Here is a 57,671-nt window from a genome sequence, read left to right as displayed (position 1 = left end):
CGGGAGTGACCGAGCGCGAGGCCGCGAAGATGCAGCGGGACTGGCTGTACGAACGGGGGGTGCGGGACTGGTTCCACCGGCCCTTCGCCTGGTTCGGCGACCGCACGGCCTTCGTGGACTTCAAGATCCCGCTCCAGTTCTTTCCCACGAACCGGCGCCTGGAGGCGGGGATGCCGTTCATCCTCGACATGGCCCCGGTCCACAAGGGCTACACCTCGGACATCGGCTACTCCGGCTGTCTGGGCCTCAACCCCCTGCACGACAAGCTGCTCGCCGATCTCAAGGCGCACCGCGAGCTGATTCTGAGCCGGGTGCGCGAGCGGCGCTCGCTGCGGGAGATCTACGAGGACGTGGACCGGCTCATGGTCCGCCAGGGGTACGCCAACCGGCACCGCGCGTATCCCTTCGGCGTGATCGCCCACAAGATCGACCGGGTCAGGGAGCGCCGCTGGTCGCCGACGCTCTTCGGCTTCGGGACCCAGTCGCTGAAGGGGCTGGCGAGCGACGCCGTGCACGGCCACCGCGACGGCTGGTCGCCGCTCTGGTCGCCGTACAAGTTCTCCGACCACCCGCCCCGGCCGGGGCTGTGGGCGGTCGAGCCGCACCTCGGGTTCCGGGGGACGGGCGCGAAGTTCGAGGAGATCCTGGTCGTCACCGACTCGAAGGACCCCGAACAGAGCGCGTTCTGGCTGGACGACGATCTGCCGCACGTGCGGCGCTGGAACGAGAGGGACGTGTGATGGCCGGGCTGAAGGGGGCGCGGGAGCGCTGGGTCCGTACGGGTGGGATCGAGCTGGGCGTGGCCGAGCTGGGCGACGAGAGCCGGCCGACCGTCGTGCTCGTGCACGGCTATCCGGACTCCAAGGAGGTCTGGTCGGAGGTCGCGCACCGGCTCGCCGAGCGGTTCCATGTGGTGCTGTACGACGTCCGGGGCCATGGCCGCTCCACGGCGCCGACACCGTTGCGCGGCGGCTTCACCCTGGAGAAGCTGACGGACGACTTCCTGGCGGTGGCCGACGCGGTCTCCCCCGGTCGGCCCGTGCACCTCGTCGGTCATGACTGGGGCTCGGTGCAGTCGTGGGAGTTCGTGACCGTTCCGCGCACGGAGGGCCGGATCGCGTCGTTCACGTCGGTGTCCGGCCCGTCCCTCGACCACTTCGGGCACTGGATCAAGCAGCGCATGGCCCGGCCCACCCCGCGCCGGATCGGCCAGCTCCTCGGCCAGGGCGCCAAGTCCTGGTACGTGTACATGCTGCACACGCCCGTGCTGCCCGAGTTGGCCTGGCGCGGCCCGCTCGGCAAGCGGTGGCCGAAGATCCTCCAGCGGGTCGAGAAGGTCCCGGCCGGCGACTATCCGACGCCCTCCCTGCCCCATGACGCGGCGCACGGCGCCTGGCTCTACCGGGACAACGTCCGCGCACGGCTCGGCCGCCCCCGCGCCGACGCGTACGCGCACGCGCCGGTGCAGCTGATCACGCCGACCGGTGACGTCTTCCTCTCCGAGCGGCTCTACGACGACCTCGCCGCCTGGGTGCCCGACCTCACCCGTCGTTCCCTGCCGGCCAAGCACTGGGTTCCGCGCACCCGGCCCGACCAGCTCGCGGCCTGGATCGGCGAGTTCGTCCGGGCGAACGAGGACCCGTCCACCAAGGCGCCGAGGACGGTGGCGAAGAGCGGGGTCCGACCGGAGTACGCGGAGCGGTTCGGCGGCCAGCTGGTCCTGGTGACCGGCGCGGCCAGCGGCATAGGACGGGCCACCGCCTTCGCGTTCGCCGAGGCGGGCGCGCGGATCGTCGCCGTCGACCGGGACGGCGAGGGCGCGGCCCGGACGGCCGAGATGTCCCGGCTCATCGGCGCCCCCGCGGCGTGGGGGGAGACCGTCGACGTCAGCGACGAGCAGGCCATGGAGAAGCTCGCGGCGAAGGTGGCGAGCGACCACGGGACGGTCGACGTCCTGGTCAACAACGCGGGCATCGGCCTGACCGGCTCGTTCTTCGAGACGACCAGCGAGGAGTGGAGGAAGGTTCTCGACGTCAATCTCTGGGGCGTCATCCACGGCTGCCGGATCTTCGGCGGGCAGATGGCCGAGCGCGGCCAGGGCGGCCACATCGTCAACATCGCCTCGGCGGCCGCGTTCCAGCCCTCCCGCGCCCTGCCGGCGTACAGCACGTCCAAGGCGGCCGTGCTGATGCTGAGCGAGTGCCTCCGTGCCGAGCTGGCCGGTCAGGGCATCGGCGTCTCGGCGATCTGTCCCGGCATCGTGAACACCAACATCACCGCGACGGCCCGGTTCGCCGGGGTCGGCGAGGAGGAGCAGAAGCGCCGGCAGCGGAAGGCCTCCCGGCTCTACGGTCTGCGCAACTATCCTCCGGAGAAGGTCGCGGACGCGATCCTGCGCGCGGTGGTCCGCAACGAGGCCGTCGTCCCGGTCACCCCCGAGGCGCGCGGTGCCCACTTCATGTCACGCTTCGCCCCGAGGACCCTGCGCGCGATAGCGCGTCTGGAGCCGCCGGCGTGATCGAGCGGAGCCACGCCGGGCGCGCTTGAGGCCGGCGGACGGACAGGCGGGGCGGGCGGTGGGAGCGGTGGGAGCGGGTTTGTCGGAGCAGTCAGCACAGTCGGCCGGGGGCGGGCAGCCGTCCCCGGCGGAGTACCGGATCGAGGATCTGGCCCACCACAGCGGTGCCACGGTCCGCACGATCCGCGCCTACCAGGACCGCGGCCTGCTGCCGCGACCGGAGCGCCGGGGCAGGTCCAATGTGTACGGGGACACGCATCTGGCGCGGCTGCGGCAGATCGCGGATCTGCTGGACCGCGGCTACACCCTGGCCTCCATCAAGGAACTGCTGGAGGCCTGGGACACGGGGCGCGGCCTTGGCGGTGTGCTGGGTCTGGTCGCCGAGGTCGACGGCCCGTGGACGGATGAGGAGGCCGACCGGATCTCCCGCGAGGAGCTGGACGCCACGTTCGGCGGCAAGCCGGACGAGGACGCGATCCGCGAGGCGATCGAGCTCGGTGTGCTGGAGCGGGTGGCGGGCCGGGAGGACGAGTTCCTTGTGCCCAGTCCGCAAGAGCTGGCGGTGGCGGCCGAGTTGTACGCGGCCGGCGTCCCGCTCCAGGCGATCTCCGGGCACCTGCGGGAGCTTCGCGGCCAGGTCGAGCACATCGCCTCCCGTTTCCTGGAGTTCACGACCGAGCACGTCTTCGCCCGCTACCTGGAGCATCGCCCGCCGACGGACGCCGACGCTGCCGCCGCGGCGACGATGGTGCGCCGACTCAGACCCCTGGCCCAACAGACGGTGGACGCCGAACTGGCGCGGGCGATGCGGCTGTTCGCCACCCGCCATCTGCGGCATCACCTCTCGCCCGATCCTCCTCCGGTACGGGACGACGAGCCGCGCCCGGTCGTCCTGCCCTCCGGCACGATCCGGGCCGTACAGCGCCTCGTCGGCGCGGAGAACGTGGCCGCGTTCATCACGGCGGCGGCCGAACGTGAGGTACAGACCCGCACATTGGACGCTCTGACGACAAGCACGAAGGAAGGGGCTGAGTAGCCCAAACACCTTCACTTCACCCGTCTGTTGTCCACAGATCCTCCCCTTCCCTTGTGGATAACTACACTTCGCTGTGGATCAAACATCTCAGCCCGAACTGAATGGTCGAGCCATGGACGACAGACGCACCGTGAAGGTGTCGAAGTACCTCGCGAGGCATCTGCGCCATCAGCCCGAGCGGATCGGACTCGTCCTCGACCCGAACGGCTGGACCGAGATCGACGCGCTCCTGCGCGCGGCGGCCGAGCACGGCTTCCCGATCACCCGCGACGAGCTGGACCATGCCGTCGCCACCAACGACAAGAAACGCTTCGCGATCGAGGGCACGCGGATCCGCGCCAGCCAGGGCCACACCGTCGAGGTCGACCTCGACCTGCCGGTCGCCGAACCGCCCGCGTACCTCTATCACGGTACGGTCGCCGCCCACCTGGACGCGATCCGGACCGAGGGCCTGCGCCCCATGTCCCGCCACCACGTCCACCTCTCCCCCGACCGGGAGACCGCGACCCGGGTCGGCGCACGGCGCGGCCGCCCCGTCGTCCTGGCCGTGGACGCCGGCGCGATGCACCGGGCCGGCCATGTCTTCCACGTCAGCGCCAACGGCGTCTGGCTGACGGAGGCCGTCCCACCGGAGTTCCTCCGCTTCCCCGGCTGACATGTGCCGAGGGCTATACTCGCGGCCGCATTCGACATGGTGAGAGGAAATCCAGGTGGCGGGTCCGACTGTGCTGAATTCGGTGATCGACGGCAAGGAGATCGCCGGGGACGGCGTCACCTACACCTCCCGGAACCCGGCGCGCCTGAGCGACGTCGTCACCGAGGTCCGGCCGGCCGACGCGGAGACCTTCCAGGCCGCCTGCGCGGCGGCACGCGAGGCACAGCGCGAGTGGGCGCGGGTGCCGGCCCCGGTGCGCGGGCAGGTCGTGGGGGCCTTCGGCCGCCTGGTGCAGGCGAACAAGGAGGGCCTCGCCCGGCTGGTCACCCGCGAGGTGGGCAAGACGTACGCGGAGGCACTGGGCGAGGTCCAGGAGATCATCGACACCTGCGAGTTCTTCCTCGGCGAGGGCAGGCGACTGTACGGGCACACGGTGCCTTCGGAGATGCCCGACAAGCAGCTGTTCACCTACCGGATGCCCGTCGGGGTGGCAGTCATCGTGACGGCGGGGAACTTCCCGGTGGCGGTGCCGTCGTGGTACCTGGCCCCGGCCCTGCTGTGCGGCAACGCGGTGGTGTGGAAGCCCGCCGAGTACGCGGCCGCGACCGCGCGCGCCCTGGCCGAACTCGCCTGGCGGGCGGGGGTGCCGGCCGGAGTCCTCAACCTGGTCTACGCCGACGGCGAGACCACGTTCGAGGGGCTGGAGGCCGCACTGAGCCGCGGCCTGGTGGACAAGGTCGGATTCACCGGCTCGACGCTGGTCGGCCGGCGGATCGGTGAGCTGTGCGGCCGCCACCTGCAGACGCCGTGTCTGGAGCTCGGCGGCAAGAACCCGATGGTCATCGCGCCCGACGCGGATCTCGACCTGGCCGTGCAGGCCGCGCTGTTCTCCGGCTACGGCACGGCGGGCCAGCGCTGCACCTCGCTGGGCACCGTCATCGCGCACGAGGACGTGCACGCCGAGTTCGTGCGCCGGTTCGCCGAGGCGGTGCGCTCCGCGCCGGTCGGCGAGCCTTCCGAAGGCGTCGTCTACGGCCCGCTGCTGGACGAGAAGTTCGCGCGCTCCTACGAGTCCACGCTGAGCTGGATCGACGCCCACCACACAGTGCTGGGTTCGAGCGCGGTCGGCAGGATCACGGCCGAGTCGCCCAGGGAGGGCTTCGTCGGTGACCCGTCGGACGGCCTGTACTACCACCCGGTACTGGTGGACGGGGTCCGCCCCACGGACCGGATCTTCCTGGAGGAGACCTTCGGGCCGATCGTCGGCGTGACCACGTACCGGACGCTCGACGAGGCGATCGAGCTGGCCAACACCCCGGGTTACGGGCTCTCCGCCGCCGTCTGGACCAGCGACCCGGCCACCGCGTTCCGCTTCCGGCAGGGCATCGGCGCCGGCATGGTCAGCGTGAACAACTCCACCTCGGGGGCGGAGGCCCACCTCCCGTTCGGCGGGAACGGCAAGTCCGGCAACGGCAGCCGCCAGTCCGGCGTCTGGGTGCTCGACCAGTTCACCCGCTGGCAGTCGATGAACTGGGACTTCTCCGGCTCGCTGCAGAAGGCCCAGATGGATGTGGCGACCGTCGAAGCCGACCTGACCTACCGGCTGCCGGCCGCGTGGACAGAAGGAATCTGAGAACGCCGCCGGCGCCGAGGGCGATGGTCGTACCATCTCCGTCGGCGCCACAGCGGTAGCGGACCCGTTCAGGAACGGCGGTCCGCCCAGGTGCGCTGGACGACCGTCTGCGCGTGGCCCACCGTCCAGTCCGGCAGCGCCGCGAGGGCCTTCTTCGCGTCCTCCCCGGTCCGCAGGAACACCTGGTCGACCTGGATCTCGACCGGACCGGAGCGTGCGACCGTGACCGTGTGGCCGTCGAAGCGGCCGACGACGTCGACGACCGCCTCGCCGCCGTCGAAGGACCGGCCGCCGACGGAGAGGCCGGGGCCCGTCACCGTGATCCTGATCAGCTCCGCACGGTTCGCGCCGAGGGTGATCCGGACGGGCGCGGTCGTACCGGCGGTGGCGAAGGAGACGGTCCCCTCCGGTACGGACACCTTCCGCGCGGTGAGCGCGCCGTCGCGGGCCCGCAGCCCGGTGTCGCGTGCGACCTGGTCGACGACGCCCAGCTTCTGGGGCGTGAGGTAGTCGCGGCCCTCCAGCACGATCCGCGCCTCCTCGCCGTCGGTCTGCTCCTGGAAGAGCTCCACCAGCTTGGGGTGCGCGCTGTCGTACGGCGAGGTGAGGCCGACGACGAGGAGTCCGCAGACGGTGTACGCCGCGAGCACGAGCCCGGACCGGCGCGGCGGCCGCCCCGCGTGCACGGCGAACGGCGCCAGGATCAGCGCCAGCGGGACGGCGACGAGGACGGATGCCACAGCGAGGGCCGCGTCCATGGGGATGGCGGTCGGCATCCGGCCCATCATCGGGACCGCCAGCTCGAACAGGTTCCAGGTGAACTGGGCGATCAGCACGAACGACACGAACGCGCTCACGAGCAGCGGCACCGCACGCCAGTGGCCCGGCAGCACCAGGAAGCCGGCGATCGACACGACGAGCAGGGCGGAGGCGACCCACAGCAGGTAGCCGGGTCCGACGCCGAGCCAGGCGGTGAGCGCCCCGAGCAGGGCCACCGCCCAGGCGTTGGCAAGCAAGGCGGTTCGGGCCGCCGACCGCCGGGTGCCGTCCAGGGCGCGGCGCCTGCGCTCGAGGAGCAGCTGGGGGGCCAGCGCGCCGAGGACGACGAGGGGCAGCGTCACCAGATGGACCAGCCACGGGTGCGCGAACCAGGAGTGCGGGCCGGCCAGGGACTGGGCCGCACCCACCACGACGCCCGTGAGCACGGCCGCCGGGAGACCGAGCAGCGCGGCGCCCGCGGTGGCGGCCACCCGGCCGGGCCGAATGTCCCAGACCCGACAGGCCCGCCAGGACAGCGCGGCCAGGGCCAGCAGCAGCGCGAGCGTGCCGATCTTCGTCATCAGCGGGTCGAACGTCACCCACCAGCGCGACAGCACGTCGAAGTAGTAGGGGGCGGGCCGAGGGTCGTTCAGGTCGGCGGACCCGGTCACGTCGGAGGCGAACCGGACGGTCAGGTCGGTGACCGCCTGCGCCGATCCGGCGCCGATCCCCTCGACCCGGTCGTTCGGCGTGTGGTAGCGGTAGCCGTCCTCGAAGAGGGCGTAGTCGAGGCCGGACCAGCCCTGGGCGCGCCACACCCGGGCGTCGGTGTCGGAGTTGATGAGGCCCGCCTGGAACAGCCACTGGCCGAGGACCGAGCCGTAGGGCCGTTCGGTGTTGCCCGCGAGCTCGATCAGCCGACCGTCGTCCTGGCCCGCCTGGAACAGGATGGGCAGTCCGCCCGACCCGACGGCCTCCAGGTTCAGGAACCAGCGGACGTCCGCCGCCCACGGGTGCCGGGTGAACGCGTCCGCCCCGGTGAGGCCGACCTCCTCGCCGCCATTGAACAGGTAGATCACCGTGCGGTGGTGGTCCTGTCCGGCCAGCTGACGCGCGGCCTGGAGCAGCGCGCCGACGTTGACGCCGTCGTCGGCGGCGCCGGGCCCCTCCATCGCGGAGTCGACGTGGACGTTCACAAGGAGGGCGTCGTCGGAGTCGCCGGGCTGGCGGGCGATCACGTTCTCGACGCTGTAGTCGACGGCGCGGTCGTGGAAGCGGTACGAGCCAGAGGCGCGCTGCCGTTCCACCTGAAGGCCCGGGACCGTCTCCAGTTCGCCGGCGACGATGTCCAGCGCCTCGGCGACCTGGGGGCTCCCCGCGACGTGCGGGCCCAGGTCTTCGAGACGCTGGGTGGTGGCGAGGGCGGCACGGCCGGCCTCGCCGTCGGGCGCGGGACGGGTCGCCCAGTGCGCGACGCCGAAGGCGACGACCAGGAGCAGGCCAAGGACCGCCCAGGTGACGGCGAACCGGCCGAGACCGGGCCGGTTCGCGACACCCACGAGGGGCGGTGTTTCACGTGAAACATCGTCGAGGCCGGACCGCGCGTCGCCGGTCCCGTCCCGTACGGACCGCACGTCGCCGGCCTCGTCCCGTACGGACCGCGCGCCTGCCCCGTCCCGTACACCCTCGTCCGCCCCGGACTTCAGCGGGCTCACCGCCGTGCCTGCCCCCTCGGTCATGACCCCGCGCCCCTGATCTCCCGCAACCACGCGCGCAGTTCCCGCTCGACCGTCTCCGGGTGCTCGAGGGTGAGGGCGTGCGCGGCGTCCGGGACCCGTACGAGCGAGGCCTGCGGACAGGCGTTCTCGATCTCCTGTGCCGTGGCCCGCATGCCGGCGGTGTCCGCGTCCCCGACGAGGACCCGGACCGGGCAGCCGAGCTCCGCCAGCCGGCCGGCCGCGGGCTCCGGCTTCACGAAGCCGGGAGTGTCCTTCTGCTGCGTGTAGTTGAGCCGCAGCATGTCGGCGACCGTCTCGCGTACGGCGGCGCGCGCGGGCTCCGGTTCACGGCCGGGTCCGTCGACGAACAGCCGTACCTCGTGCGCGATCAGCTCCTCGACCGTCCGGGCGGTGTCGGCCGTCTCGGCGGCGTCCCAGGCTTCCTCGGCCGCCTCGACCGCGTCGAGCAGCGGGCGCTCGTCGTCCGCGACCGGGCTGTCGAAACCCGAGACGTCGGGCGCGAGCAGGAAGAGCCCGCCGACCCGCTCCGGGTGGGCCAGCGCGAAGTCGATCGCGAGCCGCGCGCCCCGTGACTCGCCCACCAGGACGGCGGACTCCAGTCCGTAAGCGTCGAGCACGCTCGCGAGATCGTCGATGTCCGAGAACTCGCCGTCGAGCGTCGTCGTGGACCGGCCGAAGCAGCGGCAGTCGTAGGCGACACCGAACACCTCGTCGCCGAGCGCCCGCAGCAGTGGGGACCACATCTCCCCGTGGGCGATGCCCGAGTGGACCATGACGGTGGCGGGGGCGGCCGGTGCGCCGCTGCTGGCGGTGTGGAGCGAGCCGCCGGCGACCGTGATCGTGCGTGTTTCCATGTTCATCCTTCCAGTGACTGCAGGGAGCGGCCGATCGACCGCATGTGGCAGCCGATCACGAATGCGGCGACTTCCTCGGCGTGATTCAGCAGATACATGTGTCCGCCCTGCCACATCCGGGTCGGGCAGCCGTTCTCGGACTGCTCCGCCCAGGCCGCCAGCCCTTCGGCCGGCACACCGGGGTCGTCGGTGCCTCCCAGGGCGAACACACCCGCCGAGAGCTTCTCGCCGTCCCGGTACCGGTAGCCCATCGCCATCCGGTAGTCGGCGCGCAGGCCGGGCATGACGAGCTCCAGCAGATCCGGCTGCTGGAAGAACTCCGGCGGTGCCACACCGTGCGAACGGAGGTTCGCCAGGATCTCGGTGTCCGTGGGCGCGCGCCTGTCGGGCAGCACCTGGGGCGCCGGCATCCCGGAGACGACCAGGCAGTTCACCGGGAGCGCCCGCCGCTGGAGCCGACGGGCCACTTCGAACGCGACCAGCGAGCCGAAGCTGTGCCCGAACAGGCTGGTCGGCCGTCCGTCCGCGGCGAGCTCGTCGGCCAGGGTGGCGACGAGCAGCTCCATGTCCTCCACGGGCGCTTCGAGCATCCGCTGTTCGCGGGCGGGCAGGTCGGGTGCCCACAGCTCCACATCGGAGGGGAGCCACGCGGTCCAGCTCTCGTAGACCGTCCCGTTGCCGCCCGCGTAGGGCAGACACACGATCCGGCTGGTCCCGTCACCGGCGCTGAGCCTTCTGAGCAACGTCATGACGGCCGATCAGCCCCGCACGCAGCGCGGACGCATGTCGGTCCACACCGTCTCGATGTGGTCGAGGCACTCGTCCTTGGTGCCGGACGGCCCGTCGGCCTCCCAGCCGGCCGGCAGCTCGCGGTCGCTTCGCCAGATCGAGTACTGCTCCTCGTCGTTGACGACGACGACGTACTCGGGCTCCACGGTGGTCACAGTCATCGCACTACCTCTTGGGGTGTAAGGGTCGGGGTGTTCGGAGTGTTCGTGGTTGGGGGGAGGGTGATCTCGGGGGCCGCCGTCGGAAGCCGGCGGCTGAGGCCGCCGAAGGCGACGCTGATCGCGATGCAGGAGAGCGCGATCACGGCCAGGGTCACGGAGCCGGAGGTCGCCTCCAGGGCGATGCCGGCCACCAGGACGGACAGGGGTTTCAGACTGAACGCGGCGACCTGGGCGGTCGTGGTCACGCGGCCGAGGAGTTCGTCCGGGGTGAGCCGGGCGCGCAGGGTGCTGTAGAGGATCGCGGAGAGCGACTCCCCGCCGCCCGCGAGCAGGACGACGCCGAGCGCCAGCGGCAGCGACGCGGTGCCGCTCAGGACGAGCAGTCCGACGCTGCCGAGGACCGTGCCCGCGCACATGACCGCGACGGACGCCTCCTTGATCCGCGAGGCGAGCACCGCGCCGGCGATCGCGCCGACGGCGTAGACCGCGATGATCGCCCCCAGCACGCCGGGCGACCAGCCGAGATCCTCGCGGATGAAGTACGTGGCACAGATGATGATCGGCGCTGTGAAGAACGTGATCGCCGCCCAGTAGAGCAGCGCCGCCCGCAGCAGCCGGTGCCCGGCGATGAACCGAAAGCCCTCCATGACCTGCCGGCGCATCGGCGCGGGCGCGTGCTCCCGCGCGCTCTGCAGCGGCCGGCGGATCAGCATCAGGGAGACCGCCGACACCGCGAAGGTCAGCGCGTCGACGCCCAAGGTGCCCGCCCCGCCGATGCCCGTCACCAGGACACCGGCGAGCGCGGGTCCCGCGATGTAGCCGAGCGCGTTGCCGATCGAGAGCAGCGAGTTGGCCTCGCCGAGCCGGTCGCGGCCCACCAGAGACGGCACACAGGACAGGCAGGCCGCCTCGAAGACGGCGTACAGCACGCCGACCGGCACGGCGATCGCGTACAGCACCGGCAGCATCGGCAGGTCGAGCACCGCGGCCACGGGCACCACGCCGACCAGCACGGCCCGCCCGACGTCCGACCAGAGCATCATCCGCCGCCGGTCGAAACGGTCGGCCCAGGCGCCTGCGGCGACGCCGAGCAGCATCATGGGCAGCGCCGTCAGCATGGCGATGAGGCCCATGTGCAGTCCTGAGCCGGTGAGGGCCAGGACCAGCAGCGGCAGGGCGGTCTTGCTCAGCGCGTCGCCGAGCGCCGAGGCGCCCTGGCCGCCCGCGAACAGCAGGAAGTCGCGGTCCCGCAGCAGGTTCCGGCCGGCGGGGGTGGCCGTGCTCGCAGGTGTGCTCACCGTCAGGCCCAGTCGTCCCAGTCCTTGGCGCCGGTCACGTTACGCAGACCGCCCTGGGACTTGAAGTACATCTGGGCCAGGTAGCGCTCGGGGATGCAGGTCAGCCAGCCGAGGGCGTTGTCCTCGCCGACGATCTGGTGGCTGTACGAGATCGAGGTGTCCATGGCCTCGATGGCGTGCCAGTAGCCGCTGGGGACGTACAGCGTCTCGCCCGGGTGCAGGACGGTCTCCTCGACGACCACGTCCTTGAAGCGCGGGTGGCGCGTCAGGTCGGGGCGGCGGTAGTCGACCTGCGCCATGCCGAACTGGCGGCGGAACGGGCGCGGGTACAGCTTCTCGTGCTGGTCGGGGGAGACGAAGTAGCAGCGCTTGCGGCCGACGACCTGGCTCAGGTAGGCCGCGGTCTGCATGCCGTCGCTGTGGAACGGGGTGACGGTGCCCTTGCTGCCGACGAACATCACGGCCGCGACGCGGGAGGACACGGTCTCGCGCGGGGCGCCCTTGCCGCCGCCCCGGTTGAGGAAGGTCTTGGCGAGGTAGAGGCCGAGGAGCCTGGCCGGGTTGACCGTGCCGGTCCGCCAGTCCGCCTTGAAGCGGATGTCGGCCCAGTTCGGCGCCAGGTCGGGGAGGTCGTAGTCGTCGGCGAGCCCCGGGTAGTGCTCGACCATCCGGTGGACGGGGTAGGCGCGCAGGTAGTAGGCGCGGTTGTCGTCGGTGTTCTTCTCGATCTCGTCGAGCAGGGCGGCCAGCTTCATCCCGCGGAAGCCGCCGACGTTGCCGAGGATCAGCTCGTTGTCGAGCCGCTGGAGGTTGGCGTGGATGTCCAGGTCGCCGAAGTGCTCGCGGAAGTAGTCGAGGCTCCAGCGCTCCATGGCCGGCCAGGAGTCCATCAGGCCGGTGATGACGGCGGGCTTGCGCTTGTAGACGTACTCGCGCGTGAACTCCTCGCGGGAGGGTGCGTGGATCCGGTCGATCGCGTCGGTCTTCACCGTGGCCTCGGGGAAGATCGTGCCGACGACGGTCTCGTCCTTCTCGGTCGAGTTGATGGTCATCGTGGGTCCTGTTCCTTTTCCTGTGTCCTGTGGGGTGGCGATGTCGGGAGGGGCGGGCGCCGTCAGCGGGACAGCGCCGTGCGCAGGGCCTCGTGGATCAGCTCGCAGCCGTGACGGAGCACGTCGAGCTCCATGGTCAGCGCGGGCAGCAGCTTGAGGACGGCCTTGTCGCGGCCGGTCGACTCCACGATCAGGCCGCGTTCGAAGCACCAGGCCACCACGGCGTCCGCGGCCTGGCGGCCGCCCGCGTGGGTCAGGTCGATGCCGATGGCGTGGCCCTCGCAGCGCACCTCGACGCCGGGCAGCGGGTGGTTCTCCCAGAAGGCGCGGAGCAGTTCGGCGCCGTCACGGGCCTGGTCGAGGAAGGCCTGGCTCTGCCAGAGGTCGAGGGCGCCGCAGGCGGCGACGAACGCCAGCTGGTTGCCGCGGAAGGTGCCCGGGTGGTCACCGGCCGCCCACGAGTCGAGGCCCTCGCGGATGAGGAGGATCGACATCGGCAGGCCCAGGCCGCCGATGGACTTGGAGACGGTGATGAGGTCCGGGACGACCCCGGCCTGCTCGAAGGAGAAGAAGCCGCCGGTCCGGCCGCAGCCGGCCTGGATCTCGTCGGCGATCAGCACGATGCCGTACCGGTCGCAGATGTCGCGCAGCCGCCTCAGGTCGGCGTCGGGGATGCGGTAGACGCCGCCCTCCATCTGGACGACTTCGAGGATCACCGCCGCGGGCACCTCGACGCCGGACAGGTCATCGGTGAGGTACTGCTCCAGGAGGTCCATGGTCGGGAACGCGCCGCGCGGGCCGACCGGGAACGGCAGGTGGGTGACCTCTCCGAGGTGCGTCCCGGCCACCTTGCGCAGCGACAGGTCCGCGGTCGCGGCGAGGCTGCCGCGGCTGACGCCGTGATAGGCGCCGGAGAAGGCGATGACCTGCGTCCTGCCGGTGTGCTTGCGGGCCAGCTTCAGCGCCGCCTCGACGGCGTCGGTGCCGGTGCTGCCGCAGAACTGGACGCGGTGGTGCAGACCGCGCGGCTCCAGGATCTCCCGGCCGAAGCGGTCGAGGAACTCGCGCTTGGCCGCCGTGTGGAAGTCGAGCGCGTGCAGCAGTCCGTCGCCCTCCAGGTGCGCGACGACCTGGCGCTTGATGTGGGCGTGGTTGTGGCCGTAGTTGAGGGCGCCGGCGCCGGAGAAGAAGTCGACGTACTCGGTGCCGTCCTCCGCGACCAGGGTGGTGCCGTGGGCCGAGCTGAGCAGGACGGGGAACGCCCGGCAGTAGGAGCGGACGGCGGACTCGCGGTTGTCGAACACCTGGGTGGGCGGGGTCGCGAACGCGGGGGTGGACGGGGACCGGAACGCCTCGGCGGACGAGGTCTCCAGCACGTCGGTGGACGAGGCCTCGAACGCCTCGGTGGACGTGGTCAGATCTGCCAGGACCGTCATCGGGGGTCTCCAATCGGGAGGGGTGAGAGCGGGAGTACCTGGCCGACGGTGGCGGCAGGCGTACGGGCGACGGCGGCGAGCAGCGCGAGGTAGTCGTCGAGCAGCCGCCGGGCTTCGGTGTCGGCGACGCGGTCGCCGTAGTACGACAGGGCGATACGGGGTTCGGCGTCGTCGGTGATGTCCAGGCGGAGCGCGTACTCGGTCTGGTTTCGGGTGCCGTCGCTCTCGGTGCCGCGCTGGACGCTCGCGGACTGCTGGGCGCGCAGCCCGGAGGACACCGGGTAGTTGGCGACGACGACGACCGAGTCGAACAGCGGTCCTTCGCCGGACCCCATCCGCTGGAGGGTGCCGGTGGGGACCGAGGTGTGCTCGGCGCCCTCGACGCGGGCCAGTTGGAAGCGGTCGAACAGGGAGGTCAGGGTGTCGTCCCGGTTCACCTCGATCCGGACCGGCAGGGCGGCGATGAACAGGCCGACCGCGCGTTCCAGGCCTTCGACGGCGCGGTCGCGGCCCGCCGAGACCACGCCGACGGTGACGTCGGCGCGCTCCAGGCGTGAGGCGGCGAGCAGGGCCCAGCCGGCGCAGGCGAGGGTCGAGAAGGTGTGCCCGTGTTCGGCGGCCCGCTCGCGCAGCGTCTCGGCGACCGCGGGGTCGAGCCGGCCCGCCGTACGGCTGAAGCGGGACGGACCGAGGCGGCCCGGCTCCGCGGCGAGACGTGAGGGGAGCGCCCCGGCGAGCCGGCCCCGCCAGAAGGCGCTGTCCGCCTCGGGGTCGGCGTCCTCGGCCTCCAGTGCGGGCACCGGCGGGAGGTCGGCGTCGCGGCCTTCGAGAGCGGCGAGGTACAGCGCGAGGAGTTCGTCGAGCAGCACCAGGTTCGACCAGCCGTCGGCCACGAGGTAGCTCTGGATCTGGCCGAGCCACCAGGTGGACGGGCCGCGCACCAGCCACACCCGCCACAGGGGCGGCCGGGACACGTCGAAGGGCGTGGCGCGTTCGGCCTCCAGGAGGGCGATCAGCTCGTCGGCGACCGCGTCCGGCTCGTGGTCGCTCCAGTCCAGCACCTCGATCACCGGGTCGAGCCGGTCGGCGACGACCGGGGTCCAGGCGCCGCCGACTCCGGCACCGTCTCCGCGGCCGTGTCCGTCTCGGGCGCCGTCGCCCTCGCGCCGGAAGCCGGTGCGCAGGACGGCGTGGCGGGCGTGGAGCTGCTGCCAGGCGGTCCGGAAGCGGTCGGGGTCGATCTCGAAGGGCAGTTCCGTCGTGGACTGCATCTGGTACAGGCCCGGCACCCAGGCACTCTCGAGCACGTCGAGCATGTGGTGCTGGCCGGGCGTCACCGCGGGCTCGGCGGACCGGGTCCGGCTCGCCCCGGCGGTGGTGGAGGTGGAGGCCTCGCGCTCGTCGATCGCCTTCGCGAGGGCCTCGACGGTCTGGTGGGCGAACACCATGCGCGGCGTCATCTCGATCCCCGCGCGGCGGGCGGCGCTCACCATGCGGATGACCGCGATGGAGTTGCCGCCCAGGGTGAAGAAGCCGATGTCGACCGGGACGTCGTCGCGGCCCAGCGCCTCGCGCCACAGCGTCACCAGGGCCCGCTCGGTCCCGGTGCTCGCGGGACGCCCCGCGAGGGCCGTGACCGTCGGCGCCGGCAGCTCGCGGCGGTTGACCTTGCCGTTGTGGGTCAGCGGGAAGGACTCCATGCGTACGAAGGAGGCGGGCACCATGTGCTGGGGCAGCCGCGCCGACAGCTGCCGCTTGAGCTCGGCGTCCTCGGGGATCTCGCCGCCCGGAGGCGCCACCAGATAGGCCACCAGGGTCTTCGCGCCGTCGCGCGGGCCGTGCGCCGCGACGAGGCAGGAGCCGCCGCCGATCACCTCCCGCAGGGCCGCCTCGATCTCACCGGTCTCCACCCGGTAGCCGTTGACCTTGATCTGGAAGTCGATGCGGCCGAGCAGTTCGAGGTTGCCGTCCGGCATCCAGCGGGCGCGGTCGCCGGTGCGGTACATCCGGGCCCCGGGTTCCGTGCTGAACGGGTCGGGCACGAAGCGCTCACCGGTCAGCCGGGCCCGGTTGTGGTAGCCCCAGCCGACACCGACGCCCCCGAGGTACAGCTCGCCGGGCACGCCGACGGGCAGCGGAGACAGGGCCGCATCGAGGACGTACGAGGTCTGGTTGGCCATCGGGGCGCCATAAGGGATGCTGCGCTGCTCCGGCAGGACCTCGCCGATCAGGTGGATCGTCGAGTCCATGGAGACCTCGGTGGCGCCACCCATGCTGACCAGCTGCGCCGTGGGGATCAGCTGCGCGGCGGCCCGCTGCGGGAGCGCCAGCGGTATCCAGTCGCCGCCGAGCAGCACCAGCCGGATCGGTAGCCGCGCCCCGCCGCGTATCTCGCACTCCTCGACGAGGAGCCCGAACAGCGCCGGTACCGAATGCCACACGGTGACGGACTCGCGCTCGATCGTCTCGATCCAGCGGTGCGGCGAGCGCTCGTCCTCCGGGGCCGGGAACACCACGGTCGCACCGGCCATGAGCGTGCCGAACACGTCGTACGCGCTCATGTCGAAGGCCAGCGCCGAGACGCCGAAGACCTTGTCGCCGGGGCCGACGAGGAAACGCCGGTTGAAGTCGGTGAAGTTGTTGACGCGGCCCCGATGGTCGAGCAGGACGCCCTTGGGCAGACCGGTCGAGCCCGAGGTGTAGATCAGGTACAGCAGGTCGTCCGGGCGAACGTCGCGCTCGGGCCGGGTCGCGGGGAAGGACCCGGCGGAGGCGGGGTCGACGGCCGTGACGCCGTCGCCGGCGAGCCGGTCGTCACGGGTGACGACCAGGCGGGCGCCGGAGTCCGCCAGCATCCACTGGAGCCGCTCGGCCGGGTAGCCCGGGTCGAGCGGTACGTAGCCCGCACCCGTCTTGGCGATGGCGAGCTGGGTGACGACCAGGTCGATGCCGCGCTCCAGGCAGACACCGACGCGCTCGTGGCGTCCACAGCCCTGTTCGAGGAGCAGGTGGGCGAGCCGGTTGGCGCGGGCGTCGAGTTCGGCGTAGTCGACGGCCTCGTCGCCGCAGACCACGGCGACGGCGTCCGGCTCCAGGTCCGCCCACTCCTCGAACAGGCCGTGCGCGGTGGCGTGTGCGGGATACTCCTCGCCCGTACGGTTCCACTCGTCGACGACCAGCTCACGCTCGGCCGGGGTGAGCAGGTCCGCGTTGTCGACATGGACGTCCGGGGTCTCGCACAGGCCGCTGAGCAGCCGCCGGTAGTGGCCGAGCAGGCGTTCGGCGGCGGCGGTGTCCAGCACCGACTCGTCGAACTCCAGCGACACCATGACCTCGTCGTCCGTCACCGCGCAGGACAGGTCCAGGGGGAACTTGGCCGTGCCGGAGTGCAGGTGGGTGGGGGTCAGGGACAGGTCGCGCAGCCGCATCTCGTGGCCGGGGCCGTTGTTGAAGACGAACATGGCCTCGAACAGCGGGCTCTCGGCCAGCGTGCGCTGTGGCGCGACCTTGTCGACCAGCACGTCGAAGGGGATCTGGTGGTCACGCGCCCACAGCGACTCGCGGGTGATCCCGGCCAGCACGTCACCCAGGCTGCCGGCTCCGGCGGACAGGTCGGCCACCACGGGGACGGTGTTCGCGAAGTAGCCGACCAGGCGCTCGGTCTGCCGGTTCCGGTTGGCCATGACCGTGCCGATGGCGAACCGGGAGGTGCCCGTGTACCGGTTGAGCAGCACCGCGAACGCGGTGAGCATCACGTTGAAGACGGTCGTACGGTGCGCCTCGGCGGTGCGCTGGAGCTCGCGGCCGAACTGCCCGTCCCACTGGCAGCGGATGCGCCGGCCGGTACGGGCCGTGCCGCGGTCCCCGTTCGGCGAAAGACCGAGCGGCTGGGCCCAGGCCAGCTGCTCGCGCCACTGCGCGACCAGCCAGCCGTAGTCCTCGGGCTCCTGGGCCCGCTCGTGCGCGGCCGCGTCGGCGTAGTCGATGCCGAGCGCGGGCAGCCGGGGCGAACGGCCCTCGCGGGCCGCGTCGTACAACTCGGCGAGGTCCTCCAGGAGGACGCCCACCGACCAGGCGTCGGTCGCGATGTGGTGCACGACCAGCGCCAGCAGATGGTCGTCCGCCGCGATCCGGAACAGCCGCCCCTGGATCACGGGGCCGGCCGCCAGGTCGATCGGCCGGGCCGCCTCGCGCTGCGCGGCGGCCACGGCGGCCTCCTCGTCGCCGGCCTCCTCGACCGGCAGCGCCACCGGCTCAGCCGGCAGGACCAGCTGCTCCAGGCCGCCGTCCGGACGCTGCCGGTAGACGGTGCGCAGGACGGAGTGGCGGGCGACGAGCCCGTCGAGCGCGGCCCGCAGCGCGGTGACGTCGAGCGCACCGCGCAGCCGCACGCCGTAGGGGACGTTGTACAGCGGCCGGCCGTCCGCGAGGGACTCGGCGACCCACAGCTGCTCCTGGCCGCGAGAGAGCAGGCAGGGCCTGGCGGGGTCGCGGCGGCGGATGGTGCGCGCCGCGGCCCGCTGCCTGCCGCGGGCCAGCAGCAGCGAGGCCATCAGCTCCCGCTTGGCCGCGGACAGGCCCTCGACCCTCTCCCCCGCGGCCACGGACAGGCCCTCGACCGTCTCCCGCTTGGCCGCGGACAGGCCCTCGACCCTCTCCCCCGCGGCCACGGACGGGCCCCCGACCGTCTCCCGCTTGGCCGCGGACAGGCTCTCGATGCTCTCCCGCCCGGTGGCGACTTCCCGGATCATGCGTCCCTCTCCTCGCCGGCCGCGAGCAGCTCGCGTGCCTGGTCGTCGGTCACTCCGTCGAGCAGCACCTCGAGTTCGAGGAGCTCGGCCTCGCTCAGCCCGGCCATCTGGAGCTCCTCCAGGGCCTGTGCGACGCCTCGCACGGTGGGCTGCTCGAAGACCGTGCGCAGCGGCAGTTCGATGTCCGTCCGCGCGGCCAGTTCGGCCACCAGACGGGTGGCGAGCAGCGAGTGGCCGCCCAGGGTGAAGAAGTCGTCCAGCGCGCCGACCGCCGGGGTGCCGAGCAGCTCCTCGAAGACCGAGGCCACGAGCCGCTCGGTCGGACCGGACAGCTCCTCGAAGCGCCGGCGGACCCGCTCGACGGTCACGTCGCCCCGCTGGAGCGCGGCCCGGTCGACCTTGCCGTTCGGGGTGCGCGGCAGCCGGTCGGCGAACACATAGCCGGTGGGGACCATGTAGCGCGGCAGGCGGGTGCCGACCGCGGCGGCCAGGACGGCCGGGTCGCGTTCGGTGCCGACGACGCAGGCGACCAGGGTGGGCTCGCCGTCGCAGTCGCGCAGGACGACCGCCGCCTCCCGCACGGCCGGCAGCTCGCACAGGGCCGTCTCGACCTCGCCCGCCTCGATGCGGAAGCCGCGGATCTTGAGCTGGTCGTCGAGCCGTCCGAGGAACTCCAGCCGGCCGTCGCCGTGCAGCCTCACCCGGTCGCCGGTGCGGTACAGCCGGGCGCCGGGGACCACCGAGTACGGGTCGGGGACGAACCGCTCCGCGGTGGCCCTCGGGTCGCCGAGATAACCGCGTCCCACCACCGGGCCGCCGATGGCGAGCTCGCCCGGCACGCCGAACGGCAGGCGCCGCCCCTGCGCGTCGAGGACGTGGGAGGTCACGCCGGCGACCGGACTGCCGAGGGTGACCGCGCGGTCGGTCGGCGGTGGTGTGGACAGCACCGCGAGGTGGGTGTCGTCCGAGCACTCCGCGGGGCCGTAGGCGTTGACCATCGGGATCCCGGGGAAGCGGCGCAGCCAGTCCGCGGCGAGGTCCGGGGGCAGCGCCTCGCCGGTGGCGATCAGGAAGCGCAGGCTCGCCAGGTCACCGTCCTCGGCGTGGTCGAGCAGGGCCCTGATCATGCCGGGCACCAGCTGCAGCACGGTGACGCCCCGCTCCCTCACGAGGGCGAGCAGCGCCTCGGCGTCCCGGCTGGTGGCGTCGTCACCGACCACGGTGGTCGCGCCGCGCATCACCGCGACGAGCATCTGCCAGACCGAGATGTCGAACGACTGCGAGGCGGTCTGCGCGATGACGTCGCCCGAGGACAGCTCCAGGTCGTGGGCCATCAGCTCCAGGTGGTTGAGCAGTCCGGCCTGTTCGATCTCCACGCCCTTGGGCTCACCGGTCGTACCGGAGGTGAAGATGACGTAGGCGCGCCGCGCCGGGTGCGTCTCGTGCGCGTCCAGCGGACGGTCCGCCGAGACGGAGTCGTCCAGTACGAGGTGGGTGCCGCGGGCCTCGCCGAGCAGGGCGGCGATGCGGCCCGCCTGCTCGTCGTCGGTGACCGCGACGACCTCGCCCAGCCTGTCGAGCATGGTGGCGATCCGCCGGTCCGGGACGGCCGGGCTGACCGGCACGTAGGTCGCGCCGGCCGCGCCGCAGGCGAGGGCGGCGGCGATGTGCCGGGCCGAGCGCCCGGCGCACACCACCACGGCCGGCTCGGGGCCCGAGGCCGCCGTGGAAAGCCGCTCGGCGAGTGCCGCCACCCGGTCGCGCAGTTCGCGGTACGTCCAGACGGTGTCGCCGTCGATGACGGCGGGGGCGTCCGGGGTGTGCCGGGCCCAGTGCTCCAGCGCCTCGGCCGTGGTCATCGGCGTGAAGGCCGGCGGACCGGCGCTCAGGGCGTCCTGAGCCTCGGCCTCGGTGTCCGGGCGCAGCTCCAGGTCGGCCACGGTCCGCCCCGGGGCGGCGGCGATGCTGCCGAGCAGGGCCTCGAAGTGGTCGAGGAGCGTCTCGCCGGTCGCCTCGTCGAAGAGGTCGGCGTTGAGCTCCAGCGTCGCGTGCAGCCCGTCCCTCTCCTCGGCCAGGTCCAGGCTGAGGTCGAACTTGGCGGTGCCGGTCGGCGCGTGCAGCCGCTCCAGCCTGAGGTCGCCGAGGTCGATCTCCGAGTAGGGCGCGTTGTGCAGGGTGAACATGACCTGGAACAGCGGGCTCGTGCTCAGGTCCCGGCTCGGCTGGAGCGCGTCCACCACGCGGTCGAAGGGGACGTCCTGGTTGGCGTAGGCGGCCAGCGTCGTGGACCGGACACGTTCGAGCAGCTCGGTGAAGGACTCCTCCGCGGAGAGCTTGTTGCGGAAGACGATCGTGTTCACGAAGAACCCGACCACGTCCTCGATCTCGACCGAGCGGGTCGACACCGGGGTGGCGACCGCGATGTCCGCGGCGCCGCTGTAGCGGTGCAGCTGGCAGTTGAACGCCGCGAGGAGGGTCATGAACAGGGTCGCGTTGTGCTCGCGGCCCACCTGCCGGACGCCGCCCACCAGTTCGGCGTCGATCACCCGGCGGACCGTCAGGCCGCGGTTGGTCATCGCCGCGGGCCTCGGCCGCTGCGCGGGGAACTCGAGCAGCGGCGCCGGCTCGGCCAGCGTCTCGCACCAGAAGTCGAGCTGTGCCTGGTGGTCACCGCCTTCGACGCGGTCGCGCTGCCAGCTCGACCAGTCGGCGTACTGCACCTCCAACTCGGCCAGCGGGGAGGCCGTGCCCTGGCGGCGTGCCTGGTACAGGGCCGCGAAGTCGCGGACCACGATCTGCAGGCCCCAGCCGTCGGCGACGACGTGGTGCACGGTGAGGACGAAGACGTGGTCCTCGGCGGAGAGCCGGATCAGGGTCGCCTGCTCCAGCGGGGCCGCGGCCAGGTCGAAGCGGTGCCGTGCGGCCTCGTCGACGAGCCGCGGCCAGCGCTGCTCGGCGATCTCCTCCGGCTCGCCGCTCAGGTCGACGAGCGTGAGCGGCATGGTGACCTCGCCGGCCGGCTCGACGATCTGGCTCACCCGGCCGTCGTCCATGACCAACCGGGTGCGCAGCACCTCGTGCCGGGTGACCAGCTCGTCCAGCGTCGCGGACAGGGCCTCGGTGTCCAGCGGGCCGCGCATGCGCACGACCGTGGCGCTGTTGTAGGCGCCGGTGTCACCCTCCAGCTGGTCGAGGAACCACAGGCGTTCCTGCCCGTAGGAGGCGGGCAGCGGGCCGGTGCGGGGCAGCGCGACGACCGGTTCGCCGGTGCTGCCGCCGCCGGCGACGCCGTCGATGTACGCGGCGAGCTCCCGCACGGTCTGCTTCTCGAACAGCGTGCGCAGCGCGAGCTCGCAGCCGAACACGCGGCGGATCCGCGACACGACCTGGGTCGCCATCAGTGAGTGCCCGCCGAGGTTGAAGAAGTTGTCCTCGGGACCCACCTTGGGCGCGCCGAGCACGTCCTGCCACAGGTCCGCCACCAGTTCCTCGGTGGGGGTCAGCGGCGAGCGGGATCCGTCCTCGTGGGAGCCGCTCACCGAGGACGGCTCGGGCAACGCCGCCCGGTCGATCTTGCGGTTCGGGGTCAGCGGGAAGGCGTCCAGCGCGACCACGAACGCCGGGACCATGTAGTCCGGCAGCTGCTTGCGGACGAAGGCCTTCACCTCGTTTCCGGCCGCCTTGGTGCCGGGCCGCGACACCACGTACGCGACCAGCGCGTTCTCGCCGCTCGCGTCCGCGCGGGCCATGACCAGGGCGTCCTGGACGTCCGGCGCGGCGCAGATCACGTGCTGCACCTCGTCCGTCTCGACGCGGTAGCCACGGATCTTGACCTGGTTGTCGGCACGGCCGAGCGGGGTGACGGAGCCGTCGGGCAGATAGCGCCCGAGGTCGCCGGTGCGGTACATGCGGTCGCCCTCGGCGCCGCCGAACGGGCTGCGCACGAACTTGGCGGCGGTGAGCGACTCGTCGTGGGCGTAGCCCAGCGAGAGGTGCGGGGAGCGGATGACGATCTCTCCCGGCTCGCCGATGCCGGCCTGCCGCCCCGCCTCGTCGAGCACGAGCAGCTGGACATCCTTCATGCCGCGGCCGAGCGGGTACGTGACACCGGGGTCCGTGTCGGCCGCCCCGTGGGCCGCGGGCACCACGTAGTAGCCGACCGCGCGCTGCGTCTCGGTCGAGCCGTACAGGTTGACGCAGGTGGCCGAGCCCGCCATGCGGGTGATGGCGCGCACGTCACGGCTGGTCAGCGTGTCACCCAGGAAGAACACCCGCTCGAGGAGCGGCAGCGTGCCCGGAGCGACCGACAGCTGGTCGAACAGCCGCGCCATCGGAGGCGTGAGGTGGCTGACCGAGACCTGCGCGGTACGGAACCACTGGGCGAGTCGGCCCGGGGTCTCGACGTCGAGCCGGTCGGGCACGCAGATCGTGGCGCCCGTGACCAGCGGTGTGAACACCTCGCGGTGCAGCGGGTCGTGGCTGATGCCGGAGAGCATGCTGTAGCGGTCGGTCTCGCGCAGCCCGAACGTGTCCACCATCCAGGGCACGAAGTGGGTGAGGGACCCGTGCGCGCCCCGGATGCCCTTCGGCTTGCCGGTGGAACCGGAGGTGAACGCGATGTACGCGCAGTCCCGCGGCCCGACCTGGACCGCCTCGGCCGGCTCCGCCCCCTGCGGCACCAGGTGGCGGGCGTCCCCCAGCCTGGACGGCAGCTCGAAACGGCAGCGCAGCGACGCTCCCTGGAGCGCGGTGTCCACCGCGAGCGGCACGGCGCCGGCGCCCTCCAGCTGGAGAAAGGCGCTCGGGCGGGCCACCGCGAGACAGTCGGCGATGCGGTCGGCCGGATAGCTCGGGTCGAGGATGGCGAACGAGGCACCGGCGCGCAGCACGGACAGGATCGCCCAGACCAGCGAAGCGCTGCGCTCGCCGTAGATGGCGACAACATCGCCCTTGGCGACGCCCTGCTGTGTCAGCAGGCCCGACATCGCCGCGGTCGCCCAGGCCAGGTCGCCGTAGGTGAGCTCCTGGCCCGGCTCGCTGATCGCGATCCGCCGCGGTTCACGGGCGGCCCGCCGCTCGAACTGCTCGACCACCGACCCGTACCAGGTCGTGTCCAGCGGCGCGGCCGGGTCGGGCAGCTCGCGGCGCGCCAGCGGCGTGTCGAGCCGCAGCGAGTCGATCGGGCTGCCGCTGTCCGCGACCGCCTGCTCGATGACCCTGACCCACTGGGCGAGCAGCTCGTGCACCGTCGCCTCGTCGAACCGGTCGGCGGCGTACATCAGGTCGAGCGAGAGGCCCGGCTGCGCGGGGTCGACGTAGAAGGTCAGGTCGAACTTCGCGCCCAGGTCCGGGACGGCGAAGGTGTCGACCGTGAGGCCGGGCAGCTCGGCCTGGTGCGGCGGGATGTTGAGCAGGTTCAGGTAGACCTGGAACAGCGGTGTGGTGCTCAGGTCGCGCTCGGGGGCGAGCTTGCCGACCAGCGTCTCGAACGGGACGTCCTGGTGCTCGTACGCGTCGAGCGTGGTGGTGCGGACCCGTTCGAGCAGCTCGGCGAAGGTCGGGTCGCCCGAGAGGTCGGCGCGCAGCACGAGCGAGTTGATGAAGAAGCCGATGAGGTCCTCCACCTCACGGTGCCGGCGGCCCGCGATGGGCACGCCGATCGCGAAGTCACGCTGGCCGGCCAGCCGTCCGAGGGTGAGCTGGAGGGTCGCCGCGAGCACCATGAACAGGGTCGCCCCGGACTCGGCGGCGAGCCGCTCCATCGCCTCGCGCAGCTCCGGCGTGACGGTCGCCCGCGCCCGGTGGCCCTGGGTGGCCCCGGGCTCGGAACCGCCGCGCGAGGTAGGCAGGGTGAGCGAGGGCAGCGCGTCGAGCTGCTCGCACCAGTACGCGACGGAGGCGTCGAGTCCGCCGGAGTCGAGCTGGTGGCGCTGCCAGCGGGAGAACTGCTCGTACGTGACCTGGAGCGGGGGCAGCGGAGTGCTCGGCTCGTGGCCGGTCTCCTCGGCGTAGAAGTACGTCAGGTCCCGCTTGAGGATCTCCATCGACCAGCCGTCGCCCACGATGTGGTGCAGGGTCAGGACAAGCACCGCGTCGTCGTGGCCGAGCTGGAGCAGCCGGACCCGCAGCAGCGGACCGGTGGACAGGTCCATCGGCTCCGCCGCCTCGCGCTCCACGAGGGCGAGGGCCTCGGCCGCGCGCTCCTCGGCGGTCGCGCCGGTCAGTTCGGTGCGCGACAGCATGACGTCGGCGCTGTCCAGGACGGCTTGCGTCAGCACGCCCTCGTGGTGGGAGACCACCGTGCGCAGCGTGGTGTGCCGGTCCACCAGGCGGGTGACGGCCCGCTGGAGGGCGGCCTCGTCGAGCTCGCCGGTGAGCCGGATGGCGCCGGCCAGGTGGTAGCGCCCGGTGGAGGCGTTCCGGCCGGAGCCGTTCTCGATCTCCTCAAGCAGCCACAGCCGCTCCTGCATCACCGACAGCGGTGCGTCGCTCCCGCCGGCGGCGTGGGTCACGATCCCGCCCGAGGTGTCCCGGGCGGCCGCGGCGTCGCACAGCGCGGCGTACTCCCGGAGCACCGGCGCCTCGAACAGGGCCCGCAGCGGGATCTCCCGGCCGAGCTCCTCGCTCACCTGCGAGGTGATCACGGTGGCGAGCAGGGAGTGGCCGCCGATGGTGAAGAAGTCGTCGCCGGCGCCGACCACGTCGACGTCGAGGACCTGTGCCCAGACACGGCCGACGATCCGCTCGGTCTCCGTCTCCGGCTCGGCGAAGTCGGCGTGCGCGAAGTCGGCGCGGCGCGGGCGCCCGAGGCGGCTCGGGTCGATCTTGCCACCGGGCAGCCGCGGCAGTTCCCCGCGGACCACGAACGCGGCCGGGACCATGTGCGGCGGCAGCTCGGCCGCGCACAGCTTCGCCAGCTCCTGCGGGGTCGGCTCCGGCTCAGCGGCCTCGACATGGGCCACGAGAACACCGTCGACGCCCCTCACCACGGCCTGCGTCACACCGGCCAGGGCCAGCAGCACCGACTCGATCTCGGCCGGCTCGATCCGGTAGCCGCGCAGCTTGATCTGGCTGTCGCGACGGCCGCGGTAGTCCAGGGTGCCGTCGGCGCGCAGCCGGACGAGGTCGCCCGTGCGGTACATCCGGGCGCCGGGAACACCGGAGAACGGGTCGGGCAGGAAGTGCTCGGCGGTCAACCGCGGCCGGTCGTGGTAGCCGAGGGCCAGGCCCGTGCCGCCGACGTACAGTTCGCCGACCGCACCGGCGACCACCGGCCGCAGGTCCGCGTCCAGGACGTACGCCGTCCCGCCCGGCAGCACCGCGCCCAGCGAGGCGGGGCGCCCCGGCTCGCACTCGGCGGCCGTGATGGCGACGGTGCACTCGGTGGGGCCGTACGCGTTGACGAAGCGCCGGCCCGGCTGCCACCGCTCGACCAGCTCGGCGCGGCAGGCCTCACCGCCCGACACCAGGGTCGTGAGGCGCGGCAGTTCCCGGACGGGCAGGGACGCGATCACCGACGGCGGCAGCAGGCACACGGTGATGGCGCGCTCGGCGAGGACGTCGGCCAGCGCCTCGCCGACCAGGGCGTGCTCACGGCCGACGACGCACAGGGTGCCGCCCGCGGCGAGCGTGGAGAAGATCTCCCAGACGGAGGCGTCGAAGCTCAGGCTCGCGAACTGGAGCATGCGCGAATCGGCGTCGATCCCGAAGACACGCGCCTGGGCCGCCGTGAGGTTGGCGAGCGCGCGGTGGGAGACCAGCACGCCCTTGGGGCGGCCGGTGGAGCCCGAGGTGTACAGCAGGTACGCGGGCGCGTCCGGATCGGCCTGCGGAAGCTCCACGGCCTCGGCGGGGGCCTCGCGCAGCGCCTCCTCGACGAGGTCGCGGGTCACCAGACCCCGCGCCCCCGAGTCGGCCAGCATGAACTCCTTGCGCTCGGCCGGGTAGGCGGGGTCGATCGGCAGGTACGCCGCTCCGCAGCGCTGCGCCGCGAGGACGGCGACGACCGCCTCGACGGACGGCTCGACCGCCACGGCGACGACGTCCCCGGGGCGCACGGCGAACCGCCGCGCGATCACCCGGGCGACCTTGTCCACCCGCGTGCGCAGCTCGCCGTAGGTCAGCGCGCCGTCGGGGCCCTCGAGGGCGATCGCGTCGGCGCGGCCGTCGGCGACCTCCTCGAACCGCGCCCAGAAGGTGTCGGGACGCTGCTCGGCGTCGGACAGGAGCGGCTCGGACGGCCAGCGGTCGAGGGCCGCCGCAGCCGAGGGGGTCTCGACGCGCTCGTCAGGACGCTGCGCCATCGCGCGGGCCGTCTCGCCGAACAGCCGGGCGATGAGCCGCGCGGTCTCGGGCCGGAACAGGTCCGAGTTGAACTCCAGCCAGCCCGTCAGCGGACCGCCGTCGTCGGTGATCTCGAAGGTCAGATCGGTCTTGGCGGTGCCGGTGTGGAGCGGCGCCGTCTCGACCCGCAGGCCGGGCAGGGCCGGCGAGGGCAGCGCGCCGCTGCGGACGTCGAGGATCGCCTGGAAGAGCGGGCTGCGGCTCGGGTCGCGGTCCTGGCCGCTCGCCTCCACGATCGCGGAGAACGGGATCCACTTGAACGGCATCGCCTCGAGCGTGGTGGCCCGGGCCCGGTCGACGAGGGCGCGGCCGGTGGCACCGCCCGGCGCCTCGAAGCAGAGCGGGACGGTGTTCACGAAGAAGCCGACGACGTCGTCGTACGCACCGTCGTCCGGGCGGTTGGCGTCGGGCACGCCGATGACCACCCGCTCCTGGCCGGTCAGCCGGGCGAGGGTCGAGGACACACACGCGGCCAGCGTCATGAAGACGGTCGCCCGCCGGTCCCGGGCGAGGGAGCGCAGCAGGTCCGAGTCGGCCTGGCTCAGCGTCAGCGGCACGCGCATGCCGTCGAAGGTCTGCACGGCCGGCCGGGGCCGGTCGAAGGGCAGGTCGAGGGCGAGCGGCGCACCACTGAGGTGCTCGGTCCAGAACTCCAGGCCGCGCCGGCCCTCCGCCGACTCCAGCCGGGCGCTCTCGTCGACCGCCCACCGGGCATACTCGTGGACGACCGCGGGCGGTTCGCCGTCACCGGCGCCCGAGCCGTGCGCGTACAGCTCGGCCAGCTCACCGGCGACGATCTCCATGGAGCGGCCGTCGGAGACGATGTGGTGGAAGGCGAGGAGCAGGGCGTGCTCGTCGGCCCCGAACCGCACCAGGGCGGCGTTCATCAGCGGCGGCTCGGCCAGCTCGAAGGGCTGCCGGGCGTGGTCGTCGACGAGTCCGGCCAGTTCCGCCTCGCGCTGTGCGGGCGGGACCTCGGTCCGGTCGAGCACCTTGAAGGGGCAGGTCAGGCCGGTGTGCACGAAGGGCACGGGCCGACCGCCCTCGTCCTTGAACCCGGTGCGCAGCGCGGGGTGCCGCTCGACGATCGCGTCCAACGCGCCGCGCAGGACGGCCTGGTCGAGCTCCCCGTACAGCCGCAGCACACCCGGCACGACGTAGGCGCAGGAGCCCGGGGCGAACTTCTCCAGGAACCACAGTCGGCGCTGGCCCAGCGACAGGGCGGGTTCGACCGCGGCGGGCACGGCGGGTGCGACCGCCGAGGGCGCGGCGTCCACCTGGGCGTCGGCCGGTGCGGTGGAGGCGAGTTCGGCGATCCGCGCCGCCTGGGCGCGTACGGTGACGGACTCGAAGAACATCCGCAGCGGCGGCTGAACGCCGAACTCCCGGCGGACCCGGGTGTTGAGGTCCGCCGCGCGCAGCGAGTGGCCGCCGAGCGCGAAGAAGTCCTCGTCGGGACCGACCCCGGCGACCTCGAGGACCTCGCACCAGAGGGCCGCGAGCCGGCTCTCCAGCGGCGACATGTCCACCGCCCCGGCCGAGCGGGACACCTCCAGGGCGAGCTCGCGCAGCGCGTGCGCGTCCACCTTGCCGTTCGAGGTGAGCGGGATCCGGTCCAGGACGAGCAGTCGGCTCGGGACCATGTAGCTCGGCAGCTCGCGGTTCAGCCAGTCGCGCAGCCCGTCGGTGCCGAGGCCCTCCCCGGTGACGGCGGCGATCAACTCCGTCTCGCCCGTACCGCGGGAGGCGACCACGGCCGCCTCGGCGACCTCGGGGTGACGCCGCAGCGCCACGTCGACCTCGCCGAGCTCGATGCGGTAGCCGCGTACCTTCACCTGCTGGTCGGCGCGGCCGACGTAGCGCAGCTCGCCGTCGGCGGACCGGCGCACCAGGTCGCCGGTGGCGTACAGCCGCCGGCCCGGCTCGGCCGCGAACGGGTCCGGGACGAACCGCTCGGCGGTCTTGCGCGGCGCCGACGCGTAGCCGCGTCCGACGCCCACGCCGCCGATGTACGCCTCTCCCACGACGCCGTCGGCGACGGGCCGCAGCTCGGCGTCGAGGACGTGGATCACCGCGTCGGTCATGTCGGCGCCGATGGAGACGTCCCGGGCGCGGGAGACCTGACCCGACTCGGGACCGAGGTGGGCGACGGTCGAGCACACCGTGGTCTCGGTGGTGCCCCAGCGGTTGTACAGCTCGACGTGGCCGCGGTCGGCCGCGAACCACTGCGCGAGCTTGTCGGGGTGCGCGGCCTCGCCGCCGATGAGGATCGAGCGCAGCGCCGGCGGCACCTGCGCCGCACCGGCATCGAGGGCGGTGACCAGCACGTGGAAGAAGGCCGTGGGAATGTCGACCAGGGTGAGCCGCTGCTCCTCGCACCAGGCCCAGAACCGCTCCGGCGAGCCCAGCACCGACTCGTCGCGCAGCACCAGCGTCGCGCCCCGGGTCCAGGCGGAGAAGATCTCCTCCAGGCAGGGGTCGAAGGTGAGCGGCGCGAACTGCAGCACCCGGTCGCCCTCCTCGACGTCGAAGGCGTCGAGGAAGGACAGCAGGTAGCTCAGCAGCGACCGGTGCTCGATCTGCACGCCCTTGGGGCGTCCGGTCGAGCCCGAGGTGAAGATGGTGTACGCCAGGTTGTCGCCGGTGGCGACGAGCGCGGGGCGGTCCTCGGGAAGGTCCGCGCCGGACTCCTCGTCGACGCGGGTCGCGGCACCGAGGGAGCCCGCGAGGTCGGCGGTCGCGGCATGGCACAGGATCCGCGCGCACCGCGCGTCGCCGACCATGTCGGCCAGACGGGCCTGCGGCAGCGTCGGCTCCAAGGGCACGAAAGCGGCCCCGGACTTCATGACCGCGAGCATCGCGACGATCAGCTCGGGGGAGCGCTCCAGGCACAGGCCGACGGTGTCCTCGGGTCCGAGGCCGTCCTGCCGCAGCCGGTGCGCGAGGCGGTTCGCCGCGCGTTCCACCTGGGCGTACGTCAGGTCCACGGCACCGGCCGCCAGGGCGACCGCGTCGGGGGTGCGGTCGGCCGTCGCCTCGAACAGCTCGTGCACGGAGGTGATACCCGGCAGGGTGCGGGCCGGGACGTCGGCCCGGGTGAGGGACTCGGTCGCGCCGGTCAGCCGCAGCGCCGAGACCGGGGACTCGCCGTGCACCACGATCTGCTCGAGGAGCTCCAGGAACTGCTGCCCCAGCTGCGCGGCCAGGGCCTCGTCGAAGCGGTCCGAGCGGACCAGCATGTGCGCGAGCAGGCCGCCGTCGGCCGGTACGGCGTGCAGGGTGATGTCGAACTGGGTGGCCAGTTCGCCGGCCGGGAACGGCTCCAGCGTGAGGCCGCCGAGGACCGCGTGGTCGCGGCCCGCGCCGAAGAGGACCGAGGTGACGTCGTCGGTGATCGTGTTGTGCGGCCGCTCGAAGACGACCGCCGTGTTGATCGCGGCCGAGGTGTTGCCCTGGGCGCGCAGCAGCTCGACGAGCCGGCTGACCGGGAAGTGCTGGTGGCCCAGCGACTGCCGCAGCTGCTGTCCGGTGCTGCGGATCAGTTCGGTGACGCTCGTGTGGGCGCCGGGCTCGGCGCGTACCGGAATGGTGTTGGCGAAGTAGCCGAGTGTGTTGCGGAAGCGCGCCTGAGGACGACCGGCCGTGGTGGCGCCGACGACGAAGTCACGCGCACCGCTGTGCGCCGCGACGAGGACCTCGAACGCCGCCATGAGCACCGAGAAGACCGTCGTGCCGCTGTCACCGGCGACCCGCTCCAGCTCGGCGAGCAGCTCGGCGTCCACCGTCACCCGGTGGCTCGCGACGCCCTTGTCCGGCCGCGGACGCTCCCGCACCGGAAGCGTCGGCGCCTGTACGTCACCGGCCAGCAGGTCGAGCCAGTAGCGCTCGTCGGCCTGCCACTGCGGGGAGCGCTCGTAGTCCTGCTGCCAGCGTACGAACTCCTCGTAGCCGACGGCCGCCGGGAGTTCCGGGGTGCGCTCGTGCAGCAGGTCGCCGTAAGCGGTGGTCAGCTCGTCGAGCAGGGTCACCACCGACCAGAAGTCCGTGATGGCGTGATGCTGCGCGAGGACCAGGACCGGCGCGCCACAGCCGGTGAACAGCTTGGCGCGGGCGACGTCGCCGTGCTCGATGTCGAAGGGAGCGAGGGCGCACGCGTCGACCCGGGCCCGGAGCACCGGCTCCGCCTCGCCCGTCAGGTCGACGACGTCCAGCTCGAACGGGACACCCGGGTCGATCAGCTGCGCGCGCCGGTTGCCTTCGGTGCCGAAGCGGGAGGTCAGGATGGGGTGGCGGGTGCCGATGTGGCGCACGGCGGCGGACAGCACCTCGACGTCGACCGGCCCCGACAGCCGGACCGCCACCGAGACGTTCTGCAGGCAGTCCGGGCCTTCGAGCTCCCGCATGAAGAGCAGCGACCGCTGACCGGCCGACAGCGGTACGGCGCCACCGCGCTGTCCGGGCGCCTGCGCCACCGGGGCCTCGGGGGCGGTGCGCATCCGCTCCTCGATCGCCGCGGCCACCTCGCGCAGGCTCGTCGGCTGGAGCAGCAGGCTCGGGTCGGTGACGACGCCGAGCTGCTCCTCGATCCGGAAGGCGAGGTCGACGGCCGCGAGGGAGTCGAGGTCGAGCTCGGCGACCATGGTGGCGGGCGCGTCACCCTCACCCCGGCCGGCCAGGCTCAGCGCGCGCTCGATCGCGTCGACGCGCTGCTCGGGGGAGAGCACGAGCAGCTCGGCGCGCGACGGGAACGTGAGCTGCTGCTGCTCGCCGCGGACCGGGGCGGTCGCGGAGCGGCGGTACAGCTCGCCCTCGACCTGACCGGCGGTGTACGCCGTCCGGCCGGCCAGGCGCTGGATCTTGCCGCTGGAGGTCTTCGCCAGGCTGCGCGCGCCGAGCAGGACCACGTCGAACAGGGCGATGCCGTGCTCGTGCCGGACGGCCGCGGCGATCGCGTCGGCGATCCGGGGGAGCTCCTCCTCGGGGGTGCCGACGGCGACCTCGTGCAGGATCACGCACTCCTCGCCGTTCCCGGTCTCCACCGAGAACGCCGCGCCACAGCCGGGGCGGGCCCACTTCGACGCCGCTACGGCGGTCTCCTCCAGATCGTGCGCGTAGAGGTTGCGGCCGCGCACGACCATCATTTCCTTCAGGCGGCCGGTGACGAAGATCTGGTCGTCCAGGACGAAACCGAGGTCGCCGGTGCGCAGGTAGGGCTGCGGGTCGTCCGCGAGGCGGGCGCCGAAGGACGCGTCGGTCGCGGCTTCGTCCTCCCAGTAGCCGGAGGCGACGGAGGTGCCGCGCACCCACAGCTCGCCCACCGCGCCGGGAGCGACGCGCTCACCGGACGCCGGGTCGACGACGGCGAGTTCATGTCCCTCCGCCACGAGGCCGGAGGAGACGAGGTGGTCGCCGTCGGCGCGCGGTTCGGCGCGGCCCTGCTCCAGGGCCGCGCGGTCGATCCGGGTGGTGTGGGCGCCGTTGCCGCGGCCGCTGCCCGCCACGAACAGCGTGGCTTCGGCGAGGCCGTAGCAGGGCAGCAGCGCGGACCTGTCGAAGCCGCTGGGGGTGAACGCCTCGGCGAAGCGCTCGAGCGTGCGGTGGCGGACCGGCTCGGCGCCGCAGAAGGCGACCCGCCAGGACGACAGGTCGAGGGCCTCCCGCTCGGCGGGGGTGCTCTTGTTGACGCAGAGGTCGAAGGCGAAGTTCGGACCGCCGCTGACGGTCGCGCCGCGGGAGGAGATGGCCTCCAGCCAGCGCATGGGCCGGCGCATGAACTCCAGCGGGGACATCAGGACGTTGGAGAGACCGGAGAGCATCGGCTGCAGCACGCCGCCCAGCAGACCCATGTCGTGGTAGAAGGGCAGCCACGAGGCGACGACGTCCCCTTCGCCGATGCCGAATCCGCCGGCGATCGCGGAGCCGTTGGACAGCAGGTTTCCGTGCGTCACCACGACACCGCGCGGGGTGCCGGTGGAGCCGGACGTGTACTGGAGCAGGGCGATCGATCCGGGCTTCAGGTCCGGGCGGCGCCAGTCGTCGGCACCCTCCAGCATCGCCTCCTCGGTGATCACCCAGGGCAGCCGGGCCACCTCGGGCGCCTGCTGCTCGAACAGTTCGTGGGTGAAGGCCCGCACCAGGCTGTCCGAGAGGACGATCTCGGCGCGGGAACTGCGCACCACCGCGCGCAGCCGGGGCAGCGTACGGGCGACCCGCATGGGGTCCGGCGGGTACACGGGGACCGCGACCATGCCGGCGTAGAGCGTGGCCACGAAGCCCACGACGAAGTGCTCGCCCGGTGGGTACAGCAGCATGACCCGCGCACCCGGCTTCGCCCGCTCCAGCAGGGAGACGGCTATCGCCCGCGCACGCCTGTCGATCTCGAGCATGCTGAGCTCGGTGTCGACGCCGCCGGCGTCGGCGAGGAATTCGTAGCTTACGGCGGCACCGCGCTCGGAAACATTGCGGCGGATGACATCAACGACAGAGTTGTTTGCGTACATAGACCGTTCTCGCATCGGCGTGGAGTTCTGGAGCCCGGACGGGGCGGAGCAGACCCGCGGGTGCACCGCGGGGGCGGAACCGACGGCAGGAAAAGGGATGCCGTCGGTCCGCCCGGGAAATCGCGGTCAGTAGCCGGCGACGGGCCGGCGGTGGCAAATGGCGCGGATCCGCTCCTGGACACGTGCCCGCAGCGCGGGATCGAGCGCGTACGTGGTGGTGGACGTGTTCTCCGTGGCGGTCAGCACCTCGTGGACGAGGTCCGCGACCTCCGCGACGTCGGCGAGGTCGAAACCGCGGGCCGCCATGCTGTTGCTGCCGAAACGCACGCCCGACGTCACCATGGCGGAGTGCGCGTCGCCGACGATCCGGTTCTTGTTGACGAGAATGCCGCACTGCTCGAGTGCCTTCTCGGCATTGACGCCGGTGATGCCGAACGACGTCAGGACGTCGGCCACGACGATGTGGTTGTCGGTGCCGCCGGAGATGACCCGGACGCCCTGGCCCATGAGCTGCTCGGCGAGCGCGGCAGCGAGGTCGCGCACCCGGTGGATCCTGGCGGTGAACTCCGGCGTGGTCGCCGCCCCCAGGGCGTAGGCCTTGGCGGCGATGCTGTTCACCACGGGCGCGCCCTGGATCAGCGGGAAGAGACCGCTCTGCAGGGTCTGCCGGAGCGTCCGGCCGGTGGGGAGCACGGTGTCGGCCGAGTCGCCGAGCAGGATCAGACCGCCGCGGGGACCGTAGAGCTGCTTGTGCGTGCAGGTGGTCACCACATGGGCGTGGGCCAGCGGCGACGGGTGCAGCCCGGCCACCACCAGACCGGCGATGTGGGTGATGTCGGCGAGCAGGTACGCCCCCACCTCGTCGGCGATGGCGCGGAACGCGGCCCAGTCGAGCGTGCGCGGGTAGGCCGTGGTGCCCGCGACGATCAGACGCGGCCGGTGCCGCAGGGCCTGGGCCCGGACCTCCGCGTAGTCGATCAGCCCGTCGGGCCCGAGTCCGTAGCTGTGCGCGTCGAAGATCCGGCCCGAGATGTTGACCGAGGCGCCGTGGCTGAGGTGGCCGCCGGCGTCCAGGTCGAGGCCCAGGATCGGATCGCCGGGCTTCAGCAGCGAGTTCATGACCACCTGGTTGGCGGTGCTCGCCGAGTGGGGCTGGACGTTCGCGTAGCGGGCGCCGAAGGCCTGCTTGGCGCGCTCGACCGCGAGCTCCTCGACCTTGTCGACGTTCACACAGCCGGCGTGGAACCTCCGGCCCGGGTACCCCTCGGCCGTGACGTTAGCGAAGAAGCTCCCTTCGGCGAGCAGCGCCGCGGGGGTCACCGGGCTGCACGAGGCGACCAGGGCGAGGGTCTCGTGCTGCCGGCGGAGCTCGTCGTCCAGCAGCCCGTACAGGGCCGGGTCTCCGAGCTCCATGGCGTGCAGGGCGTTTTCGTAGAAGGACGACAGCGGAGCGGTCGGGGCGGTGAGCGTGGGCAGGCCGACGGCGTGGGCCATGGAGGCGAATCCAAACTGTGAGAGCGGCGGTCGACGGGCGACAGGGGGGGAGGGGTTGATCAGAAGTTCGGCGTCGAGAGCATCGCCGCGACCTTGCGGTCCGGGTCCTCGAAGCCACGCCGGCCGTGCATCACGCGCTTGTTGTCGATCATGACGATGTCGCCGGCCTCCCACTGGAGGTCGACCCGCACCTGCTCGGTGGCGTCGAGCGCGTCCCAGCGGCAGTGCTGCGGGATGGACGACCCGTCCTCGAAGGAGACGATCGCGCCCGAGCCCAGGTAGCTGTTGCACAGCGTGGGCGCGTCCACGTAGGGCGCTTGCGGGACCGCGGAGACGGTCCACTTCCAGTTGAGGTTCCCGGCGTCGTCGAAGTCGTACTCGAAGTCGTCGAACGTGGCGAACAGCGCCTCCAGCTCGGCGCGGTCGGCCGTGCCGAACACGCGCTCCTGGTGCTCCGGGGCGGTCGGGAACGGAAGGCGCCAGGTCAGCCGGAGCTTGTCGAACAGGTCTCGGGTCTCCGGGGCGAGCCGCTTGTACGCCTCGACGCCGTCGTAGACCGTCGTCTCGCCGTCCTCGTCGGCCGGCCGTACGCAGTAGAACCACTGGAGGCCCGGGTGCAGCGGGCAGTAGCTCATCTCGGAGTGCGCCGGAATGGGATTCCGGTGCGCGTCGACCAGCAGCACCGCGCCGTCGTCGGAAATCGTCTCGCGGTTGGGATTCTGGTGGAAGAAAAGCTTCGACGAGAACCGCTGGACGAGTTCACGGAAATCGTCGGCGGTGGCCCCGAAACCGCGGAACATCAGCGTGCCGTGCTGCTTGAAGAGATCGGAGATCTCGGCGTGCGGAAGTTCGGCGAGGGGAAGATCCGCGCTCTCGATCACCAGACCGTGGTGAGCGGAAAGGGGAGAGGTTTTGAAGGGGGTTGTCGCCATGAGAATTCCTACGTTAGGAGAGGCCCTGGGATTCGATCACGACCGTGACGTTAGAGGGGCGGCCAACCGGTGGGCAATATCGGGATCCTGGACTGATCCGGTCAATGACGGGGGCGTGTAATTCCGTCCAAAGGCTGCTGTTCGCGATGTCCCCGAAACAGGTGTCACGGCTTTCGGGGGCGTGTGTTCGCGCCGTCCTGCCGTGAGCATGGGAGGCCGATCGGTACATGCGGTACCTCCCCGTCCCGGCAGTGGAAGGCAATGCGGTGAAGGATGACCTCGGGCTCGATGCCGTACGTGGCCGGCTCGCAGAGATCTGGTGCAGGGCGCTCGCCGTGGACCACGTCGAGGACGACACGGACTTCTTCGCCGTCGGCGGCCGCTCCCTGCTCGCGGTCCAGGTCAGCGCGCAGGCGGCCGATGCCTTCGGTGTCGAGGTGAGAAGCGGCGACCTGGTGGTCGACGCCTCGTTCAGCTCCATGGTGGAGCGCGTCAAGAAGGCGCTGCCCTCGACAACAGGGAGAGCACGTGCTGCTTGACGCACCCCCGGCGGTCCCGGTGCTCGGTCCGGCCGACTGCCACATCTGGTGGGCCGATCCGGCCACGGTCACCGACGACTGCCTGGCCCTGCTCGTCGGGGCCGAACAGGAGCGGATCCCGCAGCTGCGCAGGACGGAGGACCGCCGGCGGTTCATCGCCGGCCGGGCCCTGCTGCGTACGGCCGCCGGCGGCTATCTCGGCCTTCCGCCAGCACGCCTCGAGGTGGTCGCCCACTGCCCCGACTGCACCAGGAACCACGGCAAGCCCGAACTGCCGGGCACCGGGCTCCAGGTGTCGGTGTCACACTCGGGCGGCCGGGTGGCGGTCGCCGTCACCCGGGCAGGTGCGGTCGGGATCGACGTGGAGGAGATCAGCACGTCGGTGTCGCCCGCGGAGTTGCTCCCCCATGTCATGGGGCCGACGGAACCCCGGACCCCGGCCCACGCCACCGCGAGCGGCTTCCACCGGATGTGGACCCGGAAGGAGGCCGTGCTCAAGGCGACGGGCCAGGGGCTGCGGGTGCCGTTGTCCGAGGTCGGGGTGTCGGCTCCGGAGGAGGACCCGAGGGTGCTGTTCCTGGGAGGTCCGGCGGCCGGGCCGGCCGAGGACTTCGTGCTGGCCGACCTGGAGCCGGGTGCGGGTTGTGCGGCCGCGGTCGCGGTGATCGGCGGCGGGTCGCTGGCCTTCACCGCCTACTCCCGGAGCCGTCCCTCGGCGGCCGCCTTCAGTTCGGGGCCGCCGCGGGCCGCGGGGACCGGGCGCTGAGCGGCCTCATGTCCGTCCACACCCGCTCGATGTGGTCGAGGCACTCCTGCCGGTCGCCGCGGAACCCGTCCGGCTCCCAGCCGGCCGGCAGCTCGCGGTCGGCGGGCCAGAGCGAGTACCGCAGTTCGTGATCGCGCACCACGAGATGGGTGCCGATGCCTTCGTACGTCATGTCTCCACCTGCTGTCGTTGTCGTGATTCGGTGTGCGCGGAGTGAGTGCGCGGGGCGGTCAGGGCGGCGCGGACCAACTGCGCCTTGTTGTGCGCGCCGAGCTTGGAGCGGATGCGCTTCACGTACGTGTCGACCGTGTGCTGGCTGATGCCGATCCGCCGGGCCGCCTGGTCGTGGGTGCAGCCCTCGACGAGGTGCCGGAGCACCTCGCGCTCCCGCGGGGAGAGCGTGGCGACACCCTGACGGGCGACGGTCACGGCACCGGCCGGATCCGATCCCTGGCCGGCTACCCGCCGGATGGCGTCGACCAGCAGCAGGGGCGCGTCATCGAACGGATGCGTCCCGCCCATCCGGTCCGGGCCCATGGCCCGGTCGGCAGCGGTCCCGTCGGGGGTCCCGTCGGCCGTCAGCAGGACCGTCCGGGCGGCGGGCACGCCGAGCGTCCCGAGCGGAGGCTCGGGCAGCTCGTCGAGCAGGGCCAGGTCGAGGACCAGGCAGTCGACCGTGCCGGCCGCCACCGCGAAGGGTGTGCTCGTGGCGAAGGCGACCTGGATGTCGGCCTCCGCGTCGAGCAGATAGCGGATGCCCAGCAGGGCGAGCTGGTTCCGGACGAAGATCCCGGCACGCACCATGTCGACTCCCCGTCTGCGCTGGTTCCGGTCCACTCCGGCGGTACGGGGCCAATCTTCATGATCGGAGCACGGACCGGAAGACAACTCCGGTGGCACATTGGGGCCCTGGACACAAGGGGACATCCGGGGGCCGGTGCCGACATGCCGTGGCCGCGGGGGTCACGGCGAGAGAGGGGCCGTTAGCGCGCTGTCCGCGGCGCGCACGACGGTTCAGCCGCGCACGGCGGTTCAGCGGTGCACGACGGTTGAGCCGCGCACGACGGTTCAGCGGTGCTCCGAGAGCCAGCCGTTCTGCACCGCTCGAACGCCCGCCTCGAACCGGCTGCGCGCCCCGAGCCGGGTCATCAGCTCGGAGGCCAGCCGCCGTGCGGTACGCGGCGACACCCCGAGCCGCTTGGCGATGGTCTCGTCCGTGTGGCCCTCGGCGAGCAGGACCACGACCATGGACTGCTGGTCGGTGAGCCCCTGGTCGTCGGCCCTGCTCTCCTCGTTCAGCGGCCGGGCGCCGTTCCAGACGCTGTCGAAGAGCGCGCACAGCGCGGTCAGGGTGCCCTGGCCGGTCAGCACGACGGCGCCCTCGGCGCTGTTGTCGCTGTTCACGGGGATGACGGCGGCCTTGCGGTCGACGACGATCATCCGGGTCGGCAGCGTCGGCACGGTGCGCACCTCGCCGCCCAGCTGGGACAGCCAGCTCACGTACTGGAGGGTGTGCGGGCTGTTGCTGGCGCTGTTGAGGTAGACCGTCCGCATCCGGACACCGCGCTCCAACAGCTCCTGGTTGAGCGGCTTCGCGGCCTCGATGTGCTCCGGCCGCTGGGGCCCGTCCGGGGCGAAGGTCATGACCTCCTCCCGCGTGTCCCGGGTGAGTGCCGCGAGCCTGTCGCGGATCTGGTCGATCCCGGTCAGGCGCTCGCTGTGCGGCCCGTTGTCGGTCGGCCGTGCCTCCGCGTACTCCGCGATCAGCCGGGCCGCGGCCGCCCTCGAGTCCTCCAGCCGTTTCTGATGCGCCGCGAGTTCGGCCTGCTGACGTGCCATCAGCACTTGGAGGCCGACCTCGGGCGATACGGGCCACAGCTCGCCCTCCCGGTCGTAGGAGGGTCTCAGCAGGGCCAGTTCACTCAGGGTGTCCAGCCCGTGGCGGACCTGCTCGGGCGTGAGCGCCAGTCGCTCGGCGAGATCCGTCACGCCGTCACGCGGCTGCGCCAGGAGTCCCCGGTAGACAGCCTCGGCAATGGAATCGAGACCAAGCGACTTGAGCACGGAAACATCTCCCCCCGGAGGTCTCGCCGTAAAGACGCTCCATCATCACACGTGTGGCCGAATTTCTACAGGAGGAGGCGTGGACTGTACCGGCCATTGCCGGAATGGGACTTCTGGTGCTCTTCTCCCTTGTTCGCCCTTTTGGGAAAATGCGAGGCGTGTATCTCGTTCACACCGAACTCCTTAACAGGAAGGCGGAGTTGTGTATCCCTCAGAACCTCGCGGATCTCCTTCGTGCCCTGGCGCACGCCGACGACGGCGTGGAACACGTGGTCGTCCACCCCCATCCGGGACATGGGGTGACGGTGGGCGTCTACCTGCTGGCCGACCGCCTCCGTGATGCGGAGGAGACGGCGGCGAGACTGTGCGGACGCGCGGTGGACGAGATCGGTCCGCTGCCCGGATGGCTGGTCGGACGCTCCGAGGCGCCGCTGCTCGCCCCGTACGGCCTCGACGGCCTCGACGACCTCGAAGCCCTCGACGGCCTCATGGACTGAGCCCTGAGACACCGCCCGCTGACCGCTTCGGTCCAGGGCCCGTTCCGTCCACCGGATCTCTCTTCCGAACGTCTTCCTGCTTGGCGAAGCTTTGTCGCACAGAAGGAACAACTCACCGACTTCGGAAGGGATTCATCCATTGCTGCGCTTTCGTCCCGCTCGCTGGGCCGCGGTTCTCCTGACGGCCTTCGCCCTCCTGACCCCGGCGTTCACCGTGTCCGGCGACACCGCGGAATCCGTGGTTGCCGGCACCCCTGTGCCGGGCGACATGATCTGGGGCTGACATCCGCCTCGACGCCATGGCGTCGACCGGCGGCGCGGGACGAGGGTGCCCGAGGCGCCCCTTCCAGGATCTCGGACGGCATCGAAGACATCGGCCTTCGGTGCCGTCTCGTCCTTCACGCACGCCGTGGTCACCCCGAACCGGACACCGCGGAGGCCGGAAAAGGCGCTCTCAGATGTGCGCCCCCTCGCACGCCCGTGCATCTTGTACGGAAGAATGGATCGGTGACCTCACCCCACGCTCCGCGCCCCGCCGCCCCGGCCCCCCGGCTGATCGCCACCGACCTCGACGGCACGTTGCTGCGCGACGACAAGTCCGTCTCGGAGCGCACGGTCGCGGCGCTCGCCGCCGCCGAGCGGGCCGGTGTCGAGGTCTTCTTCGTCACCGGCCGCCCGGCCCGCTGGATGGACGTGGTCGCCGACCACGTCCACGGCCACGGCCTCGCGATCTGCGCCAACGGAGCGGCCGTCGTGGACCTGCACGCGGGCGGCACGTTCCTGGAGGTGCGTCCGCTGGACCGGAGCGTCGCCCTCGACGTCGTACGGACACTGCGCGCGGCGGCCCCCGGCACCTCCTTCGCGGTCGAGCTCACCACCGGCATCCACTACGAGCCGGAGTACCCGCCCTTCTACCTCGACCCCGGCGCGACCGTCGCCACGGCCGAGAAGCTCCTCTTCGAGGAGGAGCCCGGCGCCGCCGCCCCCGTGCTCAAGCTCCTCGCCCAGCACCCGGGGCTCGACCCCGACACCTTCCTGGCCACGGCCCGTACGGCCGCCGGCGCACTGGCGTCCCTCACCCGGTCCAGCCCCACGGCGCTCCTGGAGATCAGCGGCCTCGGCGTCTCCAAGGCGTCCACCCTGGCCCTGTGCTGCGCCGAGCGCGGTATCTCGGCGGACGAGGTCGTCGCCTTCGGGGACATGCCCAACGACATCGAGATGCTGACCTGGGCCGGCCGCTCGTACGCGATGGGCAACGCCCACCCGGACGTGATCGCCGCCGCCTCAGGACGTACGGTCGCGAACAATGAGGACGGTGTGGCCGTGGTCATCGAACGGATCCTCGCCGGCACCCTCTGAGCCAAGGCCTGCCCGGCCCGGGTCAGGGCGGGTCAGGGCCGGTCAAGGCCGGTCCTGGAGGGTAGGCCCGGGCAGGCCGGTCCGGACCCGGGACCCCCGCGGGCTACAGCGGTGCCTCCCACACCACCGTCGTACCGCCGCCGTCCTCGCCGATGCCCGGGCCGCACCAGCTCGACCCGCCCAGCGACTCCGCGCGTCGGGCCAGGTTGCGCAGTCCGCTGCGCCGCCCGCCCTCCGGAATGCCCACGCCGTCGTCGGCGACCGAGAGCCGGACGCCGGCGGTGCCGTCCGGCAGCTCCGCCCCGGCGTCGACGACGACCTCGATCCGGCTCGCCTCCGCATGGCGGAAGGCATTGGACAGCGCTTCCCGCAGAGCGGCGATGAGGTTCTTGCCGGTGAGGTCGCCGACCGTCGAGTCGATCGCGCCGAGGAAGCGGTGCGCGGGCTTGAAGCCGAGCGGCACGGCCGCCATGTTGATCTCCCGCAGAATCCGGGTGCGCAGCCCGGACGGGGCCTCGGCCGGTCCCTGCTGGAGCGCGAAGATGGCGGTACGGATCTCCTGGATGGTCACGTCGAGTTCGTCCACCGCCTTGCCGACCCCGTCGCGCACGGCCGGCACGACCGACTTCCGCTGGGCGCTCTCCAGCATCATCCCGGTGGCGAACAGCCGCTGGATCACCAGGTCGTGCAGGTCACGGGCGATCCGGTCACGGTCCTCGTAGACGGCGAGGCGCTCCCGGTCCCGCTGCGCGTCGGCCATCATCAGCGCGAGCGCGGCCTGGGAGGCGAACTGTGTGGCCAGGGTCCGCTCGGTCTCGGTGAACGGCCGAGCGCCCTTCGCGCGGGGGGCGGCGAGCGCGCCGAGCACCTTCCCTCCGCTCTGCAGCGGCAGCAGCATGCTGGGCCCGTACGGCGCCGCGAGCCGGCTGAACATGCGCGGGTCCGTGGAGGCGTCGTCGAGGAACACCGCCTCGCCGTCGAGCAGCCGCTCCACCACCGGGTTCTTCGAGGGGATCACCACGCCCAGCGACGTGGTCGCCCGCTCCGAGGCGACGGCGACGATCTCCAGGCCGCCGTCCTCGGCGGGCAGGAGGACGATCCCGGCGGCCGCGTCGGCGAGCCGGCGGGCCTGCTCGGCCACGACCGTGAGCGCTTCGTCCGCGTCGCCCCCGGCGAGCAGGGCCGTGGTGACGGCGACGGATCCGTCGATCCAGCGCTCGCGCCGGCGGGCGGCTTCGTAGAGGCGGGCGTTGCCGATGGCGATCCCCGCCTCGGTCGCGAGGACGCGCACCATGTGGACGTCGTCGTCGGTGAACTCGCCACCCTTCTTCTCGGCCAGGTAGAGGTTGCCGAAGATCTCTCCCTGGACCCGGACGGGCATGCCGAGGAAGCTGCGCATCGGAGGGTGTCCGGCCGGGAAGCCGGCGGCCCGCGGGTCGGCGGACAGATCGGCGAGCCGGATCGTCGCGGGGTCGCGGATCAGTGCGCCGAGCAGCCCCGCATGCCCGTCGGGGCGCCGGCCGATCCGGCGGGCCACGTCCTCGCCGACGCCGTGGGTGACGAAGTCGCAGAGCCCGTCGCCCTCCTCGTCGACGACGCCGATGGCGGCGTAGCGGGCGTCGGCGAGTTCGGCGGCGGTCCGGCAGATGCGGTCGAGGGTGGAGTGCAGTTCGAGGCCCGTGCCCACCGAGCGCATGGCCTCCAGGAGCTGCGGCACGCGCGCGGTGAGCTCGGTGGACAACCCCTGGAGGCCGCGGGTGGCCCGGGCCGCGGCTTCGAGCGGGTCGGATTCCAGCGGCCTGGTCTCCAGCGGGTCCGGGTCGTCGGGCACGGCGGCGGTCATGCACGCGAGCCTAGTAAGTCCTATTTGGCAAGAAAAGTCGGGTTTCCGTGACCGACCCCGCCCGGGGCGAGCAGCAGGTCGCTCTCCCGCTCCCGCAGCAGCATCCGGCGCAGGGGCCCGTCGGCCTCCGCCAGCGCCGCGTACGGACCCCGCTGCACGGTCCGGCCCTCGTCCAGGACCACCACCTCGTCGACGGCGTCGAGGCCGCGCAGACGGTGGGTGATCAGGACGGTGGTGCGGCCCTCGGTGGCCCGCAGCAGGTCGTCGGTGAGCGCGTCCGCCGTGACCAGGTCGAGGTGTTCGGCCGGCTCGTCCAGGACGAGGACGGGGAAGTCGGCGAGCAGCGCGCGGGCGAGGGCGAGGCGCTGGCGCTGGCCCCCCGAGAGACGCGACCCGTGCTCGCCCACCAGGGTGTCGAGACCGTCCGGCAGGCTCTCCACCCAGTCGAGGAGACGGGCCCGGCCGAGCGCGGCGCGCAGCTCCTCGTCGCTCGCACCGGTACGGGCCAGCCGCAGGTTCTCGCGGAGGGTGCTGTCGAAAATGTGCGCGTCCTGGGCGCAGAGTCCGACGAGGCGACGGACGTCGTCGCCGTCGAGCGCCGCCGCCTCCACCCCGCCGAGCCGGTACGAACCGGCGTCGGCGTCCAGGAAACGGAGCAGCACCTGGGCGAGCGTGGTCTTCCCGGACCCGGAGGCACCGACGACGGCGACCCGCCGCCCGGCCTCCAGGGTGAGCGTGAAGCCGCCGAGCGCGTCCCGCTCCTGTCCGGCGTGACGGGCGGAGAGGTCGGTGACCTCCAGCGGGAACGGACTGCGCGGAGGCGCGGCGGCGTGTTCCGGCTCGTGTACGGGCACGGGCGCGTCGAGCACCTCGAACACGCGCTCGGCACTGCGCCTGACGCGCTGGCGGTACTGCACGGCGAGAGGGAGTCCGGTGACGGCCTCGAAGGCGGCGAGCGGGGTGAGGACGACGACCGCCAGCGTCACCCCGTCGAGCCGCCCGTCGCGAACCGCCTGGACGCCGACGAGCGCGGCGGCGACGACCGTCAGGCCGCAGACGAGCGCGGAGAGGCCGGCCCCGAGCGCGGTGGCGGCGGCCTGGCGTGAGGCGATGGAGGTGAGCGACCGGTCGGCGACCCTGGTCCGCTCGACACGGTCCCTCAACGCCCCCGCCACGGTCAGTTCGGCGCAGCCGCGCAGCAGGTCGACGACCGCGGTGGCGAGCGCGCCGCGGGCGGGCGCGAGTCGGCGCTCGGCCCGGCGGGCGAGGGCGCCACTGACCAGCGGTACGGCCACCCCGGCGGCCAGCAGGCCGATGGCGAGCACCGCCCCGGCCTCGGGCAGCAGCCAGGCGGTGAACCCGACCGAGCCCGCTCCCACCACAAGCGCGGCGCCCGCGGGAAGCAGCCAGCGCAGCCAGTAGTCCTGCAGGGCGTCGACGTCCTGGACGAGCCGGGAGAGCAGGTCGCCGCGGCGGGTGCGGCGCAGCCCGGCGGGGGCGATGCGCTCAAGCCGCCGGTACACGGAGACGCGGAGCTCCGCGAGCATCCGCAGGACGGCGTCGTGGGACACGATCCGCTCGGCGTACCGGAACACGGCCCGGCCGATGCCGAACGCCCGCGTGGCGGTGACGGCCATCATCAGATACAGCACCGGGGGCTGCTCGGAGGCCCTGGAGATGAGCCACCCGGACACGGCCATGAGCCCCACGGCGGAGCCCAGGGCCAGACTTCCGAGCAGCAGCGCGAGCCCCATCCGGCCCTTCAACTCGCCCGCCATCGCGCGGACGCGCCGGAGGACCGACCGTCCGGCACCGGTCGGCGTGCCGGAGGCCATCGGTGCGTCGTCGGACGTCGGGACCACGGAAGGCGGGGCGGTGACCGACGGCACAGCTGAGGCCGACAGCGTGGCAGAGGCCGACGGCCCGGCAGCCCTCGACCGCCCGGCAGCCGTCGGCGGTGTGACACCGTCCCCCGCCTCCGGCGCCGTCCCGGTCGCCCGCTCCGGGCGCCGCAGCTCCACCACGCGGTCCGCGACCGAGAGCAACGCCGGGCGGTGAACCACCAGAAGGACCGTGCGGCCGGCCGCGAGCCGGCGCACCGCGTCGACGACGGCCGCCTCCGTGGCGCCGTCGAGCGCGGCCGTCGGCTCGTCCAGAAGCAGCAGCGGCCGATCGGCCAGGAAGGCGCGGGCCAGGGAGAGTCGCTGGCGCTGCCCCGCCGACAGGCCGGCGCCGTCCTCCCCCAGCATCGTGTCGGCCCCGTCCGGAAGCTCCGCGACGAACCCGTCCGCCCCGGCGTCCCGCAGGGCCTCCCGTACCGCCTCGTCGGAGGCGTCCGGCCGAGCCAGGCGGACGTTCTCGGCGATGGTGCCGGCGAAGAGGTAGGGCCGCTGCGGCACCCAGGCGATCCGGGAGCGCCACTCCGCCATGTCCAGCTCACCGAGCTCCACGCCCCCGACCCGGACGGAGGAGCCCGTCTCCGGAGTGGCGAATCCGAGCACCACGTCGAGCAGGGTGGACTTGCCGACACCGCTCGGTCCCACCAGGGCCACCGTCTCGCCCGGCTCCACGACCAGCGAGACCGCGTCCAGCGATGCTTCGCTCCGGCCGTCGTGACGAACGGTCACGTTCTCCAGCTCGATGCGCGCGGACGGGGGCACGACCGCCCCGCGCCCGTCCACCGCCGGGGTCTCCAGCACCTGGAAGATCTCCTCCGCCGCGGCCAGCCCCTCCGCCGCCGCGTGGTACTGCGCCCCGACCTGCCGGATCGGAAGGTAGGCCTCGGGAGCCAGGATCAGGATGACCAGACCCGTGTACAGGTCCAGGTCGCCGTGGACAAGCCGCATACCGATACCGACCGCGACCAGCGCGACCGACAGCGTGGAGAGCAGTTCCAGGGCGAACGACGAGAGGAACGCGATGCGCAGCGTCTTCATCGTCGCCCGCCGGTACTCCGCCGTGATCGACCGGATCGACTCGGCCTGCGCCTTCGCCCGTCCGAACACCTTCAGCGTGGGCAGCCCGGCCACCACGTCCAGGAAGTGGCCGGACAGCCGGGACAGCAGCTTCCACTGACGGTCCATGCGGGCCTGGGTGTACCAGCCGATGAGGATCATGAAGAGCGGAATGAGCGGCAGCGTGACCACGATGACGGCGGCCGAAATCCAGTCCTCGGTGACGATCCGCGCCAGGACCGCCACCGGCACCACCACCGCGAGCCCCAGCTGCGGCAGATAGCGCGAGAAGTAGTCGTCCAGCGCGTCCACGCCGCGCGTCGCGAGGGCGACCAGCGAGCCGGCCCGCTGTCCGCCGAGCCACCCCGGCCCCAGCGCCGCCGCCTGCTGGAGCAGCCGCCCCCGCAGCTCGGACTTGACCGCCGCGCCCGCCCGGTGGGCGGCCAGCTCGGTCAGCCAGGAGACAAGGCCGCGCCCCACCGCGACACCCGCGAGCAGGAACAGGGGCGTACGCAGGTCGGAGACGGGGAGGCCTTTCTGGAAGGCCCCCACCACCACCTCGGCGATGAGCATCGCCTGGGCGACGACCAGCGCCGCCCCGGCCAGGCCGAGCACCACCACGGCCGCGAGGAAGAGGCGGGTGGCTCGGGCGTACCGGAGCAGGCGCGGGTCGATCGGTTTCACGTGAAACATCCCCCACTAGTGAGCGGCGTCGGCGATGTGCTGCGTGCCGATCCGCTTGCGGAACACCCAGTAGGTCCAACCCTGGTAGAGCAGCACCAGAGGAGTGGCGATCGCCGCCAACCAGGTCATGATCTTCAGCGTGTACGGGCTCGACGACGCGTTCGTCACGGTCAGGCTCCACGCGGGGTCGAGCGAGGACGGCATGACGTTCGGGAAGAGCGTCAGGAACAGCATCGCGAACGCCGCCGCGATGGTGACGCCCGACAGCGCGAACGACCAGCCCTCGCGCCCGAGCCTGATCGCGCCGATGGCGGCGCCGAGCGCCACCACGGCGACGAGCATGGCGGCCAGGCTCCAGACGTCGCCCTTGTCGGCCTGGGTCCAGGTCAGGAACCCGAGGGCGAGGACAACCGTGACCGGTCCGAGCTTCAGGGCGAGCGCCCGGGCCCGTACCCGGATGTCCCCCACCGTCTTGAGCGCGGCGAAGACCGCCCCGTGGAAGGTGAAGAGCGCGAGCGTGACGAGGCCGCCGAGGATCGCGTACGGGTTGAGCAGGTCCCCGAAGGTGCCCACGTACTCCTTGTCCGCGTCGATCGCGACTCCGCGCACGATGTTGCCGAAGGCGACGCCCCACAGCACCGCGGGGATCAGGGAGGTCCAGAAGATGGCCTGTTCCCAGTTGCGCTGCCAGTTCTCCTCCGGCCGCTTCGCCCGGTACTCGAAGGCCACACCGCGCACGATGAGGCAGACCAGGATGAGCAGCAGCGGCAGGTAGAAGCCGGAGAAGAGGGTCGCGTACCAGTCGGGGAACGCGGCGAAGGTCGCGCCGGCGGCCGTCAGCAGCCAGACCTCGTTGCCGTCCCAGACGGGGCCGATGGTGTTGATCAGGACCCGCTTCTCGGCGCGGTCGCGCGCGAGCAGCTTGGTCAGGACGCCGATCCCGAAGTCGAACCCTTCGAGGAAGAAGTAGCCGATCCAGAGGACGGCGATGAGTACGAACCAGACGTTGTGGAGTTCCATGCCTCGATCTCCTGAGCCTCAGTACGAGAAGGCCATGGGCCGGTCGGGGTCACGGTGTTCCCCGCCGATCTTGGTGGGCGGGTTGAGGTCGTCCTCGCTGAGCTCGGGCGGTCCGGCCTTGACGTACTTGACCAGGAGCCTGACCTCGATCACGGCGAGCACGGCGTAGAGCAGGGTGAAGACGATCATCGAGGTGAGGACCTCGCCCGTGGAGACGCCGGGGGAGACCGCGTCCCGGGTGCGCAGCACGCCGTAGACGACCCAGGGCTGGCGGCCCATCTCGGTGAAGATCCAGCCCCAGGAGTTGGCGATCAGCGGGAAGAGCATGGTCCAGAGGGCGACGAGCCAGTACCACTTCGTCAGGCGGGGGCTGAGCGCCTTCCGCCGGAACAGGACCAGGTTCGGCACCTCGTCCTCACCGGTCCGCATCCCCGGCGGCAGCAGGAACCTCTTCCGGGTCAGCCAGAGACCGAGCATGCCGAGGGTCAGCGAGGCCATGCCGAAGCCGATCATCCAGCGGAAGCCCCAGTAGGCGACGGGGATGTTCGGCCGGTAGTCGCCGGGGCCGAACTTCTCCTGCTCGGCCTTGTTGACGTCGTTGATGCCCGGCACGTGCGAGGTGAAGTCGCCGTTCGCGAGGAAGGACAGCACGCCGGGGATCTCGACGGCGACCTTGTTGTGGCCCTTCTCGACGTCGCCGTAGGCGAAGATCGAGAAGGGTGCGGGTGCTTCGCCGTCCCACAGCGCCTCGGCGGCGGCCATCTTCATCGGCTGCTGCTTGAACATGACCTTGCCGAGCAGGTCACCGCTGATCGCCGTGCCGAGTCCCGCGATGATCAGGGTGATCAGACCCAGCCGCAGCGAGGTCCGCATCACCGGGACGTGCTTCTTGCGCGCCAGGTGGAAGGCCGAGATGCCCACCATGAACGCGCCGCCGACCAGGAAGGCGGCCGTCATGGTGTGGAAGAACTGGGTGAGGGCGGTGTTCTGGGTGAGCACCAGCCAGAAGTCGGTGAGCTCGGCCCGGCCCCGCTCCTCGTTGATCCGGTAGCCGACCGGGTGCTGCATCCAGGAGTTGGCCGCCAGGATGAAGTACGCGGAGAGGATCGTGCCGATCGAGACCATCCACATGCAGGCCAGGTGGATCTTCTTCGGCAGCTTGTCCCAGCCGAAGATCCACAGGCCGATGAAGGTCGACTCGAAGAAGAAGGCGATCAGCGCCTCGAAGGCGAGCGGGGCGCCGAAGACGTCGCCGACGAAGCGCGAGTAGTCGGACCAGTTCATGCCGAACTGGAACTCCTGCACGATGCCTGTGACCACACCCATGGCGATGTTGATCAGGAAGAGCTTGCCCCAGAACTTCGTCGCCCTGAGGTACTTCTCCTTCCCCGTACGTACCCATGCCGTCTGCAGACCGGCGGTGAGCGCGGCGAGGGAGATCGTCAGAGGAACGAAGAGAAAGTGGTAGACGGTGGTGATGCCGAACTGCCAGCGCGCCAGAGTCTCTGGCGCCAGAGCGAGGTCCACGTCGTCTTCTCCTTACATCGCCGTGGTCACAGGGGGCAGCCTGCCCCTTTAATCCCACCCATCCCGGGATGAACTGTGACACGCTTGTGAACGCGTTCACATTCACAAGCATTATGGCTCATACGAAATCCGTACGTAAGACCGGGGTACCCCTACTCGAAGGTCACCTCTTCCCCAGACCTTCAACATATTGTTGAATCTGGGGTATGACCCTTCGGATCCGTATCTCCTGGCCGGCCGGGCACACCACGGCCACTCTTGAGGAAACCCCCACGAGCAAGGCGCTCATGGGGGCTCTCCCGATCTCCTCCACCGCCCGCACCTGGGGCGAGGAAGTGTATTTCGACACACCTGTCTCCGCCGCCGTCGAAGCCGACGCACGGCAGGTGGTCGAGCCGGGCACCGTCGCCTTCTGGACCGAGGGCGACGCGCTCGCCCTCCCCTACGGCCCCACCCCCATATCCCGGGGCGACGAATGCCGGCTCGCCTCTCCCTGCAACCTCCTGGGCGCACTGGACGCGGACCCCCGCGTCCTGGCCACCGTCCGCGACGGCGACCCGATCCGCGTGGAGCCGGTGGACTAGGCGGCCAGGTGACCAGGGGGCGCCCTCAACCCTCCTTGCGGAAGCCCTCCGCCGCCTTCAGGAACAGGTCGTTGGCCTCGCACTCACCGATCGTGACGCGCACGCCCTCGCCCGCGAACGGACGCACCACCACGCCGTGCCGCTCGCACTCCGCCGCGAAGTCCACCGTCCGCTCGCCGAGCCGCAGCCAGACGAAGTTCGCCTGGGTGTCCGGCACGGTCCAGCCCTGGGCCACAAGCCCCGCGTGGACCCGCTCGCGCTCCCCCACCAGGGAACCGACCCGCCCGAGCAGCTCGTCCTCGGCCCGCAGCGACGCCACCGCCGCGTCCTGCGCCAGCTGGCTCACCCCGAACGGCACCGCCGTCTTGCGCAGCGCCGCCGCCACCGGCTCATGGGCGATCGCGAACCCGACCCGCAGCCCCGCGAGGCCGTACGCCTTGGAGAACGTACGCAGCACGGCCACGTTCGGGCGGTCACGGTAGAGCTCGATGCCGTCCGGGATGTCGGTGTCACGGACGAACTCGCGGTACGCCTCGTCGATCACCACCAGGACGTCCGAGGGCACCCGGTCCAGGAAGCGCTCCAGCTCGGCCCGGCGCACCGCCGTACCGGTGGGGTTGTTCGGGTTGCAGACGAAGATCAGCCGGGTGCGGTCGGTGATCGCCGCCGCCATCGCGTCGAGGTCGTGCACCTCACCGTCGGTCAGCGGCACCTGCACCGACGTCGCCCCGCTGATCTGCGTGATGATCGGGTACGCCTCGAAGGAACGCCAGGCGTACATCACCTCGTCGCCCGGGCCCGCCGTCGACTGGATCAGCGACTGCGCGACACCGACCGAGCCGGTGCCCGTGGCCAGGTGCGAGAGCGGGACGTCGAAGCGGTCCGCAAGCTCCGCCATCAGCCCCGTGCAGCCCATGTCCGGGTAACGGTTGAAGGACGCGGCCGCGGCCAGCGCGCTCTCCATGACACCCGGCAGCGGCGGATACGGGTTCTCGTTGGAGGAGAGCTTGAAGGCGACCGGACCGCCCGCGGCGGCGGGCTTGCCCGGCTTGTAGGTGGGGATGCCGTCCAGCACCGCGCGCAGCTTCGGGCCGCCCGCGCTCGCCCCGCCGGTCCCGCCTGCTCCGCCGGTCTCGCTCACTGCGCTCACTGTGGTCCTCCTCGACCGTCCGTACCACCAATACTCCTCACCTTATGAGGATTCGCCTCCGCTGCGAATGGGCTGTGGACAACAGGTGGGACAAGCTGTGGACAAGAGGGGGAGCGCGGGCTCGGGTGGCGTGCGCCGGTGGCGGGCGCCGTGGCGCGCATCCCCCGTAGAGGTGAGTTGAGACCTCTTCGAGACCTCGTCGCCTTGGCAGGCGCACACGTGTCGACAACCCAAGATCACACGCGAACGCCCTTAACTCCCTTGCTTTCCAAGGGGTTTGACCGCGACCGACCATGCAGAAACGTGCCTGTCAACGCGTGCATATGCGACCGGCCCGACCACCCGCCCTCGCCCTACTATCGGCTCGCCATGACAGCAGCAGGGAAGCACCAGGTGAGCCGGGCACAGACCCGGGGAAGCCGGCAGGGACGAGCGGGCATCCGGGACGTGGCCGCCGCAGCCGGGGTCTCCATCACGACTGTCTCCGACGCGCTCAACGGCAAGGGCCGGCTCCCGGACGCCACCCGCCGCCACGTCCGCGAGGTCGCAGACCGGCTGGGCTATCGCCCATCCGCAGCGGCCCGCACGCTCCGTACCGGCAAGTCGGGCCTCATCGGCCTGACCGTGACGACCTACGGGGATGAACCTTTCACCTTCACCGAATTCGCGTACTTCGCGGAGATGGCCAGAGCCGCCACATCGGCCGCACTCGCACGCGGCTATGCCCTGGTCATCCTCCCCGCCACCTCCCGCCATGACGTCTGGTCGAACGTCGCCCTCGACGGCACCGTCGTCATCGACCCCTCCGACCACGACCCGGTCGTCACCGAACTCGTCCGCCAGGGTCTGCCCGTCGTCTCCGACGGACGCCCCGCCGGCACCCTCCCGGTGACCGCCTGGGTCGACAACGACCACGAAGCCGCCGTACTCGACCTCCTCGACCATCTCGCCGACGCCGGCGCCCGCCGGATCGGCCTCCTCACCGGCACCACCACGGACACCTACACCCGCCTGTCCACCACCGCGTACCTCAACTGGTGCGAGCGGGTCGGACAGGACCCCGTCTACGAGGCCTATCCGGCGCACGATCCGTGCGCGGGCGCCGTCGCGGCCGACCGGCTGCTCGCCCGCCCCGACCGACCCGACGCCGTGTACGGACTCTTCGACCCCAACGGGACCGATCTGCTGGCGGCGGCCCGCCGCTACGGACTGCGCGTCCCGGACGATCTGCTGCTGGTCTGCTGCAGCGAATCGACCGTCTACGCCAACACCGAACCACCGATCACGACACTCTCGCTGAAGCCGCGCCGGATCGGCACGGCCGTCGTCCAGCTCCTCATCGACGCCATCGAGGGGGTCGACACCGACGGACCGGTCGAGCAGGTGATACCGACCGAACTGATCGTCCGGACGTCCTCACAGAGGCGTTCGCCCCGCACGACCGTCAGCCCGCCCCGGTCACCCGCGAAGGACTAGAAGGACTAGAAGGGGAGGAGAAGGGCCAGTACGCGGCGAGGTTCCGGCCCAAACCCAGGGTCGGCCCGGCCCCGACCCTGGCCTGGACCTTCTCAATTCGGGCGAAACAACCGGTGAACCCGGAGTGGACCCGGATTCACCACCCCTGGTGCGTCACACAGGAGGACCCTCATTCCTATGATGGGCGCACGACATCGCGGACCACCCCGACCAGGCCGGTCCGTGATGTGCAGGGCGTCACGACGGTGGTGGAGGGGTCGATGACTCAGGGGGCCGGGCAGGAACCCGTGGTGCGCACGGCGACATTGCGTGACTTCCGCGTACCGCCGTACGCCCGCGTGCCCGTGCAGGGTCACGCCACCGAACCGCCCACCGAACCACCCGCCGAGCAGTCCGCCGGGGCCCACGGGGTCCCCGTCGCCCCGCCGGTGCCGCTCGGTCCCCCCGTCGACGCCATCGCCCCGCCGGTGCCGCTCGGTCCCCCGGTCGGCCCCGCCTCGTCGCTCGCCCCCACCCTCCGGCTGAGCCACGTCACCACGCCGCCCGCCGCCGGTTCGTCCATCGTCGCCGTCGCCACGGGACACCCCGGCAACGCCTTCCCGGAGGACGACCTCCCCGAGGGCTACACCCCCACCGAGCGGGACCTCCCGGTCATCAACCGGGGAGACACCGTGCAGGTCCGCGTCGACCCGGTCCCGTCCCCCGCCCCGGCGCCCGCCGGCGAAGGGCCCGGCCCGCTCTACGTGGTCGGTGACGTCCACGGCTACCTCGACGAACTGCTCGTCGCCCTGCGCGAGCAGCGCCTCATCGACGAGAACGGCGCCTGGGCGGCCGGCAACGCCCGTCTCTGGTTCCTCGGCGACTTCACCGACCGGGGCCCCGACGGCATCGGCGTCATCGACCTCGTCATGCGGCTGTCCGCCGAGGCCGCCGCCGCCGGCGGCTACTGCAAGGCCCTGATGGGCAACCACGAACTGCTCCTCATCGGCGCCAAGCGCTTCGCCGACACCCCGGTCAACTCCGGCGCCGGCACCGCCACCTTCCAGGCCGCGTGGCTGCTCAACGGCGGCCAGAAGCACGACATGGACCGCCTCCAGGACGTCCACCTGCAGTGGATGTCCCGGCTCGACGCCGTGGTGGAGGAGGACGGCCACCTCCTGATGCACTCCGACACCACCGCGTACCTCGAGTACGGCTCCACCATCGAGGACGTCAACGAGACCGTCCACGAGATCCTCAACCGGAACGACGCCGACGAGGTCTGGGACCTCTTCCGGAAGTTCACCAAGCGCTTCGCCTTCCGCGACGACGCCGGCCCCCAGGCCGTGCGGGAGCTGCTCGGCACGTACGGAGGCGGCCGGATCGTCCACGGGCACAGCCCCATCCCGTACCTCCTCGGGCAGGTCGGCACCGAGGACGACGAGGGCGGCGCGGGGCCGGTCGTCGACGGCCCGCACGTCTATGCGGACGGTCTGGCCATCGCCATGGACGGCGGCGTGACGATGGCCGGAAAGCTGCTGGTCGTCCAACTGCCTCTCCAGCGCTGAGGCATAACCCTGCGCATCCGGGGAAGTCGATTTCCGGAAACCCCCTGTCACGCTGTGCCGTAACCGCAATACCATCGGCTCATCCGTAGCAGGCTCTCCTCCGTCTCCGCCCAACTGCCCGTTCTTCCAGGGTCGATCCGGCCAGACGGGGCATCGGGGGATGCACATGAACGTGGCTCCGCACCTGCTGACCGAGGACCGCGCCGAGTTCGAGCGCATCCTCGACGACGCACTGCGCACCGCACACGAACGTCCGGATCTCGCCGAGGTCGGGAAACGGTTCACGACCGAGCAGCTGCGCACGATGGCGCTGAACGCGACGGCGCTGATCACCACCGCGGCGGCGGTCGAGTACGACCACTTCGTGAAGGTCCGTCAGGAAGGCCGCTCACCCAGCGGTACGAGTGTCATGAACGCGGTCCTGACCGGGGACGGCGACGGTGTGAGCGGTCCGGGCGCGGGCATCGTCGCGATCGTCACGGTCCTCGCGCCGGTGCTCTCCGGCACGGCCGCCGTGATCTTCCTGCTGGTGGGCGCCGTTCTGAAGGTGCTCGATCCGGCGATGGTGTTCGCCGAGACCCTGCTGACGGCAGGTCTGCTCTTCGGCTCCGTCGCCGCCGCAGGACTGCTCTGCGCGGCCGCCGGGCTGCTGGTCACGGCGCTGCGCAACCGCCCCACCGAAGTGGGCGCGGCAGCCCCGGGCGACGCGGACGACGAACTGTCCCGGGCCCGCGACGCCTGGCGCCGCGCGCTGATCGAACGGGGCATCCTGCCCTTCCTGCGGGAGGCCTTGGCCGAGCCGGACACCCGCCCGGCCCCGCCCCTGCCGCCCCCGCGGACGTCCCGGATACCGAAGATCGGCTACAGCGGCCCGGACTTCTCCAGCCCGAGCGAGGGCTCCTCGGGCAACCGGCCGACGTTCTCCAGCCCCGACTTCTCCAGCCCCGACTTCGGCCCGCCCGAGCACCGGCCGGAGTGACCCCGACGCGATGCCCCGTCGGGGCGGGCACGTGCCGCACGGCCCCCCATGACCGTGCGGTTCGCGCCCGTCCCGTACGTACGGACGCGGCCGGCTACTCCGCCAGCGGCAGGTAGACCCGGTTGCCGGCGGCCGCGAACTCCGCGGACTTCTCCGCCATGCCGGCCGCGATCTCGTCGGACTTGAGGTCGCCCCCGTGTTCCCGGCGGATGTCCTGCGAGATCTTCATCGAACAGAACTTCGGACCGCACATCGAGCAGAAGTGGGCGGTCTTCGCGGGCTCCGCCGGCAGCGTCTCGTCGTGGAACTCACGGGCCGTGTCCGGGTCGAGCGCCAGGTTGAACTGGTCCTCCCAGCGGAACTCGAACCGCGCGTCCGAGAGGGCGTCGTCCCACTCCTGCGCTCCCGGGTGCCCCTTGGCCAGGTCGGCCGCGTGCGCCGCGATCTTGTACGTGATGACACCGGTCTTCACGTCGTCGCGGTTGGGCAGGCCCAGGTGCTCCTTCGGCGTGACGTAGCAGAGCATCGCCGTGCCCCACCAGGCGATCATCGCGGCGCCGATCCCGGACGTGATGTGGTCGTACGCGGGCGCGACGTCCGTGGTCAGCGGGCCGAGGGTGTAGAACGGCGCCTCCTCGCAGATCTCCTGCTGAAGGTCGATGTTCTCCTTGATCTTGTGCATCGGGACGTGGCCCGGGCCCTCGATCATCGTCTGCACGTTGTGTCGCTTGGCGATCGTGTTCAGCTCACCGAGCGTGCGCAGCTCGGCGAACTGCGCCTCGTCGTTGGCGTCCGCGATCGAGCCGGGGCGCAGACCGTCGCCCAGCGAGTACGTGACGTCGTACGTCGCCAGGATCTCGCAGAGCTCCTCGAAGTTCGTGTAGAGGAAGTTCTCCTTGTGGTGCGCGAGGCACCAGGCGGCCATGATCGAGCCGCCGCGCGAGACGATGCCGGTCTTGCGGCGGGCGGTCAGGGGCACGTACGGCAGCAGCACGCCGGCGTGCACCGTCATGTAGTCGACGCCCTGCTCGGCCTGCTCGATGACCGTGTCCTTGTAGATCTCCCAGGTCAGCTCCTCGGCCTTGCCGTCGACCTTCTCCAGGGCCTGGTAGAGCGGCACGGTGCCGATCGGCACGGGGGAGTTGCGCAGCACCCACTCGCGGGTGGTGTGGATGTTGCGGCCGGTGGAGAGGTCCATGACCGTGTCCGCGCCCCACTTGGTGGCCCAGGTCATCTTCTCCACCTCCTCCTCGATGGAGGAGGTGACGGCGGAGTTGCCGATGTTGGCGTTGACCTTCACCAGGAACCGCTTGCCGATGATCATCGGCTCGATCTCCGGGTGGTTGACGTTCGCCGGCAGCACCGCGCGGCCCGCGGCGATCTCCTCGCGTACGACCTCGGGGGAGACGTTCTCGCGGATCGCGACGTACTCCATCTCCGGGGTGATCTCGCCCCGGCGGGCGTACGCGAGCTGCGTCACCGCCTGGCCGCCGCGGCCCCGGCGGGGCAGTCGCGGACGGCCGGGGAAGACCGCGTCGAGGTTCTTCAGCCCACCGCCGCGCGGCGAGGTGTGCTTGATGCCGTCGTCCTCCGGGCGGACCGGGCGGCCCGCGTACTCCTCGGTGTCGCCCCGGCCGATGATCCAGTTCTCGCGCAGCGGCGGCAGGCCGCGCCGTACGTCGGTGTCGATGGTGGGGTCGGTGTACGGGCCGGACGTGTCGTAGAGCGTCACGTCCTTGCCATTGGTGAGGTGCACCTGCCGGACCGGCACGCGGAGATCGGGGCGCGAGCCCGCGATGTACCCCTTGTGCCAACCCGGCTTGCGCTCGACCCGGCCGTCCTCGCCTTTCTGGCCGTCCTGGCTGGTGGCAGGCGTGCGTGCGTCCTGAATGGTCATGAGACCGATCTCCCTACGCCGGCATTACCCGGTAACAGGTTCGGCGGTCGGCGCAGCGAATCTTCAGCGCCCTCTCAGCCCGGTGCTCCGAGCTCCCGCGTGTGCAAAGGTGCCACCACGCTAGCGTCAACCCGGGCGTGCTGAACAGTGGGCCCCCGTCGTTCTTGCGATGATCGGTCGGTGACTTCCTCGCAGCAGACCCCCGAACCCGACGGCCACGACGTTCATGGGAGCGCCGGCCACGGGCACGGCCACGCCCACAGCCACGGGCCCGCCGCGCCCGTGTCCCGGCATCTGCGCAAGGTCATCGCCGCGGTCCTGATCCCGTTCGCGACCGCCGTGGTGGTCGGACTCGCGGTCCTGTGGCCCGGCGGTGCCCCGGCGCACGAGCGCACCGGTGTCGGCTTCGACCGCCAGACCGAGCAGGGCAAGGTCGTCTCGGTCGAGCGGATCGACTGCAAGGACGTGAACGCCGCTCAGGTCCCGCCGACCGACGACACCTCCACGCCCCAGGGGCGGGAGGCGGTCGCGGCCCAGCAGGGCGAGTGCGAGAAGGCGACGATCGAGGTCACCACCGGAAACGACAAGGGCCGCACCTTCGTCGAGATCGTGCAGCCGGACGCTCCCCGTCAGCTGGACGAGGGGCAGGGCGTGGTGGTGGCGTACGCCCCCGACGCGCCGCGTGACCTGCAGTACTCGGTCACGGACGTGAACCGCAAGGTTCCGCTGACGGTGCTCGCCCTGATCTTCGCGCTGGCGGTCGTGCTGGTGGGCCGGATGCGCGGTCTGATGGCGCTCATCTCGCTCGCGGTCAGTTTCCTCATCCTGACCTTCT

General features: G+C 71.9%; 34 protein-coding genes and 1 riboswitch (2 of these 35 running past the window's edge). Of the genes, 14 read left to right on the top strand and 20 right to left on the bottom strand.

Translation table 11 applies throughout. From position 1 onward, the window contains the following. From ACF06X_RS29045 to ACF06X_RS29025, 5 genes are all read left to right on the top strand, one after another. On the top strand, positions 1-740 hold the 3' portion of the coding sequence (locus ACF06X_RS29045; protein WP_392290276.1) for a M24 family metallopeptidase. It extends 112 nt beyond the left edge of the window; only the last 740 of its 852 coding nucleotides appear in the window; its start codon lies off the left edge, out of view; the stop codon is at positions 738-740. After that, positions 740-2,518 carry an SDR family oxidoreductase gene (locus ACF06X_RS29040; protein ID WP_392290275.1) on the top strand — a complete coding sequence of 593 codons (1,779 nt, stop codon included), beginning with the start codon at positions 740-742 and terminating at the stop codon, positions 2,516-2,518. The genes ACF06X_RS29045 and ACF06X_RS29040 overlap by 1 nt, the downstream gene beginning before the upstream one ends. A gap of 79 nt (positions 2,519-2,597) precedes the next feature. Further along, entirely contained in the window at positions 2,598-3,554 is a 957-nt protein-coding gene (locus ACF06X_RS29035; RefSeq protein ID WP_392290274.1) for a MerR family transcriptional regulator, read from the top strand. A 112-nt stretch (positions 3,555-3,666) separates the two neighbouring features. Next, entirely contained in the window at positions 3,667-4,209 is a 543-nt protein-coding gene (locus tag ACF06X_RS29030) for an RNA 2'-phosphotransferase (RefSeq protein WP_392290273.1), read from the top strand. Between the two features lie 55 nt (positions 4,210-4,264). Next, positions 4,265-5,842, top strand: coding sequence for an aldehyde dehydrogenase family protein (locus ACF06X_RS29025; RefSeq protein WP_392290272.1), 1,578 nt, complete (start codon positions 4,265-4,267; stop codon positions 5,840-5,842). Positions 5,843-5,910: 68 nt separating this feature from the next. Here ACF06X_RS29025 and ACF06X_RS29020 read toward each other — a convergent pair whose 3' ends face one another. From ACF06X_RS29020 to ACF06X_RS28970, 11 genes are all read right to left on the bottom strand, one after another. Further along, entirely contained in the window at positions 5,911-8,340 is a 2,430-nt protein-coding gene (locus tag ACF06X_RS29020) for a M28 family peptidase (protein WP_392290271.1), read from the bottom strand. Beyond that, positions 8,337-9,194, bottom strand: coding sequence for an alpha/beta fold hydrolase (locus tag ACF06X_RS29015; protein ID WP_392290270.1), 858 nt, complete (start codon positions 9,192-9,194; stop codon positions 8,337-8,339). The genes ACF06X_RS29020 and ACF06X_RS29015 overlap by 4 nt, the downstream gene beginning before the upstream one ends. A 2-nt stretch (positions 9,195-9,196) precedes the next feature. Beyond that, on the bottom strand, positions 9,197-9,943 hold the full coding sequence (locus ACF06X_RS29010; protein ID WP_392290269.1) for a thioesterase II family protein: 747 nt from the start codon (positions 9,941-9,943) through the stop codon (positions 9,197-9,199). Positions 9,944-9,952: 9 nt separating this feature from the next. Continuing rightward, entirely contained in the window at positions 9,953-10,144 is a 192-nt protein-coding gene (locus ACF06X_RS29005) for an MbtH family NRPS accessory protein (protein WP_351211084.1), read from the bottom strand. After that, positions 10,141-11,442, bottom strand: coding sequence for an MFS transporter (locus ACF06X_RS29000; RefSeq protein ID WP_392290268.1), 1,302 nt, complete (start codon positions 11,440-11,442; stop codon positions 10,141-10,143). The genes ACF06X_RS29005 and ACF06X_RS29000 overlap by 4 nt, the downstream gene beginning before the upstream one ends. A 2-nt stretch (positions 11,443-11,444) precedes the next feature. Next, positions 11,445-12,494: a cupin-like domain-containing protein gene (locus tag ACF06X_RS28995; RefSeq protein ID WP_392290267.1), complete on the bottom strand. Its 1,050-nt coding sequence runs from the start codon at positions 12,492-12,494 to the stop codon at positions 11,445-11,447. A 62-nt stretch (positions 12,495-12,556) separates the two neighbouring features. Further along, positions 12,557-13,930: a diaminobutyrate--2-oxoglutarate transaminase gene (locus tag ACF06X_RS28990; protein WP_392290266.1), complete on the bottom strand. Its 1,374-nt coding sequence runs from the start codon at positions 13,928-13,930 to the stop codon at positions 12,557-12,559. Continuing rightward, on the bottom strand, positions 13,927-18,681 hold the full coding sequence (locus ACF06X_RS28985; protein WP_392290265.1) for an amino acid adenylation domain-containing protein: 4,755 nt from the start codon (positions 18,679-18,681) through the stop codon (positions 13,927-13,929). Before ACF06X_RS28985 ends, ACF06X_RS28990 begins: the two co-directional genes overlap by 4 nt. Then, positions 18,678-33,524 carry an amino acid adenylation domain-containing protein gene (locus ACF06X_RS28980; protein ID WP_392290264.1) on the bottom strand — a complete coding sequence of 4,949 codons (14,847 nt, stop codon included), beginning with the start codon at positions 33,522-33,524 and terminating at the stop codon, positions 18,678-18,680. The genes ACF06X_RS28985 and ACF06X_RS28980 overlap by 4 nt, the downstream gene beginning before the upstream one ends. A gap of 126 nt (positions 33,525-33,650) precedes the next feature. Continuing rightward, complete coding sequence (gene glyA / locus ACF06X_RS28975) at positions 33,651-35,018, bottom strand: serine hydroxymethyltransferase (protein WP_392290263.1); 1,368 nt, start codon at positions 35,016-35,018, stop codon at positions 33,651-33,653. A 59-nt stretch (positions 35,019-35,077) separates the two neighbouring features. Further along, the gene (locus tag ACF06X_RS28970) at positions 35,078-35,950 is read right to left on the bottom strand and encodes a TauD/TfdA dioxygenase family protein (RefSeq protein ID WP_392290262.1); all 873 of its coding nucleotides are present in this window, start codon (positions 35,948-35,950) and stop codon (positions 35,078-35,080) included. A gap of 266 nt (positions 35,951-36,216) precedes the next feature. Here ACF06X_RS28970 and ACF06X_RS28965 point away from each other — a divergent pair, with 266 nt between their 5' ends. Further along, entirely contained in the window at positions 36,217-36,489 is a 273-nt protein-coding gene (locus ACF06X_RS28965) for a phosphopantetheine-binding protein (RefSeq protein WP_392290261.1), read from the top strand. After that, on the top strand, positions 36,479-37,255 hold the full coding sequence (locus ACF06X_RS28960) for a 4'-phosphopantetheinyl transferase family protein (RefSeq protein WP_392290260.1): 777 nt from the start codon (positions 36,479-36,481) through the stop codon (positions 37,253-37,255). The genes ACF06X_RS28965 and ACF06X_RS28960 overlap by 11 nt, the downstream gene beginning before the upstream one ends. Here the strand turns inward: ACF06X_RS28960 and ACF06X_RS28955 are convergent. The 3 genes from ACF06X_RS28955 to ACF06X_RS28945 all read right to left on the bottom strand — a co-directional run bounded on the left by ACF06X_RS28955 (position 37,215) and on the right by ACF06X_RS28945 (position 39,319). Further along, the gene (locus ACF06X_RS28955) at positions 37,215-37,427 is read right to left on the bottom strand and encodes an MbtH family protein (RefSeq protein WP_392290259.1); all 213 of its coding nucleotides are present in this window, start codon (positions 37,425-37,427) and stop codon (positions 37,215-37,217) included. The genes ACF06X_RS28960 and ACF06X_RS28955 overlap by 41 nt on opposite strands. Next, the gene (locus ACF06X_RS28950) at positions 37,424-38,059 is read right to left on the bottom strand and encodes a LuxR C-terminal-related transcriptional regulator (protein ID WP_392290258.1); all 636 of its coding nucleotides are present in this window, start codon (positions 38,057-38,059) and stop codon (positions 37,424-37,426) included. The genes ACF06X_RS28955 and ACF06X_RS28950 overlap by 4 nt, the downstream gene beginning before the upstream one ends. A 264-nt stretch (positions 38,060-38,323) precedes the next feature. Further along, positions 38,324-39,319: a LuxR C-terminal-related transcriptional regulator gene (locus ACF06X_RS28945; RefSeq protein ID WP_392290257.1), complete on the bottom strand. Its 996-nt coding sequence runs from the start codon at positions 39,317-39,319 to the stop codon at positions 38,324-38,326. A 200-nt stretch (positions 39,320-39,519) separates the two neighbouring features. Here ACF06X_RS28945 and ACF06X_RS28940 point away from each other — a divergent pair, with 200 nt between their 5' ends. Both ACF06X_RS28940 and ACF06X_RS28935 read left to right on the top strand, forming a co-directional pair. Further along, positions 39,520-39,816, top strand: coding sequence for a hypothetical protein (locus ACF06X_RS28940; RefSeq protein WP_392290256.1), 297 nt, complete (start codon positions 39,520-39,522; stop codon positions 39,814-39,816). A 507-nt stretch (positions 39,817-40,323) separates the two neighbouring features. Continuing rightward, positions 40,324-41,175, top strand: coding sequence for an HAD hydrolase family protein (locus ACF06X_RS28935; RefSeq protein ID WP_392290255.1), 852 nt, complete (start codon positions 40,324-40,326; stop codon positions 41,173-41,175). A 103-nt stretch (positions 41,176-41,278) separates the two neighbouring features. Here the strand turns inward: ACF06X_RS28935 and ACF06X_RS28930 are convergent, their stop codons facing one another. Genes ACF06X_RS28930 through ACF06X_RS28915 form a run of 4 tightly spaced genes read right to left on the bottom strand, consistent with a single transcriptional unit; the run spans position 41,279 to position 49,203 of the window. Beyond that, a complete protein-coding gene (locus ACF06X_RS28930) occupies positions 41,279-43,018 on the bottom strand; it encodes a GAF domain-containing protein (protein ID WP_392290254.1) in 1,740 nt (579 codons plus the stop codon). Positions 43,019-43,038: 20 nt separating this feature from the next. After that, positions 43,039-46,656 carry a thiol reductant ABC exporter subunit CydD gene (gene cydD, locus ACF06X_RS28925; RefSeq protein WP_392290253.1) on the bottom strand — a complete coding sequence of 1,206 codons (3,618 nt, stop codon included), beginning with the start codon at positions 46,654-46,656 and terminating at the stop codon, positions 43,039-43,041. Positions 46,657-46,671: 15 nt separating this feature from the next. Then, positions 46,672-47,676 (bottom strand): cytochrome d ubiquinol oxidase subunit II, encoded by a 1,005-nt coding sequence (gene cydB, locus ACF06X_RS28920; RefSeq protein ID WP_392290252.1) that lies wholly within the window; start codon positions 47,674-47,676, stop codon positions 46,672-46,674. Between the two features lie 18 nt (positions 47,677-47,694). Then, positions 47,695-49,203: a cytochrome ubiquinol oxidase subunit I gene (locus ACF06X_RS28915; protein WP_392290251.1), complete on the bottom strand. Its 1,509-nt coding sequence runs from the start codon at positions 49,201-49,203 to the stop codon at positions 47,695-47,697. Between the two features lie 206 nt (positions 49,204-49,409). Here ACF06X_RS28915 and ACF06X_RS28910 point away from each other — a divergent pair, with 206 nt between their 5' ends. After that, positions 49,410-49,787, top strand: a complete 378-nt coding sequence (locus tag ACF06X_RS28910) for a cyclophilin-like fold protein (RefSeq protein WP_392290250.1) — start codon at positions 49,410-49,412, stop codon at positions 49,785-49,787. A 25-nt stretch (positions 49,788-49,812) separates the two neighbouring features. On the opposite strand, the gene hisC is transcribed toward ACF06X_RS28910, so the two are convergent. Continuing rightward, entirely contained in the window at positions 49,813-50,928 is a 1,116-nt protein-coding gene (gene hisC / locus ACF06X_RS28905) for a histidinol-phosphate transaminase (protein WP_392290425.1), read from the bottom strand. Positions 50,929-51,306: 378 nt separating this feature from the next. On the opposite strand from hisC, the gene ACF06X_RS28900 reads away from it, so the two are divergent. From ACF06X_RS28900 to ACF06X_RS28890, 3 genes are all read left to right on the top strand, one after another. Continuing rightward, positions 51,307-52,413 (top strand): LacI family DNA-binding transcriptional regulator, encoded by a 1,107-nt coding sequence (locus ACF06X_RS28900; RefSeq protein ID WP_392290249.1) that lies wholly within the window; start codon positions 51,307-51,309, stop codon positions 52,411-52,413. Positions 52,414-52,673: 260 nt separating this feature from the next. Then, the gene (locus ACF06X_RS28895; RefSeq protein ID WP_392290248.1) at positions 52,674-53,960 is read left to right on the top strand and encodes a metallophosphoesterase; all 1,287 of its coding nucleotides are present in this window, start codon (positions 52,674-52,676) and stop codon (positions 53,958-53,960) included. A 160-nt stretch (positions 53,961-54,120) separates the two neighbouring features. After that, positions 54,121-54,939 carry a hypothetical protein gene (locus tag ACF06X_RS28890; RefSeq protein ID WP_392290247.1) on the top strand — a complete coding sequence of 273 codons (819 nt, stop codon included), beginning with the start codon at positions 54,121-54,123 and terminating at the stop codon, positions 54,937-54,939. A 94-nt stretch (positions 54,940-55,033) separates the two neighbouring features. Here the strand turns inward: ACF06X_RS28890 and thiC are convergent, their stop codons facing one another. Then, entirely contained in the window at positions 55,034-56,836 is a 1,803-nt protein-coding gene (thiC, locus tag ACF06X_RS28885) for a phosphomethylpyrimidine synthase ThiC (RefSeq protein WP_392290246.1), read from the bottom strand. Then, positions 56,830-56,945, bottom strand: a riboswitch (TPP riboswitch). It overlaps the preceding gene by 7 nt. A gap of 71 nt (positions 56,946-57,016) precedes the next feature. On the opposite strand from thiC, the gene ACF06X_RS28880 reads away from it, so the two are divergent. Continuing rightward, positions 57,017-57,671: the beginning of a YibE/F family protein gene (locus ACF06X_RS28880; RefSeq protein ID WP_392290245.1), read on the top strand. 746 nt of this gene lie beyond the right edge of the window; the window shows 655 of its 1,401 coding nt (coding positions 1-655); its start codon is at positions 57,017-57,019; the stop codon falls past the right edge of the window.

The organism is Streptomyces sp. NPDC015346 (assembly GCF_043078785.1).
In the GTDB taxonomy this organism is placed as follows: domain Bacteria; phylum Actinomycetota; class Actinomycetes; order Streptomycetales; family Streptomycetaceae; genus Streptomyces.
This window is presented reverse-complemented; position numbering and strand designations above follow the sequence as displayed.

Excerpts from the sequence above, each read along its gene's own strand:
- ACF06X_RS29020 (WP_392290271.1), bottom strand. The coding sequence starts at position 8,340 with ATGACCGAGGGGGCAGGCACGGCGGTGAGCCCGCTGAAGTCCGGGGCG.
- ACF06X_RS28970 (WP_392290262.1), bottom strand. The coding sequence starts at position 35,950 with ATGGCGACAACCCCCTTCAAAACCTCTCCCCTTTCCGCTCACCACGGT.
- ACF06X_RS28900 (WP_392290249.1), top strand. The coding sequence starts at position 51,307 with ATGACAGCAGCAGGGAAGCACCAGGTGAGCCGGGCACAGACCCGGGGA.
- glyA (WP_392290263.1), bottom strand. The coding sequence starts at position 35,018 with ATGGCCCACGCCGTCGGCCTGCCCACGCTCACCGCCCCGACCGCTCCG.
- ACF06X_RS28985 (WP_392290265.1), bottom strand. The coding sequence starts at position 18,681 with ATGATCCGGGAAGTCGCCACCGGGCGGGAGAGCATCGAGAGCCTGTCC.
- ACF06X_RS28995 (WP_392290267.1), bottom strand. The coding sequence starts at position 12,494 with ATGACCATCAACTCGACCGAGAAGGACGAGACCGTCGTCGGCACGATC.
- ACF06X_RS28910 (WP_392290250.1), top strand. The coding sequence starts at position 49,410 with ATGACCCTTCGGATCCGTATCTCCTGGCCGGCCGGGCACACCACGGCC.
- cydB (WP_392290252.1), bottom strand. The coding sequence starts at position 47,676 with ATGGAACTCCACAACGTCTGGTTCGTACTCATCGCCGTCCTCTGGATC.
- ACF06X_RS28895 (WP_392290248.1), top strand. The coding sequence starts at position 52,674 with ATGACTCAGGGGGCCGGGCAGGAACCCGTGGTGCGCACGGCGACATTG.
- ACF06X_RS29040 (WP_392290275.1), top strand. The coding sequence starts at position 740 with ATGGCCGGGCTGAAGGGGGCGCGGGAGCGCTGGGTCCGTACGGGTGGG.
- ACF06X_RS29005 (WP_351211084.1), bottom strand. The coding sequence starts at position 10,144 with ATGACTGTGACCACCGTGGAGCCCGAGTACGTCGTCGTCGTCAACGAC.
- ACF06X_RS28890 (WP_392290247.1), top strand. The coding sequence starts at position 54,121 with ATGCACATGAACGTGGCTCCGCACCTGCTGACCGAGGACCGCGCCGAG.
- ACF06X_RS29010 (WP_392290269.1), bottom strand. The coding sequence starts at position 9,943 with ATGACGTTGCTCAGAAGGCTCAGCGCCGGTGACGGGACCAGCCGGATC.
- ACF06X_RS28950 (WP_392290258.1), bottom strand. The coding sequence starts at position 38,059 with ATGGTGCGTGCCGGGATCTTCGTCCGGAACCAGCTCGCCCTGCTGGGC.
- ACF06X_RS28930 (WP_392290254.1), bottom strand. The coding sequence starts at position 43,018 with ATGACCGCCGCCGTGCCCGACGACCCGGACCCGCTGGAGACCAGGCCG.
- ACF06X_RS28990 (WP_392290266.1), bottom strand. The coding sequence starts at position 13,930 with ATGACGGTCCTGGCAGATCTGACCACGTCCACCGAGGCGTTCGAGGCC.
- ACF06X_RS29030 (WP_392290273.1), top strand. The coding sequence starts at position 3,667 with ATGGACGACAGACGCACCGTGAAGGTGTCGAAGTACCTCGCGAGGCAT.
- ACF06X_RS28955 (WP_392290259.1), bottom strand. The coding sequence starts at position 37,427 with ATGACGTACGAAGGCATCGGCACCCATCTCGTGGTGCGCGATCACGAA.
- thiC (WP_392290246.1), bottom strand. The coding sequence starts at position 56,836 with ATGACCATTCAGGACGCACGCACGCCTGCCACCAGCCAGGACGGCCAG.
- ACF06X_RS29015 (WP_392290270.1), bottom strand. The coding sequence starts at position 9,194 with ATGGAAACACGCACGATCACGGTCGCCGGCGGCTCGCTCCACACCGCC.
- ACF06X_RS28980 (WP_392290264.1), bottom strand. The coding sequence starts at position 33,524 with ATGTACGCAAACAACTCTGTCGTTGATGTCATCCGCCGCAATGTTTCC.